General features: G+C 48.7%; 60 protein-coding genes (2 of these 60 cut by a window edge). 41 read left to right on the forward strand and 19 right to left on the reverse strand.

The window, feature by feature from the left end; all coding sequences use genetic code 11:
* The 4 genes from apaG to ubiA form a co-directional block, all read left to right on the forward strand.
* On the forward strand, positions 1 to 127 hold the final stretch of the coding sequence (gene apaG, locus ASG24_RS12840) for a Co2+/Mg2+ efflux protein ApaG (RefSeq protein ID WP_055872101.1). 257 nt of this gene lie to the left of the window's left edge; only the last 127 of its 384 coding nucleotides appear in the window; the start codon falls outside the window, past its left edge; it ends in the stop codon at positions 125 to 127.
* 119 nt (positions 128 to 246) lie between these two features.
* Positions 247 to 1,443, forward strand: coding sequence for a murein transglycosylase A (locus ASG24_RS12845; protein ID WP_369814189.1), 1,197 nt, complete (start codon positions 247 to 249; stop codon positions 1,441 to 1,443).
* Positions 1,444 to 1,448: 5 nt separating this feature from the next.
* The gene (locus tag ASG24_RS12850; RefSeq protein WP_055872102.1) at positions 1,449 to 2,015 is read left to right on the forward strand and encodes a chorismate lyase; all 567 of its coding nucleotides are present in this window, start codon (positions 1,449 to 1,451) and stop codon (positions 2,013 to 2,015) included.
* Positions 2,015 to 2,878: a 4-hydroxybenzoate octaprenyltransferase gene (ubiA, locus tag ASG24_RS12855; protein ID WP_055872103.1), complete on the forward strand. Its 864-nt coding sequence runs from the start codon at positions 2,015 to 2,017 to the stop codon at positions 2,876 to 2,878. The genes ASG24_RS12850 and ubiA overlap by 1 nt, the downstream gene beginning before the upstream one ends.
* On the opposite strand, the gene ASG24_RS12860 is transcribed toward ubiA, so the two are convergent.
* Positions 2,870 to 4,495, reverse strand: a complete 1,626-nt coding sequence (locus tag ASG24_RS12860; RefSeq protein WP_235562421.1) for a FimV family protein — start codon at positions 4,493 to 4,495, stop codon at positions 2,870 to 2,872. The two genes, ubiA and ASG24_RS12860, sit on opposite strands and share 9 nt — an antisense overlap.
* Before the next feature lie 299 nt (positions 4,496 to 4,794).
* On the opposite strand from ASG24_RS12860, the gene rplM reads away from it, so the two are divergent.
* The 6 genes from rplM to erpA all read left to right on the forward strand — a co-directional run bounded on the left by rplM (position 4,795) and on the right by erpA (position 8,042).
* Complete coding sequence (gene rplM / locus ASG24_RS12865) at positions 4,795 to 5,223, forward strand: 50S ribosomal protein L13 (RefSeq protein ID WP_055828872.1); 429 nt, start codon at positions 4,795 to 4,797, stop codon at positions 5,221 to 5,223.
* Between the two features lie 22 nt (positions 5,224 to 5,245).
* On the forward strand, positions 5,246 to 5,638 hold the full coding sequence (gene rpsI / locus ASG24_RS12870) for a 30S ribosomal protein S9 (RefSeq protein ID WP_055828869.1): 393 nt from the start codon (positions 5,246 to 5,248) through the stop codon (positions 5,636 to 5,638).
* A 105-nt stretch (positions 5,639 to 5,743) separates the two neighbouring features.
* Entirely contained in the window at positions 5,744 to 6,790 is a 1,047-nt protein-coding gene (gene argC / locus ASG24_RS12875; RefSeq protein WP_055872179.1) for an N-acetyl-gamma-glutamyl-phosphate reductase, read from the forward strand.
* A gap of 62 nt (positions 6,791 to 6,852) precedes the next feature.
* A complete protein-coding gene (locus tag ASG24_RS12880; protein WP_229008705.1) occupies positions 6,853 to 7,152 on the forward strand; it encodes a hypothetical protein in 300 nt (99 codons plus the stop codon).
* Positions 7,153 to 7,231: 79 nt separating this feature from the next.
* The gene (locus tag ASG24_RS12885) at positions 7,232 to 7,627 is read left to right on the forward strand and encodes a polymer-forming cytoskeletal protein (protein WP_055828864.1); all 396 of its coding nucleotides are present in this window, start codon (positions 7,232 to 7,234) and stop codon (positions 7,625 to 7,627) included.
* Between the two features lie 52 nt (positions 7,628 to 7,679).
* Complete coding sequence (gene erpA / locus ASG24_RS12890; protein ID WP_055828861.1) at positions 7,680 to 8,042, forward strand: iron-sulfur cluster insertion protein ErpA; 363 nt, start codon at positions 7,680 to 7,682, stop codon at positions 8,040 to 8,042.
* Between the two features lie 62 nt (positions 8,043 to 8,104).
* On the opposite strand, the gene gltA is transcribed toward erpA, so the two are convergent.
* Both gltA and ASG24_RS12900 read right to left on the reverse strand, forming a co-directional pair.
* Positions 8,105 to 9,394, reverse strand: a complete 1,290-nt coding sequence (gltA, locus tag ASG24_RS12895) for a citrate synthase (protein ID WP_055829191.1) — start codon at positions 9,392 to 9,394, stop codon at positions 8,105 to 8,107.
* A gap of 174 nt (positions 9,395 to 9,568) precedes the next feature.
* Complete coding sequence (locus tag ASG24_RS12900) at positions 9,569 to 10,696, reverse strand: anhydro-N-acetylmuramic acid kinase (protein ID WP_055872104.1); 1,128 nt, start codon at positions 10,694 to 10,696, stop codon at positions 9,569 to 9,571.
* A gap of 129 nt (positions 10,697 to 10,825) precedes the next feature.
* On the opposite strand from ASG24_RS12900, the gene tyrS reads away from it, so the two are divergent.
* Entirely contained in the window at positions 10,826 to 12,064 is a 1,239-nt protein-coding gene (tyrS, locus tag ASG24_RS12905; protein WP_055872105.1) for a tyrosine--tRNA ligase, read from the forward strand.
* A gap of 64 nt (positions 12,065 to 12,128) precedes the next feature.
* Here tyrS and ASG24_RS12910 read toward each other — a convergent pair whose 3' ends face one another.
* From ASG24_RS12910 to ASG24_RS12930, 5 genes are read right to left on the reverse strand one after another with little or no spacing between them, the layout of a single operon-like run.
* Positions 12,129 to 13,676 carry an RNA polymerase factor sigma-54 gene (locus ASG24_RS12910; protein ID WP_055872106.1) on the reverse strand — a complete coding sequence of 516 codons (1,548 nt, stop codon included), beginning with the start codon at positions 13,674 to 13,676 and terminating at the stop codon, positions 12,129 to 12,131.
* Between the two features lie 6 nt (positions 13,677 to 13,682).
* Positions 13,683 to 14,429 carry an LPS export ABC transporter ATP-binding protein gene (lptB, locus tag ASG24_RS12915; RefSeq protein ID WP_055828849.1) on the reverse strand — a complete coding sequence of 249 codons (747 nt, stop codon included), beginning with the start codon at positions 14,427 to 14,429 and terminating at the stop codon, positions 13,683 to 13,685.
* 11 nt (positions 14,430 to 14,440) lie between these two features.
* A complete protein-coding gene (lptA, locus tag ASG24_RS12920) occupies positions 14,441 to 15,061 on the reverse strand; it encodes a lipopolysaccharide transport periplasmic protein LptA (protein ID WP_055829188.1) in 621 nt (206 codons plus the stop codon).
* A gap of 54 nt (positions 15,062 to 15,115) precedes the next feature.
* On the reverse strand, positions 15,116 to 15,763 hold the full coding sequence (gene lptC / locus ASG24_RS12925; protein WP_055872107.1) for an LPS export ABC transporter periplasmic protein LptC: 648 nt from the start codon (positions 15,761 to 15,763) through the stop codon (positions 15,116 to 15,118).
* A 23-nt stretch (positions 15,764 to 15,786) separates the two neighbouring features.
* Entirely contained in the window at positions 15,787 to 16,788 is a 1,002-nt protein-coding gene (locus ASG24_RS12930; protein ID WP_055872108.1) for an SIS domain-containing protein, read from the reverse strand.
* Between the two features lie 231 nt (positions 16,789 to 17,019).
* On the opposite strand from ASG24_RS12930, the gene ASG24_RS12935 reads away from it, so the two are divergent.
* Positions 17,020 to 18,996, forward strand: coding sequence for a cation:proton antiporter (locus ASG24_RS12935; RefSeq protein WP_055828841.1), 1,977 nt, complete (start codon positions 17,020 to 17,022; stop codon positions 18,994 to 18,996).
* Positions 18,997 to 19,112: 116 nt separating this feature from the next.
* Complete coding sequence (locus ASG24_RS12940) at positions 19,113 to 20,123, forward strand: FAD-binding oxidoreductase (protein ID WP_055872109.1); 1,011 nt, start codon at positions 19,113 to 19,115, stop codon at positions 20,121 to 20,123.
* A gap of 344 nt (positions 20,124 to 20,467) precedes the next feature.
* On the opposite strand, the gene moaC is transcribed toward ASG24_RS12940, so the two are convergent.
* The gene (gene moaC / locus ASG24_RS12945; RefSeq protein ID WP_055872110.1) at positions 20,468 to 20,959 is read right to left on the reverse strand and encodes a cyclic pyranopterin monophosphate synthase MoaC; all 492 of its coding nucleotides are present in this window, start codon (positions 20,957 to 20,959) and stop codon (positions 20,468 to 20,470) included.
* A 177-nt stretch (positions 20,960 to 21,136) separates the two neighbouring features.
* On the opposite strand from moaC, the gene ASG24_RS12950 reads away from it, so the two are divergent.
* The 5 genes from ASG24_RS12950 to ASG24_RS12970 all read left to right on the forward strand — a co-directional run bounded on the left by ASG24_RS12950 (position 21,137) and on the right by ASG24_RS12970 (position 26,760).
* Positions 21,137 to 22,633: a M48 family metalloprotease gene (locus ASG24_RS12950; RefSeq protein WP_235562422.1), complete on the forward strand. Its 1,497-nt coding sequence runs from the start codon at positions 21,137 to 21,139 to the stop codon at positions 22,631 to 22,633.
* 19 nt (positions 22,634 to 22,652) lie between these two features.
* A complete protein-coding gene (gene soxZ, locus ASG24_RS14485; protein WP_082488110.1) occupies positions 22,653 to 23,459 on the forward strand; it encodes a thiosulfate oxidation carrier complex protein SoxZ in 807 nt (268 codons plus the stop codon).
* Positions 23,460 to 23,627: 168 nt separating this feature from the next.
* Positions 23,628 to 24,191, forward strand: a complete 564-nt coding sequence (gene ahpC, locus ASG24_RS12960) for an alkyl hydroperoxide reductase subunit C (protein WP_055828833.1) — start codon at positions 23,628 to 23,630, stop codon at positions 24,189 to 24,191.
* A 179-nt stretch (positions 24,192 to 24,370) separates the two neighbouring features.
* A complete protein-coding gene (gene ahpF / locus ASG24_RS12965) occupies positions 24,371 to 25,936 on the forward strand; it encodes an alkyl hydroperoxide reductase subunit F (RefSeq protein WP_055872111.1) in 1,566 nt (521 codons plus the stop codon).
* 191 nt (positions 25,937 to 26,127) lie between these two features.
* On the forward strand, positions 26,128 to 26,760 hold the full coding sequence (locus tag ASG24_RS12970; RefSeq protein ID WP_055872112.1) for a hypothetical protein: 633 nt from the start codon (positions 26,128 to 26,130) through the stop codon (positions 26,758 to 26,760).
* Here ASG24_RS12970 and ASG24_RS12975 read toward each other — a convergent pair whose 3' ends face one another.
* Positions 26,761 to 28,395, reverse strand: coding sequence for an NAD(P)/FAD-dependent oxidoreductase (locus tag ASG24_RS12975; RefSeq protein WP_055872113.1), 1,635 nt, complete (start codon positions 28,393 to 28,395; stop codon positions 26,761 to 26,763).
* A gap of 188 nt (positions 28,396 to 28,583) precedes the next feature.
* Between ASG24_RS12975 and ASG24_RS12980 the strand changes: the two genes are divergently transcribed.
* Positions 28,584 to 29,681 carry a diguanylate cyclase domain-containing protein gene (locus tag ASG24_RS12980; RefSeq protein ID WP_055872182.1) on the forward strand — a complete coding sequence of 366 codons (1,098 nt, stop codon included), beginning with the start codon at positions 28,584 to 28,586 and terminating at the stop codon, positions 29,679 to 29,681.
* A gap of 4 nt (positions 29,682 to 29,685) precedes the next feature.
* Here the strand turns inward: ASG24_RS12980 and ASG24_RS12985 are convergent, their stop codons facing one another.
* Positions 29,686 to 30,291: a DnaA ATPase domain-containing protein gene (locus ASG24_RS12985; RefSeq protein WP_055872114.1), complete on the reverse strand. Its 606-nt coding sequence runs from the start codon at positions 30,289 to 30,291 to the stop codon at positions 29,686 to 29,688.
* Positions 30,292 to 30,315: 24 nt separating this feature from the next.
* Complete coding sequence (locus ASG24_RS12990) at positions 30,316 to 31,446, reverse strand: AI-2E family transporter (protein ID WP_055872115.1); 1,131 nt, start codon at positions 31,444 to 31,446, stop codon at positions 30,316 to 30,318.
* 174 nt (positions 31,447 to 31,620) lie between these two features.
* Between ASG24_RS12990 and purM the strand changes: the two genes are divergently transcribed.
* From purM to ASG24_RS13020, 6 genes are all read left to right on the forward strand, one after another.
* Positions 31,621 to 32,667, forward strand: a complete 1,047-nt coding sequence (purM, locus tag ASG24_RS12995) for a phosphoribosylformylglycinamidine cyclo-ligase (protein WP_055828814.1) — start codon at positions 31,621 to 31,623, stop codon at positions 32,665 to 32,667.
* Positions 32,667 to 33,365, forward strand: a complete 699-nt coding sequence (locus tag ASG24_RS13000) for a DUF3108 domain-containing protein (protein WP_055872116.1) — start codon at positions 32,667 to 32,669, stop codon at positions 33,363 to 33,365. The genes purM and ASG24_RS13000 overlap by 1 nt, the downstream gene beginning before the upstream one ends.
* A gap of 27 nt (positions 33,366 to 33,392) precedes the next feature.
* Positions 33,393 to 34,469, forward strand: a complete 1,077-nt coding sequence (locus ASG24_RS13005) for a DUF3108 domain-containing protein (protein ID WP_235562423.1) — start codon at positions 33,393 to 33,395, stop codon at positions 34,467 to 34,469.
* Between the two features lie 30 nt (positions 34,470 to 34,499).
* Positions 34,500 to 35,804, forward strand: a complete 1,305-nt coding sequence (locus ASG24_RS13010) for an RsmB/NOP family class I SAM-dependent RNA methyltransferase (protein WP_055872117.1) — start codon at positions 34,500 to 34,502, stop codon at positions 35,802 to 35,804.
* A gap of 170 nt (positions 35,805 to 35,974) precedes the next feature.
* A complete protein-coding gene (locus ASG24_RS13015) occupies positions 35,975 to 37,219 on the forward strand; it encodes a dicarboxylate/amino acid:cation symporter (protein WP_055872118.1) in 1,245 nt (414 codons plus the stop codon).
* A gap of 7 nt (positions 37,220 to 37,226) precedes the next feature.
* Positions 37,227 to 37,754 carry a GNAT family N-acetyltransferase gene (locus ASG24_RS13020; RefSeq protein WP_055872119.1) on the forward strand — a complete coding sequence of 176 codons (528 nt, stop codon included), beginning with the start codon at positions 37,227 to 37,229 and terminating at the stop codon, positions 37,752 to 37,754.
* 216 nt (positions 37,755 to 37,970) lie between these two features.
* On the opposite strand, the gene ampD is transcribed toward ASG24_RS13020, so the two are convergent.
* Positions 37,971 to 38,528 (reverse strand): 1,6-anhydro-N-acetylmuramyl-L-alanine amidase AmpD, encoded by a 558-nt coding sequence (gene ampD, locus ASG24_RS13025; protein ID WP_055872120.1) that lies wholly within the window; start codon positions 38,526 to 38,528, stop codon positions 37,971 to 37,973.
* Positions 38,529 to 38,653: 125 nt separating this feature from the next.
* On the opposite strand from ampD, the gene ASG24_RS13030 reads away from it, so the two are divergent.
* Positions 38,654 to 39,664, forward strand: a complete 1,011-nt coding sequence (locus ASG24_RS13030; protein WP_055872184.1) for a sodium:calcium antiporter — start codon at positions 38,654 to 38,656, stop codon at positions 39,662 to 39,664.
* A gap of 88 nt (positions 39,665 to 39,752) precedes the next feature.
* Here the strand turns inward: ASG24_RS13030 and ASG24_RS13035 are convergent, their stop codons facing one another.
* Both ASG24_RS13035 and ASG24_RS13040 read right to left on the reverse strand, forming a co-directional pair.
* Positions 39,753 to 41,258 (reverse strand): sigma-54 dependent transcriptional regulator, encoded by a 1,506-nt coding sequence (locus tag ASG24_RS13035; protein ID WP_055872121.1) that lies wholly within the window; start codon positions 41,256 to 41,258, stop codon positions 39,753 to 39,755.
* Positions 41,259 to 42,872 (reverse strand): PAS domain-containing sensor histidine kinase, encoded by a 1,614-nt coding sequence (locus tag ASG24_RS13040; RefSeq protein WP_082488111.1) that lies wholly within the window; start codon positions 42,870 to 42,872, stop codon positions 41,259 to 41,261.
* A gap of 276 nt (positions 42,873 to 43,148) precedes the next feature.
* Here ASG24_RS13040 and ASG24_RS13045 point away from each other — a divergent pair, with 276 nt between their 5' ends.
* Genes ASG24_RS13045 through ASG24_RS13055 form a run of 3 tightly spaced genes read left to right on the forward strand, consistent with a single transcriptional unit; the run spans position 43,149 to position 44,659 of the window.
* Complete coding sequence (locus ASG24_RS13045; RefSeq protein WP_055872123.1) at positions 43,149 to 43,733, forward strand: RNA polymerase sigma factor; 585 nt, start codon at positions 43,149 to 43,151, stop codon at positions 43,731 to 43,733.
* Positions 43,730 to 44,101 carry a DUF3619 family protein gene (locus tag ASG24_RS13050; protein ID WP_055872124.1) on the forward strand — a complete coding sequence of 124 codons (372 nt, stop codon included), beginning with the start codon at positions 43,730 to 43,732 and terminating at the stop codon, positions 44,099 to 44,101. Before ASG24_RS13045 ends, ASG24_RS13050 begins: the two co-directional genes overlap by 4 nt.
* Before the next feature lie 48 nt (positions 44,102 to 44,149).
* Positions 44,150 to 44,659: a DUF3106 domain-containing protein gene (locus ASG24_RS13055; protein WP_082488112.1), complete on the forward strand. Its 510-nt coding sequence runs from the start codon at positions 44,150 to 44,152 to the stop codon at positions 44,657 to 44,659.
* Positions 44,660 to 44,739: 80 nt separating this feature from the next.
* Here ASG24_RS13055 and pbpG read toward each other — a convergent pair whose 3' ends face one another.
* A complete protein-coding gene (pbpG, locus tag ASG24_RS13060; protein ID WP_055872185.1) occupies positions 44,740 to 45,816 on the reverse strand; it encodes a D-alanyl-D-alanine endopeptidase in 1,077 nt (358 codons plus the stop codon).
* Between the two features lie 185 nt (positions 45,817 to 46,001).
* Between pbpG and ASG24_RS13065 the strand changes: the two genes are divergently transcribed.
* Entirely contained in the window at positions 46,002 to 46,415 is a 414-nt protein-coding gene (locus ASG24_RS13065) for a glycine cleavage system protein H (RefSeq protein WP_235562424.1), read from the forward strand.
* A gap of 20 nt (positions 46,416 to 46,435) precedes the next feature.
* Here the strand turns inward: ASG24_RS13065 and ASG24_RS13070 are convergent, their stop codons facing one another.
* Positions 46,436 to 46,630, reverse strand: coding sequence for a hypothetical protein (locus ASG24_RS13070; protein WP_055872125.1), 195 nt, complete (start codon positions 46,628 to 46,630; stop codon positions 46,436 to 46,438).
* Between the two features lie 130 nt (positions 46,631 to 46,760).
* Here ASG24_RS13070 and ASG24_RS13075 point away from each other — a divergent pair, with 130 nt between their 5' ends.
* From ASG24_RS13075 to ASG24_RS13105, 7 genes are all read left to right on the forward strand, one after another.
* Positions 46,761 to 47,024 (forward strand): FmdB family zinc ribbon protein, encoded by a 264-nt coding sequence (locus ASG24_RS13075; RefSeq protein ID WP_055872126.1) that lies wholly within the window; start codon positions 46,761 to 46,763, stop codon positions 47,022 to 47,024.
* An 18-nt stretch (positions 47,025 to 47,042) separates the two neighbouring features.
* The gene (locus ASG24_RS13080; RefSeq protein WP_055872127.1) at positions 47,043 to 47,642 is read left to right on the forward strand and encodes a DUF502 domain-containing protein; all 600 of its coding nucleotides are present in this window, start codon (positions 47,043 to 47,045) and stop codon (positions 47,640 to 47,642) included.
* Between the two features lie 31 nt (positions 47,643 to 47,673).
* Entirely contained in the window at positions 47,674 to 49,464 is a 1,791-nt protein-coding gene (aspS, locus tag ASG24_RS13085) for an aspartate--tRNA ligase (protein WP_055828775.1), read from the forward strand.
* 86 nt (positions 49,465 to 49,550) lie between these two features.
* Complete coding sequence (locus ASG24_RS13090) at positions 49,551 to 50,066, forward strand: adenine phosphoribosyltransferase (RefSeq protein WP_055872128.1); 516 nt, start codon at positions 49,551 to 49,553, stop codon at positions 50,064 to 50,066.
* Between the two features lie 79 nt (positions 50,067 to 50,145).
* Positions 50,146 to 50,577 (forward strand): VOC family protein, encoded by a 432-nt coding sequence (locus tag ASG24_RS13095; RefSeq protein ID WP_055872129.1) that lies wholly within the window; start codon positions 50,146 to 50,148, stop codon positions 50,575 to 50,577.
* Between the two features lie 141 nt (positions 50,578 to 50,718).
* A complete protein-coding gene (locus ASG24_RS13100; protein ID WP_055872130.1) occupies positions 50,719 to 51,507 on the forward strand; it encodes a quinoprotein dehydrogenase-associated SoxYZ-like carrier in 789 nt (262 codons plus the stop codon).
* 127 nt (positions 51,508 to 51,634) lie between these two features.
* Complete coding sequence (locus ASG24_RS13105; RefSeq protein ID WP_055872131.1) at positions 51,635 to 52,054, forward strand: secondary thiamine-phosphate synthase enzyme YjbQ; 420 nt, start codon at positions 51,635 to 51,637, stop codon at positions 52,052 to 52,054.
* A 106-nt stretch (positions 52,055 to 52,160) separates the two neighbouring features.
* Here ASG24_RS13105 and ASG24_RS13110 read toward each other — a convergent pair whose 3' ends face one another.
* Positions 52,161 to 52,592, reverse strand: a complete 432-nt coding sequence (locus tag ASG24_RS13110; protein WP_055828763.1) for a CBS domain-containing protein — start codon at positions 52,590 to 52,592, stop codon at positions 52,161 to 52,163.
* 111 nt (positions 52,593 to 52,703) lie between these two features.
* Between ASG24_RS13110 and ASG24_RS13115 the strand changes: the two genes are divergently transcribed.
* From ASG24_RS13115 to ASG24_RS13125, 3 genes are all read left to right on the forward strand, one after another.
* A complete protein-coding gene (locus tag ASG24_RS13115; RefSeq protein WP_055872132.1) occupies positions 52,704 to 53,216 on the forward strand; it encodes a MarR family winged helix-turn-helix transcriptional regulator in 513 nt (170 codons plus the stop codon).
* Between the two features lie 27 nt (positions 53,217 to 53,243).
* Positions 53,244 to 53,621, forward strand: a complete 378-nt coding sequence (locus tag ASG24_RS13120; RefSeq protein ID WP_055872133.1) for a nuclear transport factor 2 family protein — start codon at positions 53,244 to 53,246, stop codon at positions 53,619 to 53,621.
* Between the two features lie 82 nt (positions 53,622 to 53,703).
* On the forward strand, positions 53,704 to 54,612 hold the full coding sequence (locus ASG24_RS13125) for a DMT family transporter (RefSeq protein ID WP_055828754.1): 909 nt from the start codon (positions 53,704 to 53,706) through the stop codon (positions 54,610 to 54,612).
* Positions 54,613 to 54,654: 42 nt separating this feature from the next.
* On the opposite strand, the gene ASG24_RS13130 is transcribed toward ASG24_RS13125, so the two are convergent.
* Positions 54,655 to 55,716 carry a hypothetical protein gene (locus ASG24_RS13130; RefSeq protein ID WP_055872134.1) on the reverse strand — a complete coding sequence of 354 codons (1,062 nt, stop codon included), beginning with the start codon at positions 55,714 to 55,716 and terminating at the stop codon, positions 54,655 to 54,657.
* 360 nt (positions 55,717 to 56,076) lie between these two features.
* On the opposite strand from ASG24_RS13130, the gene ASG24_RS13135 reads away from it, so the two are divergent.
* Positions 56,077 to 56,486, forward strand: partial view of a YebC/PmpR family DNA-binding transcriptional regulator gene (locus tag ASG24_RS13135; RefSeq protein WP_055872135.1) — the 5' portion only. Its footprint extends 319 nt past the window's final position; the window shows 410 of its 729 coding nt (coding positions 1-410); it begins with the start codon at positions 56,077 to 56,079; its stop codon lies beyond the right edge, outside the window.

The following is a 56,486-nucleotide window of genomic DNA, read 5'->3' on the forward strand; positions in this document are numbered from 1 at the left end:
CAGCGTGATGTTTAATACGCCGAGTGGCGAAATGTACGGTACGTACCAGATGGTGGCGGTTGATGGTCACTGGTTTGAGGTGGATATCCCGACTTTCTGGCTGCATCAGGCGGCAGGATTACATTAAGGCTGACGCTCATACATGCGTGAGCTAGTCATGAAAAGATTCAAGTGAAATTAATTGATGTGTTTTTAGCAAGAAAAATCAGCGCAAGTAAATCAGGCCTGTTGTTGATATCTGTTTTGATGGCCTTTGGCCTGGCTGGTTGCCAATCGGCTGCGCCTATCCCTCCCAAAAAATCTGCATCCAAACCATCGGTGACTACGACGGCTGAAAAGCCTGACCTAGCCACACAAGGCAGCCGTCCGGTGCCAACTTCACCTTATGCATTATTAACCCCAGCGAGCTGGACAGAGATGCCAGGAGTGGATAACGAGAACTGGGTTGCCAGTTGGGCAGCATGGTTGCAAAGTTGCCAGGGATTAAGGAAAAAACCTGACTGGCAAGCCGTATGTGCTGCGGCACCGACCGTCAAAGGTGATGATGCCAATGCGATCAAAGCTTACTGGCAGCAGTATTTCAATGTCTATGCTACACAGCAAGTCGAAGGCACCCAGCAGGGACTGATTACCGGCTATTACCAGCCGGTATTAAAAGGTGCTAGAGCAGCCAGTGAGCGTTATCCTGTTCCATTGTATAAAGTGCCCGCAGACCTGATTACGGTCAATCTGTCGAATTTATTCCCTGACCTTAAATACAAGCGCGTGCGCGGTCGTGTACAGGGGCAAACACTGGTGCCTTATTACACCCGTACCGAAATTGAGCAGCAACAGTCGCCATTGCTGGGCAATGAATTGTTGTGGGTGAATGACGCTGTGGAAGCATTCTTCCTGCAGGTGCAAGGTTCAGGCATTGTCGAGCTGGAAAGTGGCGAGCGCATCCCTGTTGGTTATGCCGACCAAAACGGACATCCTTACCAGTCTATCGGTAAAGTGCTGGTCGAGCGCGGCGAGCTCACTGCCAGCGAAGCCTCCATGCAAGGCATTAAAACCTGGGGGCAACAGCATCCGGATCAATTGCAGGGCTTGCTAAATGCCAACCCCAGTTATGTATTTTTTAAATTATTACCTACAGGCTTATCAGGCCCGCTCGGTGCGCTCGGCGTGCCATTAACACCTGCCCGCAGTATTGCGGTAGACCCGTTTTATATTCCATTGGGCGCGCCTGTATACATGGCAACGACTTACCCTTACCCGAATTCGGATGCTCTGCTGCAACAACTAATGGTGGCGCAAGATACAGGCGGTGCCATCAAAGGTGGTGTGCGTGCCGATATTTATTGGGGTGACGGCGAAGCTGCCGGTAAACTGGCAGGCGCGATGCGGCAGCAAGGGCAATTGTGGGTGTGGTTGCCTAAAACCTTTAAACTGCCCCAACAGTAACCTAGATGCAACGCGTTCATTATCGCAATGACGCCCGCTGGCACGCTAAATTGATAATCAGGAGCGCCTTGCGTCCATGGTTGCAAGAGCGCGGTTCATTGACTGCCAAGTTAAAACAGCAGTATGCGGATTTTTCTGTGCAGCCTTACCATGAAGCATGGGGCAAGCCACATGTCGATGAGCGACAACTATTGCGATTACCAGCCTATACCCAAACATGGGTGCGCGAAGTATGGCTGATGGGCGACGGGCAACCACGCGTGTTTGCACATAGCGTGATTGCGCGCAAAGATTTGCGAGGTCCATGGTATAGTCTGCGCAAAATGGGAAGGTTACCATTGGGGGCCGCTTTGTTTGCTAATCCTAAAGTTAAGCGTGGCGCTTTGCATTTTAGAAAACTCACTCCTGCGCACGCTCTTTACAAAGCAGTGTCAAAAAAATTAACGCTCAAGACAAACCACCCATTATGGGCGCGCCGTTCATTATTTTGCCTGCAACGCAATCACTTGCTGGTCACTGAAGTTTTTCTGCCAAGCCTGTTAACGAATACCGATAATGGATTAAAAGAATAATGTTGTCGTTTGCCAAATGGAATGCCTACTATCGCCTGACCCGGCTGGATAAACCCATTGGTATCTGGTTATTGATGTGGCCAACTTTATGGGGACTGCTGATTGCCGGACAAGGGCAACCTGATTTGCATGTAGTGGCTGTCTTTGTTTTAGGCACTATCCTTATGCGTTCGGCGGGTTGCGCACTCAATGATATTGCGGACCGGCATTGGGACGGTGCTGTAGCACGTACGCAGGCAAGGCCATTGGCAACCGGCGAAATTTCAGTCAAAGAAGCTTATCTGGTGGCCGTCATCCTGGCACTGATTGCTTTTGCGCTAGTCTGCACCCTGGGCTGGAAAGTAGTGGCATGGTCGGTGCCCGCATTATTTCTTGCCATCAGTTATCCCTATACCAAACGTTTCCTGGCCATACCGCAGGCTTATCTCGGGCTGGCATTTGGCTTCGGTATCCCGATGACATTTGTTGCTTTGCAAGGGCAGGTGCCAGCGGTGGCATGGTGCTTATTGCTGGCCAATATGTTCTGGTCCATTGCCTATGATACGGCTTATGCCATGGTAGACCGTGCAGATGATCTTAAGATTGGTATACGCTCGTCAGCCATTACCTTCGGGCGCTTTGATGTGATGGCAATCATGGGCTGTTTTACTGTCATGATGCTGATCCTGGCAGCTGTTGCGATATATGCGGGTTTCGCATGGCCCTTCTGGCTGGGTTGGATCTTGGCGTGTGTGTTGATTGCGCGACAATATAAACTCATCAGCAAGCGCGATCCACAACAGTGTTTTAAGGCTTTTCTGGATAATGTGTGGATAGGCGCTGCCTTAACCGCAGGGTTTGCAGGGGCTTACTGGTTAGGCTGATTTGCGTGCCGTTGAAGGCTCATCCAGTTCGAAGGTGAAATCGGTCCAATACTGGAATGGCGTCTGGTCGACTGGTGCCAGCACATAAATATCACCTGAGAGTTTTTGCAATTCACGCAAATTATCACTCATCGATTCTGCATCCGCAGTGGTCTTGACCGTTGGCTGTACCGTAGGCAGATTCTGGGTCTGGCAAGCCACTTCTTTAAGCATCATCAACTCTTCAAACACACTGCGTTCAAATCCCATGCGCGGTACAAGGCGCGTGTTGTATACCAGGTCGTCAATCAGCGAAATCACCTGTGGCGTACCCCAGGTCTGTTGCAAAGCTTTCATGATGCGAGGATAGGATTCTATTCCCTGCTGTTTAAGGTCGGGACTGCGCTCCACGCTAAGGTTGAAATGTTTCCTGCAGTCCGCGGCCACAATATCAAACTCTTGTTGCTTATCCTCCTTGGATAATAAATCGAGTAGATAAAGCCACATCCAAGGTGAACATTTAGGGTGGCGCGCCAGATGCTGCTGCAAATGCTCAATCGCCTGATTAGCACGGCCATGGGTAAATAGCCGGGAAGCGTCCTGCATCACTGCATTAGTATTCTGCTGAGAACTGATTCTCTGCGGTGTGCTAGCCGGTGATACCGCATCATCATTCGCATGTAGCGGAACAGATTGCAGTCTGTTCGTCGCCTGGTTTGTTGGCTGATAAGGTGATTGTGTATGAGGTGCCGCCTGCTGAGTTCTGGCAAATGTATCTGCAGATTGACTGTGGCCAGGCTGTGCAGGATTGCTAGTTTTGTCTTTAGATTTCTCGCGCACTTTGGATGTTTTAGGGATCGCTGCATATCGACGCAGCCAATCGGCGAAGAAATAGCCGCTGACGATTAATGCCAGGCTCAGTGTCAATACCAGCGTACGCAACAAGTGATTTTCATTTTGCAGTTGGGTTAGCTGGCTTTTTAATGTCATTAATATATTTGCCTGGGCAAGATTGCTGGCATAAAGCGTGTCGGATTTTTTCTGTAATTGTTTAAAGTCGACTTGAAGTGCGTTAATTTGTTGCTGCAATGCATTGTAAGTATCTAGTGGAACATCTGGAGATATCAGGGTCGGCGCTGAAATTATCTCAGTCTGCACAGAAGGTGTGTCAGCAATGGTTTCTGCTGTTACAGGTTGCAAAGGTATAGCCTCAGTGGCCACTTTATTGGTGGAAACTGGGGGTGAAACAGTGACAGTATTATCGGCCTGGATACTTAAAGTTTGGCTGCTATGCTGGCAGTGATCAATAAGGGTCAGTTTTAGTGGTGCGGAAATCGGGCTGTTTGACCACAACATGATACTACCTTGCTGATTGCTCAAGGTGGTGTATTCGAGTTGGATAGGGTCAGGTGAAGGTGGTTGTTGCAGGGTGAAGCAGCTTAGGTCTGTGCTCGATTGTGCGTTATATATTCTGAATTGCGCGAGAAACGGTTCATTCAACCCAGATTCGATACTGAGTGTATTTAACTCGGCGGCATTTGAAACGGACGCCAAACCGAGAAAAAATAAAGAGATCAGTCGCAACCGGTGAAAAGCTGCGAAGCGTCTGCTTTGTGTATGCGTGTTGCAAAAAAGCATGATGCAAATGTTTATTTTTAAATTGAAGCTTGCTTGGAAACACAATGAATGGCCTAATATAACACTTGACCGTATAAAACCCCTAGATATCAAGGGGAATTGACCATAAACTAGGTTTATTTTCCGTTAATTTGCATAATTGACACGAGAAAAAACAATGTTGGTCAAATAGCACGCATGAAAGATTGCGATCAGGCGTAACCGTCAATTCTTTTTCGGATTAATTCGTTGACAAGCTTTCTCAAGCTGGCTTATAATCCGCCCTCTTAATTTACACGCTATAACTCGGTAGTTATAAAATGAAAACATTTTCAGCAAAATCGCATGAAGTACAACGTGATTGGTTCGTGATCGACGCCACAGATTTAGTCTTGGGTCGTTTGGCCAGTGCTATTGCTCACCGCCTGCGTGGTAAGCATAAAGCTATTTACACACCGCACGTAGACACCGGTGACTATATCGTTGTCGTCAATGCAGACAAAATTAAAGTGACCGGCAACAAGGCTGGCGGTAAATTGTATCACCGCCACTCCGGTTACCCAGGTGGTATCACAACCACTACATTCTCTAAAATGCAAGACCGTTTCCCAGGTCGTGCGTTGGAAAAAGCAGTAAAAGGCATGTTACCAAAAGGTCCTTTGGGCTATGCCATGATCAAGAAAATGAAAGTGTATGCCGGTGACAAGCACGAGCACATTGCTCAGCAACCGCAAACATTAACTATCTAAATACAGACGATTAGGATAAAGCATGATCGGTAAATACAACTATGGCACAGGCCGCCGCAAAAGCTCAGTGGCACGTGTGTTCATTAAGTCCGGTAGTGGCAACATCGTAGTGAACGACAAGCCAGTTGACGTTTATTTCTCACGCGAAACATCTCGCATGATTCTGCGTCAACCACTGGAATTAACAAATAACACAGCGACATTTGACATTTTGGTCAACGTGCACGGTGGTGGTGAGTCTGGTCAAGCTGGTGCTGTGCGTCACGGCATTACTCGCGCATTGATCGACTACGATACAGCGTTGAAGAGCGCTTTGTCTCACGCTGGTTTCGTTACCCGTGATGCTCGCGAAGTTGAACGTAAAAAAGTCGGCCTGCGCAAAGCACGTCGCCGGAAGCAGTTCTCCAAACGTTAATTTCACGTTTGTTACAAGAGAGTTGTGCAAAAAGGTCGCGTTGGCGGCCTTTTTCATTTATTGTTTTATTTTTCTCTGCATGAATCGCAAGTTTGGTTGAAGTCTATGGAAAAGATTAAAGTCGGCATTGTCGGTGGCACCGGATATACAGGTGTTGAATTATTGCGTTTGCTGGCACGGCATCCGCAAGTGCAATTGCAGGTCATTACATCCCGTGGTGAAGCTGGCTTGCCGGTGGCTGATATGTTTCCAAGCTTGCGGGGTGTGGTTGATTTAACCTTTAGCGATCCCACAACCATTGATTTAAGCCAATGCGATGTCGTATTTTTTGCTACCCCGCATGGAGTGGCAATGAGCCAGGCACCAGCGTTAGTCGCGGCAGGTGTGAAGGTTATTGATCTGGCGGCGGACTTCCGCCTGCAGGATGCAGCAGAGTTTGAAAAATGGTACAAACTGCCGCATAGCTGTACCGATATATTGGAACAATCGGTGTACGGTCTGCCGGAGTTATATGCAGATGAAGTTGCACACGCGCAAGTCATCGGTAATCCAGGCTGTTATCCAACGACGGTTTTGTTGGGTCTGGCCCCATTACTGCAAAATGGCTGGATTGATTTTTCTGCACCAATTATTGCAGATGCCAAATCTGGGGTATCAGGTGCGGGCAGAAAAGCCGAAGTCAGCACTTTATTCTCCGAAGCCAGTGATAACCTCAAAGCCTACGGTGTGGCCGGGCATAGGCATCACCCGGAAATTCTGGCGCAATTGAAGAAACTCTCGGGCAATGATGCGGTCAACCTAATCTTTGTACCACATCTGATCCCGATGATTCGCGGTATGTTGACGACCCTGCATGTGAAGCTGAATGCAGAAGGCGCAAAGCAGGCATTGCAAGCAGTGTATGAGCAGCATTACCAGGATGATTATTTTGTGGATATCATGCCTGCAGGTGCTTTGCCTGAAACACGTTCAGTGCGCGGCTCTAATTTTTTGCGGGTGGCTTTATATCCACAGGCAAATGATTATGTGACGATCATTGTCGTGCAAGATAATTTGGTGAAAGGCGCTTCAGGCCAGGCGGTTCAGAATATGAACATCATGTTTGGATTGGCGTCAGATACAGGTTTGCAAGTGTTGCCATTATTGCCATAATGATAAGACCAATACGTAGAAGACTCAGGAACCATTTTGGATTAACAGCCAAGCAAGTCGCAGTGCGTTCACACAGGCCTTGGTATTTTCAGGGTACACTGGCTGTCATCAACTTGTTGCTTGGCTTTGCACTGGCTTACTGGGCACTGCATGATGATAATAGCCAGTATGTCCGCGAACGCCTGCGTCAGGTGACTTCAGAAAATATTGAGTTTCAGAAAAAATTAATTGCTTCGCAACGTGAGTTACAGGTAGAGCTGGCTACCAGCAATAATCTAGCAAAAACGCTCACGGCCCAGCAAGATGAAAACATCAAACTGAAAGAAGAACTGGTGTTTTACAAGAAAATTACCAAGCGTTAAGTGTGTGCATAATATTTGCTTGTATCGGTTCTAGAAACAAGCACGCATTCAGAATAATTGATTCGGAACAGGAAATGCCATGTTTTTCAAAAAAAGCGTTCATATCGACAGCCATATTGATACACTAGTCGGTCACGAAACACAGATTCAAGGCAATATGCACTTCGCTGGCGGCTTGCGGGTAGATGGCCAGATAGCCGGAAACCTGATTGAAAAACGAGAGCACCCGAGCACGCTCATTATCAGTGAGAATGGGGCTATTACCGGGGCAGTAGAGGCTTCCAAGATTGTGTTGAACGGGATTATCCGCGGGCCGGTGAAATCCTCAGTATTTATAGAATTGCAAAGCAAGGCACGGATAGTGGGTGATTTGTACTACAAGTCACTGGAAATGCATACCGGCGCAGTGATTGAAGGCAAGTTGATTTACCTCGGAGAACAACCACCCGAAGTGGCTGTACCAGAATTAACTTGAAATATTTAATTTCGCCGCCATATTGAGTTTGAGAGTTTGACAGGAGTCTATGATGACCGCAGAAGCTATGATTGATATTGAAATGCCAACCCCATTGGTATTTACCGATAATGCCGCCAAAAAGGTGAAAGAACTGATTGATGAGGAAGGCACGCCCGACCTCAAGTTACGCGTATTTGTAAGTGGTGGCGGTTGCTCCGGCTTTCAATACGGCTTTACCTTTGAAGAAGAGGTGAACGATGACGACACGCAAGTGGATAAAGATGGTGTTACTTTATTGATTGACCCGATGAGCCTGCAGTATCTGGCAGGGGCGGAAATTGATTATACCGATAGCCTGCAAGGGTCCCAGTTTGTGATTCGTAACCCAAATGCCACAACGACTTGTGGTTGCGGTAGCTCTTTCTCGGTTTAACCTACTCAGTGCACAAAAAACGCCGGGATCCCGGCGTTTTTTATTTTTCAACAGATTTAAAATCAGCGTTGATCCAATGGTACGAATTCGCGGCGCGTTTCGCCGACGTAAAGTTGACGCGGGCGGCCGATTTTTTGTTCCGGGTCGGCATTCATCTCGCACCACTGCGAAATCCAGCCAGCCGTACGTGCCAGCGCAAAAATGGCGGTGAACATGGAGTTTGGGATGCCCATGGCGCGCATGACGATACCACTGTAAAAATCGACATTCGGATACAGTTTGCGTGAAACGAAGTATTCGTCTTCCAATGCAATTTTCTCAAGCTCCATTGCCAGCTTGAACATAGGGTCATCCTGCAAACCCAGTTCATTCAGTACTTCATGGCAAGTCTTGCGCATGATGGAAGCACGTGGATCCATGTTGCGGTAGATCCGGTGGCCAAACCCCATCAGGCGGAAGCTGTCGGTTTTATCTTTGGCGCGATTGATAAACTCCCCGATACGACTGATGTCACCCATTTCTTCCAGCATGTTCAGTGTGGCTTCGTTGGCGCCGCCGTGTGAAGGGCCCCACAGCGAGGCGATGCCGGCTGCGATACAGGCGAATGGATTGGCTCCACTGGAGCCGACCAGACGCACTGTAGACGTAGAAGCATTCTGTTCGTGATCTGCGTGCAGGATCAGGATACGTTCGAACGCGCGCGCCAGGATAGGGTTAGGCACGTATTCTTCACAGGGCGTGGCGAACATCATGTGCATGAAATTCTCGGCGTAACCCAGGTTGTTTTTCGGGTACATAAACGGTTGGCCGATATTGTATTTGTAGCTCCATGCTGCAATGGTCGGCACTTTTGCCAGCAAGCGCATTGCCGCGCGTTTGCGCGACTCCGGGTTGCTGACATCATTGTTGTCAGGGTAAAAAGCAGCCATCGCGCCGACGACGGCTATCATCACGGCCATTGGGTGAGCGTCGCGCCTAAAGCCGCGGAAGACATTGCTCATCTGGTCGTGCAGCATGCTGTTTTTGCGGATCGCGTTGACGAACTCTTCACTCTGGGCGGCATTTGGCAGCTCGCCATGTAACAGCAGGTGGGATATTTCCAGGAAGTCGCAATTTTCAGCCAGGGTTTCAATAGGGTAGCCGCGGTAATACAGCAAGCCTTCTTCACCATCAATAAAGGTGATGCCAGAATCGCAAGCCGCCGTGGACATGAATCCCGGGTCATAAGTGAAAATACCGTGTTTGCCCAGGCTGCGAATATCGATCACATCGGTGCCCAGCGAGCCTTTGAGGATCGGGAGTTCTATTGCGGGGGTGTCGTTATCAAAAGAAATGGTCGCTTTGGTTGCCATAACATACTCAAAATGGGTAGACGGGATTAAGGCTAAATTATACGCAATCAACTCTTAAAAAAACCTACTTAGCGGGAGATTGGCAGTGAAAACACAGAAAATGCCATAAAAACATGCACCAGTTTAAGCCCTAATGGTGGTGCATTTGCACTGCATGCGTGAAAGCAAAGTAGATTAGGCGGGATAAATGGCGCCGAGGATACGCAGACCGTGTGCCCCGGTGACCGCTGGCAGGTTGCTAGTCAGGCCATCGACACAGCGTTGCGCCAGCCAGGCAAAAGCCACCGCTTCCACCCAGTCTACCGCCACACCCAGTTTGTCGGTGGGTTCAATAACGCAACCCATCAACCTTGATAAGCGCTCTATTAACAAGCCATTGTGTGCACCACCACCGCAGACGTAGGCTTCGTCCAAGCCTGGGCAGAAGCGTTTGATGGCATCGGCAATACTAAGCGCTGTAAGCTCCAGTAAGGTTCGCGCGATATTTTCCGGGCGGTCATCAACCACGTTTAAATGTTGCGCCAGCCACTGTTGGTTAAACAAATCCCGTCCTGTACTTTTTGGTGCAGCCTGCGCCAGATAGGGTTCAGCCAGCATGGCTTCTAATAAAACACTATTTACCTGTCCGCTGGCAGACCAGGTGCCATTGGCGTCAAAGGACTGACCTGTGTGTTGTTGCGTCCATTGATCGAGCAACATATTGCCGGGGCCGGAATCGAATCCGGTCACTTGCCCATCCACTGGTAACCACGAGATGTTGGCAATGCCGCCGATGTTGATAATAGCGCGGTTTTTAGTAAGGCTCGCAAACACCGCCTGGTGAAAGGCCGGTACCAAAGGTGCGCCCTGACCGCCTGCTGCCATATCCCGGCTGCGGAAATCACCTATTACTGTGATATTCGTGAGTTCTGCCAGCCGGGCATGGTTACCTAGTTGTAAGGTATAAGCCTGGCCATCTTGCAGGTCTGGACAATGGCGTATGGTTTGCCCGTGGCAGCCAATCGCGGTAATTGCTGATGCCGGCAATTGGCTTTGCTGCAAAATTTTTAATACAGACTCTGCGTAGAGCTCGGCCAAACTATTTGCCATCAGTGCTGCATCATGCAGTTCATTGATGGCAGGTTGGTGCAACGCCAGCAATGCCTGTTTGATTACGGATGGATATGGTACAAATGCCTGGTCAACTTGTTCAAAGCAATCACCGGTATGCGCGACCAATGCCGCATCAACACCGTCCAGGCTGGTGCCTGACATGATGCCAATAAAGTAACGCGTATCGGGGACTGCTGACTGTGAAATCATAGGCCCACATAGTAACATCGTCGCGGGATATGCCTACAGTAATGCACCAGATTACGTTAAAATAGCCGCTTTAATTTAAACCATGCTGTTAAGAAGTATCTTCGCTAACAGCATGACAGAAATGTATTTATGACAGACTCAAAACCTTCAGTCGAGGCGATTAGCACGGAAATTTCCCCCGCGATTGCCAAAGCACTGGCTATTATCAAACGCGGTGCGGATGAATTGCTGATCGAGCAAGAGTTGGTTGAAAAGCTCAAAACCGGCAAGCCACTGCGCATCAAGGCAGGTTTTGACCCAACCGCACCTGATCTTCATTTAGGCCATACGGTACTTATCAATAAATTGCGCCAGTTGCAGGATCTTGGTCACCAGATCTTATTCCTGATTGGTGACTTCACCGGCATGATAGGTGACCCTACTGGTAAAAGCACTACCCGCCCGCCGCTTACAGTAGAGCAGGTCAAAATCAATGCGGACACTTACTCAGAGCAAGTATTCAAAATCCTGGATCCGGCTAAGACCGAAATTGTGTTCAACTCCAAATGGTTGAGCGAGCTTGGTGCAGCTGGCATGATTAAACTGGCTGCCAGCCATACTGTGGCGCGTATGTTGGAGCGTGATGATTTTTCCAAGCGTTTCAAAGGTAATCAGCCGATTGCGATTCACGAGTTTTTATACCCGTTGTTGCAGGGCTACGATTCTGTCGCCTTGCAGTCCGATCTGGAGTTGGGCGGCACCGATCAAAAATTTAATTTGCTGATGGGTCGCGAGTTGCAGAAGCAGGCGGGAATGGCGCAGCAGTGTGTGCTGATGATGCCATTGCTGGAAGGTCTTGATGGCGTTAATAAAATGTCCAAATCGCTGGGCAACTATATTGGTATCAGCGAGGCACCCGAATTAATTTTTGCCAAAATCATGTCTGTCTCCGACACGCTGATGTGGCGCTATATTGATTTACTGTCTTTTGCCTCACTGGAAACGATCGCCGAATGGAAAGCGCAAGTTGCCGGTGGCGAAAACCCGCGTAATATCAAGGTAGGTTTTGCGCAGGAAATCGTAGCCCGATTCCACGGACAGGCAGCAGCAGAAAAAGCACTGGCAGATTTCCAGACGCGCGCCAAAGGTGGCATCCCTGATGATGTGCCGGAAGTGGAAGTGGCCATTGAAGGCGAGAGTATTGGTATCAGCCAGTTACTGAAACTGGCTGGCCTGGTAGAAAGCACCAGTGAAGCGATGCGTGCCATTCAGCAAGGTGGAGTGAAACTGGATAGCGTAAAAGTGGAAGACAAAAATCAGCAATTGGAAAAAGGCGTGGTGGTGGCCCAAGTTGGCAAACGCAAGTTCGCCAAAATAACCATTAAGTAATTAACTGCTTGAAAGTAAAAGGCCGCTTTTTAGCGGCTTTTTTCTGGAATATAGAGATTACGCTTTAAAGTGACTTACGCAAATTGGCGGGTGGAATGCTCAATGATTCACGATATTTGGCAATGGTCCGGCGCGCTACCACAATGCCCTGTTGTGCCAGGGTGTCGGTAATCTGATTATCTGACAATGGTTTTTTGACGTTTTCTTCTGCGACCATCTGTTTGATCAGTGCTCGGATCGCCGTCGCCGAGCAGGAACCACCAGCATCTGTCGCAACTGAGCTGCCAAAGAAGTATTTAAGTTCATAAACGCCGCGTGGTGTGAGCATATACTTATGCGTAGTTACCCTGGAAATGGTGCTTTCGTGCAATTCGAGTTCTTCGGCAATCTCACGTAATACCAGCGGGCGCATGGCAATGTCACCGTGCTCAAAAAAGTTGCGCTGCCTATCCACAATTGCTTGCGATACGCGCAATATGGTCGAGAATCGTTGCTGGATATTCTTGATCATCCATTTGGCTTCTTGCATCTGGCTTTGCAGATACTGGCCGGAACTCTCACGATTACGTTTAAGAATATCGGCATACATCTGGTTGATGCGCAATTTAGGGATCACGCCATCATTCAGGGTAGCTACCCAAATACCTTTAATCTTTTTGACCACCACATCATGCTGGATAAAATGATCGTGGCTGAAATTGGAAAATTCGCTACCCGGCCTCGGGTTTTGCTGGCGGATTAGCTGTTGCGCGCCTTTGAGTGAGGTTTCATCGCAACTCAATTGTTTGCGCAGCTTCACAAAATCTTTATTGGCAAGCAGTGCCAGATGATCTTTGACCAGTGCAATGGCGGTTTTCAGGTAGGGCGTATCCCCAGGCAAGGCATTAAGTTGCAATAACAGGCATTCACGCAAATCGCGTGCACCTATGCCGATGGGATCAAGATTCTGGATCAGCTTGAGTGCGGTCTCCAGCTCGAGCAAATCTACCTCAAGTTCAAGCGGCAGGTTTTCAACGACTTCCTGCAGATCCTGTTCGAGATAGCCGTCATCATTAATGCTGTCGAGCAGCAGTTTAACCAGGCTCATATCACGGTGCGATAAATGCGCCAGCTGAATCTGGTCTATGAGGTGCTCACGCAAGCTGATGCTGCTGGCATCCTGGCGGGAGAAATCGCCGTCTTCATCGTCATTATTGTTGCGGCCTGCCTCGTCCCAATTGCTGGTACTGCCAAATTCGCCATAATCATCTTCAAATTCCGGCGGTGTGAATTCTTCATTAAGGTTGGGTAATTCGCCTTCGTTACCGCTAAGGTCATCCCGTAATTCTTCACGCAAAGTATCGGCTGGCGAAGAAATATCCTGTTGAATGGCAACGTCAAATGAACTGGCATCTTCCACTTCAGCCTGAGCCTGCAACGGTGCTTCGGGCGTGTTATCTTCAAACTCGCCTTCTTCATTGTCAGCCATTTCCAGTAAAGGATTTTCCTGCAAGATGGCTTCCAGCTCCTGGTTAAGTTCCAGCGTCGACAATTGCAACAGACGGATAGACTGCTGCAACTGCGGCGTCAGAGCCAGGTTTTGCGACATGCGTAATTGCAGGTTTTGCTTCATAACAAATTACAGCCTAAAGTTTTTGCCCAGATATACTTCACGTACACCTTCGTTCTGGATGATTTCATCCGGCGTACCCGCGGCAAAGATGGCGCCTTCATTCACGATATAAGCGCGGTCGCATATATCCAGCGTTTCACGCACGTTATGATCTGTGATTAAAATGCCTATATTCTGGCTGCTGAGGTAACGGATAATTTTCTGGATCTCGATCACCGCAATCGGGTCAATCCCGGCAAATGGCTCATCCAGCAGAATAAACTTCGGGTCAGTTGCCAGGCAACGCGCGATTTCAACCCGGCGGCGCTCACCCCCTGACAAACTGACAGCCTGGCTATTGCGGATATGCTGGATATGTAGCTGATCCAGCAATGATTCCAGTTTGGCTTCACGCTGTTCAGCGGTATAAGGACGGGTTTCCAGTATCGAAAGAATATTATCGGTCACAGACATCTTGCGAAAAATGGAGGCTTCCTGCGGCAGGTAGGCCAGACCCATACGCGCACGCTCATGCATGGGGGCGTGGCTAACATCGGTACCATCCAGGGTGATACGGCCGTCATCCAATGCCACCAGGCCAACAATCATATAGAAGCTAGTGGTTTTGCCTGCACCATTCGGACCCAGTAATCCGATCACTTCACCACTGTGCAAATCAAGCGTGGTGTTTCTGACGACGGTACGGCCCTGATAGGTTTTTTTTAAATGGCTGACGCACAAATGGCTGTTGTCTGGAGAAACGGTTGTTTGCATATTGCCAGTCTTTACTGTGATTCTTTCTTGGATCCGTTTTCAGGTGCATCGGGTACCGGTTCAGTCCTTAACTGCAACGAGCGATTCATCCGCAACCCTTGTTGGGTATTAGATTTGTTATCTAACACTGGTGGGGTTGTTTTGTTTTTTGGCTGTATGGTAGCTTTCACGCGGCTGTTGGCGGTGCCATTCGGGTTTGCTTTAGTGCCACCGATCACTTCTGCATATTCGGCATTGGCGTCATAACTGATGTAATCACCCGTCACTACGTCTTCGCCACGTTTGACCCAGGCATTGGTATACAGTTGCACTTTATCCATGCGGGCATTGTATTCAATGCGCTGACCACTGCCTTGCATCCACTCATTTTTGCCGGTGCGTTTCTGTTTAAATGTGGTTGGCGTGCTAGGAGTGCCGGTACAAGTGCTATGCTGGAAGCCATCCTGGTCTTCACGTACTATCATCTTGTCGGCCTTGATTTGCAAAGTACCCTGGTTCAGGATCACATTACCGGTATAGACGCTGATTTTTTTCGCATCGTTGACGCTGACGGTATCGGCTTCCAGCTCTATCGGCTGGTCACGATCTGACTCCTCAGCCCAACCGGTAGCTGAGCATAGCGTGCCCAGCATCAGGCAGGTAACATAAAATAATTGCGTGCGCGTTTTCAACTCATCTCTCCAGAATCATCGACTCTTAGTACTTGTATTTTTGCTGGTGCCGCTTTTAGCTGGCTTGACCACAGCCTTTGTGGGTGCTGCATCGGGCGCTCGCTCATAATGAACATGCACCCGGTTAAATAATTGCATGGTTTCCGATTTTTTATCAAAACGCATACCGGTACCGGTAATCACTGTCGCTGGTTTCTGATGGATAGTGACGGGCAAATCGGTATAAGCAATATCCGTATCCGGCTCTACGAATAACTTCTCGGTAAGCATTTGCATTTCACCTTTTTCAGCGGTGGCCTGGCGAATCACTTTGACCTGTTTGTCAAACTCCACCAGTTTACCATTGCCGGATATTTTGCCACGCTGACCGTGAATCTGTGTGTATGGAGACTCTTGTCCAAACTGGGTAAAACGCGGCCTGTCCAGTTCAGTGTGGTCACTATCCGGGTAGTGGCGCATCTGAGCAGCAGCCAGCACATATTTTGTTTTTCCAGTCGCATCGGTGCGCGTGCTGACAAAGTTATACAGCATGTAATCGGGCGCATGACGGCTCAGACCAGTCACGCGCGCCGCTTGCTCTTGCACTGTTTGGTTAATCCAAAAAGTCAGCAGTGCCAAAAACAGCATCAAACCAATCGGCAGCAGAATCGGATATTTAAGCATGCGTAAAATCTCTACCTGTCTGCCTAAACGACTTTCGCCTTGAGCAAGTCATGCATATTAAATGCGCCTACCAATTGCTGTTGCTCGTTCACAGCCAGAAAACCATTGATTCTGTGTTGCTCCATCAAACTGACGGCTTCAACGGCCATTTGCTGGGTACCCAACAGTCGGGGCTGCTTGCTCATCACATTTAAAATAGGCGCCTGGTGATCCGTGAGTCCCTGAACAAACAGGCGTCTTAGGTCGCCATCGGTAAATATACCAGTCGGTTTTTGTTCAGCATTCACAATGGCAGTAAACCCCATGCCTTTGCTGGTGATTTCCTGGATTGCCTGCTGCACCGTGGCTTTTTCACTGATACTTGGAATAGCATCGCCAGTGCGCATCACATCTTTAATCCTGACCAGTAATCGGCGGCCAAGACTACCCCCGGGGTGCGAACGGGCGAAGTCTTCGGCAGTAAATTCGCGCTGCTCAAGCACGCATAACGCCAGTGCATCGCCCAAAGCCAGTGCCGCGGTGGTGCTCGCGGTCGGTGCCAGGCCTAGCGGGCAGGCTTCATGACCAACTGCAGCACTTAAATGTACTTCCGATTCACGCGATAAGGTTGAATCTTGCGTGCCGGTAATGCTGAGAATACGGGCGCCAATGCGACGGATAGCAGGCAGAATGTTGATGATTTCATCACTCTCGCCCGAGTTGGAAAGCGCAATGACCACATCTTCAGCGGTAATCATGCCGAGGTCGCCATGGCTGGCTTCGGCCGCATGCATAAAAAATGCTGGGGTCCCTGTGCTGGCGAGTGTAGCTGCAATTTTGCCGCCGATATGCCCGGATTTCCCCATGCCGGTGACAACAATACGGCCGCGGCAGTCAAGAATCATATGGACCGCAGCTTCGAACTCAGCGCCCAGGCGTCCGGCCAGCTGGCGGATCTCATCTGCTTCGTGCAATAACACATTGCGCGCTTTTTCTACTATGCCAGAACTTTCAGCAAGTTTGACACCTGATTTTGCTATACTCATGGTCACTAAGTATAGCAAGTGACAGCCCCGGCAAGAAAGCGAATCTAGGCTTTTTTACCGTTTTTTTAATATCAGGCACATTTTTTGCATTGAACAAAAGTTTTGTGGCGGCATAATTAAGCTGACATAATCCGGTTTTATAATAAATTAACGACCACAAGCGGCGTATTCTCTGTATATCGGCAATGTGGTCTAAATCAATGGTTTTAATTAGTTGCTTAGAATTTTTGCATGTTTGACTCCCTAATCCATTTACTTTTATTGCTCACCAGTTCGGTATTTGCCGTCGGTTTGTTCCGCATATTGGGACTGCCGGCAATACTGGCTTACTTTATGATCGGCATCGTCCTCGGTCCGCATACATTGGGCCTGCTTGAGGATGAAGAAACCGGTCGCCAGGTAGCTGAATTCGGCATTGTGTTTCTGATGTTTAGCATAGGCCTGGAATTCAGCCTGCCCAAGCTATATGCCATGCGTAAAACCCTGTTTGGTCTGGGTGGCGGGCAAGTGATTCTCACGCTGGTTGTCAGCCTGTTGCTAGGCAAAATGGCCGGGTTAAGCCTGACCACTGCTTTTATTATCGGTGCAGCGTTGACCATGTCATCTACCGCCATCGTTTCAAAAATCCTGATGGAACGCGTAGACCTCAGCTCACGTCATGGACGTTTGAGTATCGGGGTATTGTTATTCCAGGATCTGGCAGTGATTCCAATTCTGGTGCTGATTCAAACATTGGGTGCGCACAGTAATAACTGGCTGGATGTGCTTGGACTGACATTGTTGAAATCGTCAGTCCTGCTATTCCTGTTATTCAAGTTTGGTAAAAATATCCTCAACTTCTGGTTTGAGCTGGTAGCCAAACAGCGTTCACGCGAACTGTTTGTATTAAACGTGCTGATGGTGACCTTGCTCATGTCGGCAGCCACCAATTTTGCCGGTCTATCCTTCGCGCTGGGTGCCTTTGTCGCCGGCATGCTGATCTCAGAAACCAAGTTCCGCTACCAGGTGGAGTCGGATATCGCGCCTTTCCGAGATATTCTGCTCGGCTTGTTCTTTATCAGTGTCGGTATGTTGCTGGATGTCAGGGTCATTCTTGAACATGCAGGCTTGATCGTTGTGTTGCTGGCGGTTTACCTGATGTTCAAAATAGCCCTGATTGCTTTCCTGACCAAATTCTATGGCTTTGAAATGGGGGTGGGTGTTCGTACCGGCATTATCCTGGGCCAGGCAGGTGAATTTACTTTTGTGATTCTGGCTTTGGGTTTGCAAACGCGCCTGATCGATGGTGAGGCCCTGCAACTGGTGTTGTCCGTGGCTATACTTTCGATGCTGGTGGCGCCATTTATTATTCAGTACAACGGCCGTATCGCGCGTTACCTGGTAAAAAGCTATACCCGCAATAGCATCAAAGGCGTTGACACTATCCAGGAGCACAGCCAGGAATTAAGTGGTCACGTTATTATTTGTGGCTATGGCCGTAGCGGTCAGTATCTGGGCCGTTTTCTGCGTGAAGAAAATATTCCCTATGTTGCCCTGGATATGGATGCCAGCCGCGTGCAGGAAGCCGCGTCTGCCGGTGAAAACGTGATTTATGGTGATGCCAGCAGGCGTTCAGTAATGGAAGCCGCTGGCCTGGGTCGTGCCAAGGCCGTGATTATCAGCTATGCCGAAACACGTGCCTCCATGAAGGTGCTGGATGTAATCAAGGAACGCCATCCTAACCTGCCGGTGATTGTGCGTACGCATGATGACAGCGAGATGGATGAGTTGCGCGCCGCCGGTGCGGCTGAAGTGGTGCCGGAAATTCTCGAAGGCAGCCTGATGTTAGCTTCGCATGCCCTGGTAACCCTGGGGGTGCCGCTAAATCGGGTGGTAAAACGTATCCGCCTGTTCCGCGAAGAACGCTACAAAATGTTCAAGGGTTATTTCCGCGGTGTCAGCGATGCCGATGCGTCTACCGCCTCTTTGCCACAACTGCACTCGGTGGAAATGTATAAAAATTTCTATGCGCATGGCTTACGGCTGGATCATGTTCCGTTTGAAGATTTTGCGGTCGAGGTTAAACAGCTACGCCGCCCTAACATGCCGGAACCTATCGTCCCGCGCGGCGATATCGTGCTGAACGAAGGTGATGTGCTGGTATTGCTGGGCAGTAATGCCGCCCTGATCGCCATGGAAGTCTATTTGATTTCCGGCCGCAAACCCTAGAAACTCCACCCCTGATTTCAAGCAGGCTGCTAACAGTGTAAAGTCGGCAGCCTGTTTAATTTAATTCCTATTTAATCCACTGTTAGACACACGCGTTTTTTCCTGAAAATTCTTTAATGGCAAACACTTCGGTATTAGTTGTCGGCGGCGGCATTGTCGGCTGTTTGACCGCCATGCAATTGCGCAAGCAAGGCCATGAAGTCACAGTGGTAGAGCGCAATATCATCGCCGCACAAACATCGGGGGAATCTTCCTGGGCCGGGGCGGGTATCGCGTTTCCGCTGTTGCCATGGTTTTACCAGGATGTGGTCAACGAACTAGCGCTGGCCGGTGCCAGAGCTTACCCAGCAGTCAGCGCCGAGTTGTTTGCAGAAACCGGCATTGATCCTGAATGTATTCAAAGTGGCATGCTGATTCAGCCATCCTTTGAGCGCGAACTGGCATTGGCATGGTGTAGCAAATTTGGCCTGGCAGTAGAGGCACATGGCGAAAACCTGCTGATCCCTGAAGTGATACAAATCCGTAATCCTCGCCTGTTGCAATCCCTGAAAGCCTGGTTGATTAAACACGGCGTCAAGTTACGTGAGCAAACCCGTTTAATGCCATTGCAAGAAGGGCAATTGCCTATCAGTGGCTGGAAAACTACTGAAGATGAAACCTTGTACGCGGATACCTACGTAGTCACTTCAGGCGCCTGGAGCTTTGAGTTGCTTAAACAGACTGCCCTTACGCTGGATATCAAGCCCATGCGCGGACAGATGCTGCTATACCAAATGCAACCTGGCTTGTTGCCACATATTGTTTACCGGAATGGTTTTTATATGCTGCAACGTGCGGATGGCCACTTGCTGGCTGGCAGTAGCCTTGAGGATGTCGGTTTTGATACAGGTGTGACCGAGAGCATGCGGCTAGAAATGCAGGAGAAGGCAGAGGCAATATTGCCAGAATTGCGTGGGCAGCCGATTATTAAACACTGGAGTGGGTTGCGGCCGGGGACGCCGCATAATATCCCGATGATAGGACGGCATCCGCAGATTGAGAATTTGTATTTGAATACCGGGCATTTTCGCTATGGGGTGACGATGGCGCCGGAGTGTGCACGGAGAATTGCCGCGTTGATTGCCTGACAGTGCGGCGTGTGCAGTACATAGCTTAACGGCAGGCCTGTGCGCAAATCATAAGAACAGCAAGGGGTCGTCATTCTGGCGGAGGCCAGAATCCAGGCAGCATTATTGCTTGGCTCAGGTCCTTTAAAGAGAAGAGTGCCGTACTGGCTGGAAATCTTAAATAGGTATTTCTTAGATTATTCACCATTCCTTTTTTCACCATTAGGCGACCCTCTTTCTTATGGACAAGCATAAAGTCGCCTAGGGGCGAAAAAGAATGACCACCAAGCTAAAAAAATGAGAATTGCTTTTTAAGCTAATCTTTAAGAGTTAGCATTAGAAGCTAAGCTGACGTCAGGAAGAATTTAATTGCCACTGTTCTCAGCAGCTACCCAATCCCCACTGTTCCCACCATGTTTCTCCAACAATCGAATACTATCCATCGTCATGCCACGATCTATTGCCTTACACATATCGTAAATCGTCAACAACCCCACCTGAACCGCCGTCAATGCTTCCATTTCTACCCCCGTCTGCCCGGTAGTTTCACACTGCACACGGCAAACAAGACGATGATTAATCTCATCTGTCGCAAAGCTCACATCAACACGACTTAAGCTAAGCGGGTGGCAAAGCGGAATCAGGTCACTTGCTTTTTTACTGGCCTGAATGGCTGCAATCCTGGCAATTCCCAGGACATCGCCTTTTTTTGCATTACCTTGCAAAATGGTTTGCAATGTCGCCGCTTGCATATGAATGGTGCCTTCAGCAATGGCCACACGTTTGCTGTGCGCTTTATCGCCAATATCGACCATATGCGCATGGCCCTGTGCGTTGAAATGCGTTAATTCGGACATGTTGAAAAATGATGAACTCAAGCGGTGAAGCCGTTATCATAACAAGTTTGGGTCAGCGGTCTATGTTGATTCAGGAATAATGTGATTTTCAGGATCGTTTTTACTCAAAGGTACATGGTTTTTAACCCACTCAAATTTGTTGATCCCTACTCGCGCCGCGCACTTGGGCGATGGAGTGTGACGTTGGCTCTGCTGATGCCATCCGGGTTCCCCATGCTGGCAGAAAGTGCGGTTGGCCAGTTCTCCGGTAAACCTTATGAGCCCGAGCTGGATTTAAATTTACCGGCAGACTCTTCCAACCAGTTGCCTGAACTGGGGGATGCTTCGCAAACCGTATTGTCTGCGCGCGATGAGGAAAAAATCGCTAACCAGATTCTCAAGCAGGTGGCTGTGAGCCAGGATGTATTTGATGATGCCGAGGTCACTGATTATTTACAGGCATTAGGCAAGCGTCTGGGGGCCAGTAGCCCGGACAAACAGCAGAAATTCTATTTTTTTGTTTTGCAGGATAAAAGCATTAATGCGTTCGCGATGCCTGGCGGTGTGATCGGTGTGCATACCGGTTTGTTTACATCATCCAATAGTGAGTCTGAGTTGGCGAGTGTGCTGGGACATGAAATCGGTCATGTTACCCAGCATCACCTGGCGCGTATGCTGGCCTCGCAAAAATACGATATGTTCAAGAATATTGCTGCGACTGCGCTGGCTTTGCTAGTGATGAGGTCAAATCCGCAAGCGGGGATGGGCGCGATGACAGCGGCGTCGGCTGCCGGTATCCAGCGCCAGATTGATTATACGCGTGAGCATGAGCGTGAGGCGGACCGTGTCGGCCTGACTATCTTGCAGGATGCCGGGTTTGACGTACGCGCCATGCCCGCTTTTTTTAATACCTTGCAGCGGGCGACGCGTTTTTCTGATGGCAATATGCCTAGTTATTTGCGTACTCACCCGATGACCAGCGAGCGGATTGCCGATATGGGTAACCGTGTGCAAAACCTGCCTTATAAACAGGTCAATGAAAACCCAGCTTTTTCGTTGATGCGGGCAAAAATACGCGCGTTCCAGGGTTCTCCCACGCAAATGGTCGAAGAGTTCAAGAATAACCTGGAGGAAGGCCGATTCCAGAATGAGCAGTCCGAACACTTCGGGTTGGCGTATGCTTATTTACGGGCGAACCAGGCAAAAAATGCCCAGCAGGAAGTGCAATGGCTGGAGCAGCATGGCATGGTCAATCCTTACATTATTACCCTGAAAGCGGTGACGTTGGCCAAGCTCGGCCAGGTGCCGGAAGCGCAAGCGCAGTTTTTACAAGGTCTGCAACGTTACCCGCAGCATAGAATATTTGCCCAGGGCCAGGCGGAGTCATTGATTAATAGCAATCAGTGGGCGCCGGCAGTGAGTTTTATCCAAAAGCAGCTGCAAACGTTTCCTGATGATCCCAAACTGTATGAATGGCTGGCCGCGGCTTACCAGGGGCAAGGCAAGCAAATGCTGAGACATCAGGCATTGGGTGAGGCATATGTGCGCAAATACGATTTTCCGCGTGCGGTAGATCAGTTTGAAATCGCCAGTAAAGCCAAAGATGGGGATTTTTATTTGCAATCCAAAGTCGAAGCTCGACTGAAGGCGCTCCGTTTGCAGCAAGCACTGGAAAAAGATGATGACAAAGGCTAAATGGTTGCAGGAGCGTTAAATGCAAAGACGGACACTATTAAAAGGCTGTTTCGCGTTGGCGACCTTACCGTTCTGGATGATGATTCAGAAAGTACAGGCTGCCACCTGGTTTATGCAGGCGTTTGAAGCCAAGCACACTGCCGAGGTCATGTCAGCATTGCAGGCGAAAGCAGTACCGGTTTCGCAGGAGATTCATATCGAAGCACCACAAAAAGCCGAAAATGGGGCGGTGGTGCAAGTGGAGATTTCCAGCCAGCAGCCTGCGGGTAGTGTCAGTAACATGCGTTTGCTGGCCGATGCCAACCCGACGCCGCTGATCGCCAGTTTTGAGTTAGGCAAGCAGGTATTGCCTAAGCTGGTAACGCGCATCAAGCTGGCGCAATCGGGTGAATTAATCGCCTTAGTGCAGAATCCTGGCGGCCAATTTCAACAACAACGCCGTGATGTGATTGTGCTGGAGGATGGCTGTGCAGGTAGTGAGCGCGAAGAGCCATTCGCCAGCAGCATGAAAATGCGCGCAAGGCCACTTGCAGACGGGCCGTTAGGCAAGAACATTACCGAGCTCAAGATTATTATCGTGCACCCGATGCGCACTGGTCGCAGTAAAAATGACGATGGGCAATTGATGCCAGCGCATTTCATGCAGCTGATGCAGGTGATACTGAATGGAGCGGTCATTGTCGATGCGCAAACCGGCACCGGCATTTCGCGTAACCCCTACTTTACGTTTTATTTGAAAGACGCCAGAATTGGTGATGTGATTGCAGTTAACTGGCAGGATAATCGCGGTTTCAGCGGCCACGGTGAAGTCACCGTATCACTTTAATTTTTGATAAGTAATATTTATCATTAAAATTAAAACAATCAATTATGCATATGTATTAAAGTTGTCTACAATGCATGCATTCGCTTAAACAAACAAAGTTTAAATAGCAGTATCAGATCACTAGTTAAGTGAAACAACGTTTTAAACCATTATTAAAAGGAGAGCACAATGTCATTGATTAATACACAAGTTCAACCATTCAAGGCCCAGGCATTTCACAACGGTAAATTTATCGAAGTAACTGAAGAATCTTTAAAGGGCAAATGGTCTGTATTGATTTTCATGCCGGCAGCGTTCACGTTCAACTGCCCTACAGAAGTTGAAGATGCCGCTGACAACTACGCAGAGTTCCAGAAGGCTGGTGCTGAAGTGTACATCGTGACCACCGATACACATTTCTCCCACAAGGTTTGGCACGAGACTTCACCAGCCGTGGGTAAAGCAAAATTCCCGTTGGTTGGCGACCCGACTCACCAATTGACACGTGCCTTTGACGTGCATATTGATGAAGAAGGTCTGGCATTGCGCGGTACTTTCGTAATCAACAACGAAGGCGTGATCAAGACTGCTGAAGTACATAGCAACGAAATCGCGCGTGATGTGAAAGAAACTTTGCGCAAGTTGAAAGCGGCACAATACACCGCTGCCAACCCAGGCCAGGTTTGCCCAGCCAAATGGAATGACGGTGCTGCGACATTGACACCATCACTGGACTTGGTAGGTAAGATTTAATCTCTCTGAGATTAGTTTTAGCATCGCCCTGCGAGAGCAGGGCGCTCAGGTAAAGTCACTAAAGGTTTTATGCCTGCTAGCGGGTTTACCTGAGCTTCCCCCAACCGTTTTAAATGCCATGTGGAATGGCCAGGGCTTCTTGCCGCCTGAAATAAGGGCAGGAATTTTGGAGAATAAAAATGTTAGACGATACCTTAAAGACACAACTGCAAACCTACCTTGGTATGCTGCGTCAGCCTATCCGTCTGATCGCATCCCTGGATAACAGCGACAATGCCGCAAAAATGCGCGAATTGCTGCAAGAGATTACCGCCTTATCGGACAAAGTCAGCCTGGATGAAACCGGCGATGATTCGCGTAAACCTTCATTCGTGATCGCCAAGGAAGGTGAAACGCATGGCGTGCGCTTTGCAGCGATTCCTCTGGGTCATGAATTCACCTCACTTGTGCTGGCTTTGTTGTGGACCGGCGGCCATCCACCAAAAGTGGAGCAGGATGTGCTCGACCAGATCAAGGCGCTGGATAGCGACCTGAACTTTGAAGTGTATATGAGCCTTTCTTGCCATAACTGCCCGGATGTTGTGCAGGCGACTACCTTGATGACGGTATTTAATCCGCGCATCAATGTGACGGTGATTGATGGCGGCCTATACCAGGACGAAGTGAACGAGCGCAACATCATGGCGGTGCCAGCCACTTTCCTGAATGGCGAGATGTTTGCTTCTGGCCGCATGCTGGTGGAAGAGTTTCTGGCGAAAGTGGACACTGGCGCGGTAGCGAAAGAAGCTGAAAAACTGAATGCCAGAGAGCCATTTGATGTGCTGGTGGTGGGCGGTGGCCCGGCTGGCGCTTCAGCGGCGATTTATTCTGCACGTAAAGGTATCCGTACCGGCATTGTGGCGGACCGTTTTGGCGGCCAGGTCAACGACACGCTGGCGATTGAAAACTTTATTTCGGTCAAGGAAACTGAAGGGCCTAAATTGGTGGCAGCGCTGGAAGAACACGTGAAAACTTATGAGGTCGACATCATGCCGTTGCAACGTGCAGTTAGTCTGGCTGAGCCTAAACAGACCGACCAAAAGCATGGCGGCCTGATTGAAGTGAAGCTGGAAAGCGGCGCGACCTTGCGTAGTAAGTCAGTGATTCTGGCAACCGGGGCACGCTGGAGAAACCTGAATGTGCCTGGTGAAGCAGAGTACAAAAACAAAGGTGTTGCCTATTGCCCACACTGCGATGGCCCGTTGTTTAAAGGCAAGCACGTGGCAGTGGTTGGCGGTGGTAACTCCGGTGTGGAAGCGGCGATTGACCTGGCCGGTGTAGTGGGCCATGTGACTTTGCTGCAATTTGATACCGAGCTGAAAGCGGATGCCGTGTTACAACGCAAATTACGCACTCTGGAAAATGTCACTATTCTGACCAGTGCACAAACCACTGAAATTACTGGTGATGGCACCCGTGTGAATGGTTTGACCTATACAGACCGTGTCAGTGGCGAAAGCAAGCATGTAGCCCTGGAAGGTGTATTTATCCAGATTGGTCTGGTACCGAATACGGACTGGCTGAAAGGTACGATAGACCTGAGCAAGTATGGTGAAATTGAAATTAATAACCATAATGCGACTTCGTTGCCGGGTGTATTTGCAGCGGGGGATGTGACCACCATTCCCTACAAGCAAATCGTGATTGCAATGGGCGAAGGCTCGAATGCTGCTCTGGGCGCATTTGATTATCTGATCCGTCAGTAGTATCTCTTAACTATCAAATTTTACGGCCACTTCAGTGGCCATTTTTTTATTTTAAAGTGAGTTATTTAGGTATCAGTCGTTTGATTTTCCAAATATCGGTAGTGAACTTACATAAATAAGCATATATTTATAAAGCACGTCATATGCTATTTCGTTATCACCTATTTCTAACCATGTCTATGGAGTTGACTATGAAACGAAAACTAGAGTTAGCTTTACTAACGATCCTTTCTTTATTTTTTCTACCTAATGTGTATGCGGCAAATCTGTTGACTGGGGAAGTAACTTATAATAACGATACCAAGTTATATACTTATACCTATACTTTAGATACTACAACGCTTCTGGATCACATTGTCAATATTAGTATATTACAAAATCTCGGTTTTGATTGGAGTCATCCTCTTCCAGTTGTCCATACAGAACCTGCTGTAGGCGACTGGATGTTTAAGATGTCTGCTGGAGGATTAAGTAACTCAGGCGCGCTAAATATATATGGCACTTTCTGGACTTGGGAGCACAATTATTTTTCTGAGTCGGTTAGCAATGTAGGAAATTTAGTTTTTTCAATCACGACACCTAGAGGCGTTAACACATCTACTGCCAATAATTACTTTATCTATAATGGAGGAGCTACCACAGGTCCTAGTGAAAATGCTGGATTTATAGAAATAGGGCATATTGTTGGCCCTGAGTTCATAAATTTTACTCCACCAGTGGCTGTGCCCGAGCAACAAGTGTATGTAATGATGATTGTTGGATTGGGATTGATTAGTCTCGTCCGATTCAAGAGTATAGCAATTATTAAGCGTCGTGCATGTTGACTAGGTGGAAGTAAGGCTCAAGCTCACAGACTCGGCGACTTTGATACCGTCAACTGCTGCAGACAGAATGCCACCGGCATAACCAGCCCCTTCGCCGCAAGGGTACAAGCCTTTGGTGTTGATGCTTTGTAGCGTGTCATCGTCACGCTTGATGCGTATCGGGCTGGAAGTGCGTGTTTCCACACCAGTCAAAATACCATCTGCCAAATCAAAATTGGGGATCTGCTTGGCAAACGCCGGAATTGCTTCGCGGATAGCGTTGATCGCAAATTCTGGCAAGGCGGATTCAAGGTTAGTCAGATGCACGCCTGGCGTATAGGAAGGCGTGACTTCACCAAACTCGGCAGAAGGGCGATTTGCCAGAAAGTCACCAATCAATTGCCCCGGCGCCGAGTAGTCGCTGCCGCCTAATACAAACGCATGACTTTCGAGTTGACGCTGTAACTCAATGCCTGCCAATGGATGGTCGGGGTAATCTACTTCCGGCGTGATGCCGACCACAATACCCGCATTGGCATTGCGCTCGTTACGGCTGTACTGGCTCATGCCGTTGGTCACCACTCGGTTAGGCTCAGACGTGGCGGCGACTACAGTTCCCCCTGGGCACATACAGAAGCTGTACACACTACGGCCATTCTTCGCATGATGTACCAGTTTGTAATCAGCTGCACCCAGTTTTTGCAGGATGTCATCGCTGTAACTTTTGCCATAGCGTGCACGGTCTACCAGGCTTTGTGGATGCTCAATACGGAAGCCGATTGAAAACGGTTTTGCTTCGACAAAAATGCCTTTGTCGTAAACCATTTCAAAAGTATCCCGGGCACTGTGGCCGACGGCCAGTACCAGATGGCGGGTAGATAAATATTCGCCTGTTTGCAAGAAAACGCCATGAACTTGCTGATCCTGCACATCAATCTCGGTGACGCGGTGATTGAAACGAATTTCGCCGCCCAGGCTGATAATGGTGCTACGCATTTCCTCGACCATACTGACCAGCTTGAACGTACCGATATGCGGATGGCTGATATATAAAATTTCTTCCGGCGCGCCAGCTTTGACAAACTCCTGCAATACCTTGCGGCCGTAATGTTTGGGGTCTTTAATCTGGCTATACAGTTTGCCGTCGGAGAAAGTGCCCGCACCACCTTCACCAAACTGCACGTTGGATTCAGGATTCAATTTGCCTTTACGCCATAATCCCCAGGTGTCTTTGGTCCGCTCGCGTACCTCTTTGCCACGCTCCAGCACGATAGGCTTAAAACCGGCTTGCGCCAATATCAGGGCTGCAAAAATACCTGCCGGGCCAAAGCCGACCACGACAGGCCTGTGTTCCGATGCCTGCGTATTGGTGGCAACGAATTTATAACTGGTATCTGGCGCAGGTTTGATATGGGGATCTTTTTTAAACCTGGCAAGAATCTGAGACTCGTTTTTGACCTCGATATCGATGTTGTACACATAAAGAATGGCATGTGATTTACGCGCATCCACCCCGCGCTTGAAAATTTCAAAATGGATCAAATCGCTCTCAGGAATTTCCAGCCGCTTGAGAATAGCAGCCCTGATTTTATCGTCTTGATGCTTAAGCGTCTCCGCTTGCACTAATGGAAGCTTGATTTCAGTAATTCGTAGCATAAATATCTCGTGGATAGTGGTTATCTATCAAAAACGTATTTTATTACATCCAGTCTTAGCGTATGGTAGATTTTTATATCGGTTCTATTTAATTAGTGTCGAATTTGGTCGTTAGAGGAATTATGTTTAATTACAAGCGCCAAATACTTACCCCGTTAATCATTGCCGCAACTATTCTGTGCGTCTCAATGATATGGTTATTTATCGCTATGTATCAGCTGGTGGCCTTTTCGGAGCAAAAAGATTCGGTAGACCGGCAGCGCTATGACGTGGCTGCACTAGGTAAAGCCATCACCAATGCTGAAAGCGGCCAGCGCGGCTATTTGCTGACCGGGCATACCTTATTCCTCGATACGATGGAGCAGGGCCGTACAGACACACGTAGAGTGCTTGCCAGCCTGGATAGACGTGTAGCCTCTGTGGGTGAAGTTCGCCCCGAACTGGAAACGGTTAAACAATTAGTGAATCGAAAATTTGATGCTATGGATATCAGCATCCAAGTGCAAATGCGCGCCGGTTCCTATGCCTCACATCTTACGCTGAGTAAAGATAAAAGCCGAGAGTTGATGAAGCTGATTGATGATCGCTTGGGCGAGATGGATAGCAAGCTTGAGCATTTGCGGGCGGATTACGAAAAAGAAATACGCCAGCGCGTGATCCAGGCGGTGATCGGCGCTATTTTGCTGTGTATGCTGATTATAGGCGTGTTGCTGTTTTCGTACCGCAGTACCACCGATTTGTTAGGCAAGATGCTGGAAACCCAGGCGGTCACCGAGCAGTTAAGCCATCAGGTTGACCATGATCTGCTGACCGGTTTGCCAAACCGGCGCAGTGTGGATGAACATTTGGAAAGTGTTTTCCAGCGGTCAAAACACACTTCAAAACCGTTTGCCATCTTCTTTATGGATTTAGATGGATTCAAGCAGGTGAATGACCAGTATGGTCATGAAATTGGCGATGCTCTGCTGATTGAAGTGTCTCATATGTTCCAGAAAGTGCTCCGGCAAACGGACTTTCTTGCCCGCCAGGGTGGCGATGAGTTTGTGCTGGTGGTGGGCAGTTATATGCACCGCATGGAGTTAGTGCAACTCGCGCAACGATTGATACAGTTATTTTCGCGCCCGGTGATTGTCAGAACCATGGCACTTAATATTGGCGTGAGTATAGGCGTTGCCGAGTATCCGCGGCATGGCAAACAAGTGAAACAGTTATTACATGCGGCCGATAAGGCGATGTATGTGTCGAAGAAAAACGGTAAAAATTCTTACAGTTTTGATGGTGAATAGTGCATTAATTTGCCAGTTCAAGTTGCAGCATGTTTTTTAGCAAAGGCACTGTCACCGGCTTTTTAGTCGTCAGTGACCATTCATCCAGCGCATCAAGTACTGCCACTAGTGTCGGTAAGTCGCGGCGTAAGTATTTCAGGCAGTAAGCGATCACTTCATCGGGTAATTTCATTCCACGGTCACGCGCATGCGCACGCAGAGCATCGGCTTTTTCGTTATCACTCAATGGCTGTAACTGGTAGACCAATCCCCACGCTAAACGGGTAGCCAAATCATCCCGCAAACCCATTTGCGTGGGTGCATGGTTGCCGGCGGTCACCAATACACCGCCCTCGGCTTTGATTTGGTTAAAGGTATCAAACAGGATGATTTGTGATTCTTCATCCAGGGTATGCACATCATCGGCGATATGCGCACCCATGGCCTGGGCTGCCAGTAGCAAGTGCGTTTTACCACTGCCCGCAACACCCCATAGATATACAAAAGGTGAAGGCGCATGCCCGGCCAGTGCTGCTTGCAGGCTGCTGAGCGCTTCCTGGTTCTGGCCGGCAATAAAATTGCCAAACCCCGGTGCTGCCGGGGGTTGGATATTCAGTAATAATTGTTTCACAGCGAATGCTTAAAAATTAAAAGGTCAGTCATCCGATAAGTGAATTACTGATGCCTGGCTGTGCAGGTAAGTGTCGCTACGCAAGTAACTATTTTTGACGTAACGTAAACCGACGGCAATGGCAGCGCTGACCGGCAACGCCAGCAACACCCCGGCAAAACCAAATAATTGCCCGCCCGCCATTAAAGCCAAAATCACCAGTACCGGATGCAGGCCGATACGGTCACCGACCAAGATAGGTGTCAGGAAAAAGCTTTCTACAAACTGGCCGACGCCAAACACCAGTAGCACTGGAACCACTTCTGGCAGTGAGGCGAATTGTAATAATGCCAGGATCATGGCCAAAATAAACGCCAGGGCAAAACCAAGATAAGGTACAAAGCTGAGTAAGCCGGCAATCATGCCGATAGACAGTGCCATATCGAGGCCAACCAGCCATAAGCCAACACTGTAAAACACGCAAAGCGACAGCATCACTGATAACTGCCCGCGGAGAAATTCGGCCACTACACTGTCTATATCCTTGACGATTTTTTTGACACGGCCTATCAGGTCGCGTGGAATCAGCTCACCAATTTTGGTCATCATATCGTCCCAGTCGCGCAAAAAATAAAACAGCACCACGGGCAGCAAGAGTATGTTGGCGAGCATGCCAATCAGGTTCAGGCCTTTTTGACCGGCACTCAATAATACGCTGCCAACAAAGCTGCTCGCTGATTGCCAGTGCTCGGTCAACAGTTTTTGTATATAGGCCGGGTTCACATTGAAACGAATGCCAAAATGCTGCAGCAGCCAGGGCTCCACCTGCTGGTGAAAATGATCCACCACTGCCGGCAAGCGTTGCACAATGAGCATTGATTGTTGTTGCAACAGCGGGAGAATAATCAGCATCAAGCCAATCAGCGCCAGAATCACGCCCGCCATCACTAGCAAAGTCGCCAGGGTACGGCCGACTTTCCAGCGACGGTATCCGGCTTCACTGAGCCGGTCTACCAGCGGGTCCAGCATGTAGGCAATGACCATGGCTGCGAGAAAGGGCGTCAGTACAGGTTCCAGCAAATAAAACAGATAAATGAAAAGCGCAGCCACGATCCACCAGCGATTTTCGCTGACAAACTGAGTCACACTGGACGTTTGATACTCGTGATCTGACATGGGCGCCTGTAATGCATACACTCAATCCGGCATAGGTCGAACTGGCAAGATGCGTTAAAATAATGATTATTCTTAAAATTATACTGAATTTCGTGGATGTAACACGCTTTGTTGCAATATCCATGAATTTATATTGAATTAAATATTCATAGCATAGAAAGAAACGAGAGTACTTTGACGACTTCTTCTGATAAAACTTCAGTCACTTACCGCGACGCCGGTGTGGATATGGAAGCTGGTGATGCGCTGGTCGAGCAGATTAAGCCATTTGCCAAACGCACCATGCGCCCGGAAGTCATGGGCGGCATTGGCGGCTTTGGTTCATTGTTCGCCATGCCGAAAAAATTCAAGGAGCCCATTCTGGTTTCCGGTACTGACGGTGTAGGTACTAAACTCAAACTGGCATTCCAACTCGACAAGCATGACACCGTAGGTATCGATCTGGTAGCCATGAGTGTGAATGACATTCTGGTGCAGGGCGCCGAGCCGCTGTTTTTCCTCGATTATTTTGCCTGTGGCAAACTGGAAGTTGGCACGGCCGCCGCCGTGATTAAAGGGATTGCCCAAGGTTGTGAAGAATCCGGCTGTGCATTGGTCGGTGGTGAAACTGCCGAAATGCCGGGCATGTATCCGGCGGGTGAATATGACCTGGCAGGGTTTGCGGTTGGTTGTGTCGATAAAGCCAATATCATTGATGGTTCTACCATCAAAGCAGGTGATGTGATTTTGGGCCTGGCTTCCAGCGGCGCGCATTCCAATGGCTATTCTCTGATCCGCAAACTGATTGAACAATCTGGCATTGATATGGAATCAGACTTCCATGGCCGTAAATTCAAAGATGTAGTGATGGCACCAACCAGGCTGTATGTGAAATCCGTGCTCAAATTGCTGGAAACCTTGCCGGTCAAAGGCATGGCGCATATCACCGGCGGTGGCATTACTGAAAATATTCCACGCGTGTTACCTGAAGGTCTGACGGCAGAAGTGCAAAAATCGAGCTGGACATTGCCACCGCTGTTCCAATGGTTGCAGGCTCAGGGCAATATCGCTTCAGTGGAAATGTACCGTACCTTTAACTGTGGTATTGGCATGGCCATCATCGTTGCTGCCGAACATGCCGAGCAGGCACAAACTGTATTGGCTGGTTCAGGTGAAACGGTATACCGCATTGGCCAGATTCGTACGCAACAGGCTGGCGAAGCGCCGACTGTGGTGGTGTAATGAATCCGATTCGCTTACAGCATAGGGTCGTCAGCGGGCTGGCGGCACTATTGTTTGTTGCTTCCGCGAATTTATCTGCAGCGCCCAAGCAGCTCACCCTCAAGTATGACCTGCTCCAGCAAGGCGTTACTATAGGTAGTGTCAAAGACCAACTGACGGTGACCGGTAATAAATATCAGATCGACTCACTGGCCGAAGGTAAAGGTATTTACAAGCTGATGGGTGAGCGCACACTCTCAAGCCAGGGCGATGTGGCCCAAAATACGTTACGCCCTGCACATTTTGAATCCCGTCAATCCAAACATCCTGATAAAGCTTTGATCAGTGATTTTGACTGGGGCAAAAAAGTACTCAATATGCAGGTGAAAGGCGAAAAGGAAACGGAGAAGCTGGAGAAAGGTACCCAGGATTTATTAAGTATATTGTATTGCTGGATGTGGCAACCGCCAAAAGGCAAGCAGGTGAAGTTGTTGATCAATAATGGTAAGAAACTATCGCCACACACATTTGTAGTAAGTGAAGAAAAGACACCGTTGGAAACCGAGGCTGGTAGATTTAATGTGATCAAACTGGAAGACAGCGAGGGTGAAAAAACGCTTTATCTGGCCAAGGACAAAGGTTATCTGCCAGTAAAGTTAGTCGTGCAGGATGACGGTAAACGCATGGAACAAGTGATCATCAGCATCACTGGCCAATAACGGGTATTCTCCACATCGGGAAAGCGCGTGATTAACACACAAGGCCTGCGAAAATGGATACGGCAACACGTCTCCTGGCGATTAGGGTTGGCGTTATGCGTATCCTTGCTTGTGCATGTGCTGCTTGTGAAGGAGGTTGCCTGGCAAAGCTGGTTTTCAGGCGAAGAGCCGCCACCAACCTTGTTAAGTGCGCAGCTGGAAGCCGCGCCAGTCAAGCCGCCGGTCAAAGCACCAGTCAAAGCTGTAGCCAAAGAAAAGCCACCGGTAACCAAGTCTGAACCAGCGCCAAAAGCTATTCCAGTTGAAGATCCACCAGAACCTGTGGCCGAATCTCCTGTTGCATCGCAACCCGCAGAAATGAGCGAACAGGACACAGCGCAGGCAGAAGAAGCCCGGCAGGCAGAAATTGCCGCCTGGCATGAAACTGATAGTGCCATCGCAGAGCCGGATGCGGCGCTACCGCCGCCTTATCAGCGGGTAAGTACTGAGTATGCGGTGTTTGTAAATGGCGAAAAGCAGCCTGCGGGCAGCGCAAAAATAGATTATGCGCAGGAGCCATCCGGCCAATACAGCCTCCGCTGGGTGGTTGAAGGGCGTGGTCTGTTAAAATTGCTCTACCCGACGCTGGAGCAACAAAGCCGCGGTGACATTGGCCCACATGGGTTAAAACCGCATTTTTACCGTTATGCGTTTGGCAGCAAGGCGGACAAAATATATGAAGCGACTCTGGATTGGGAAACCAATTTCATCACCCTGAAAACGTCCAAGGGCGAGCAACGGCTGGACCTGCCACGTAACACACAGGATATCCTCAGCTTTATGTACCAGTTTATGTTTGTGCCGCCATTGCAGGAAATGCATATTGCACTCACCAACGGGCGACGCCTGAATACCTACCAATACGAGTTTGAGGGTGAAGATTCGATGGTGATCGCTGACCAGGCCATTCAAACGGTACACATAGCGCATACCCGTGGCGAGACCGACGAAAAAATTGAATTATGGCTGGCGAGCGATTACCGCTATGTGCCAGTCAAGATCAGAAAACAGGAAAAAAACGGCATGGTGATTGAGCAAGTCGCCACACGTTTGATCACTGAATAACGCAAGACGTAACATATTTGAAAGACATTTATGAATTCCACCCTAATGCGCCAAACGGCGGCTTTATTAAACGACATGCTGCAGTTCGAAAGCCCGGCCGATGGCAAACTCAGTGAGTTTTTTCGCCAGCATAGGGAGCTGGGCACTAAAGAGCGTGCCTGGATCGCTGAAACCGCCTATGGTGTATTGCGTCGCTATCGCTACTTGCGCGAAATCAGCATCACAGAGCCTGATGAACAGGAAGACACGCGTAAATTGATCCTGGCCTATCTGATCAAGATCGAAGGCAAAAGCATACGCGACCTCGACGAGATGCTAGACGAGCGCCAAAAAGAATGGGCGGTGCAAATTAAAAGCAAAACCAGCGAAGGGTTTGCGCCCGCCATTCTGGCCGATGTACGCGACTGGTTCTGGGACAAACTGGTGGCGCAATACGGCGAAGCCGAAGCCATGACCATCTGCCGCAGCATGTTCGATCAAGCCAGCCTGGATTTACGCGTTAACACTATCAAAGCTACCCGCGAAGAAGTACTGGCACGCATGCTGGCGGAAAATACCGTTAAAGACAATGTCATTACTACCACGCCATATTCGCCAGTCGGTATTCGCATGGGCTCACGCCTGAATATCGGCAAACATATTCTGTTTACCGAAGGCAAGATTGAGGTGCAGGATGAAGGCAGCCAATTGCTGAGTTACCTGGTTGCCCCAAAACGCGGGCAAATGGTGGCTGATTTATGCGCAGGCGCTGGTGGCAAAACGCTTGCGCTAGGCGCATTGATGAAAAACACCGGTCGCTTGTACGCGTTCGATGTTTCTGAAAAACGCTTGAATAATTTAGGTCATCGCTTGAAACGCAGTGGATTGTCCAACCTGCAGGCGCAGCTGATCAACAACGAAAATGATTTAAAACTCAAACGCCTGAACGGCAAGTTTGACCGTGTGCTGGTGGATGCGCCATGTAGCGGCTTGGGGACTTTACGCCGCAACCCGGATCTGAAATGGCGCCAAACCGAGCAGGACGTATCCGAGTTAAATGTAAAGCAAACCAATATTCTGGCGCGTGCAGCCAAACTGTGCAAAACCGGTGGCCGCGTGATTTATGCGACGTGTAGCCTGTTGCGTGATGAAAACGAGTCGATCGCCGAAGCATTTCTGCAAGCGCATCCCGACTTTAAGTTGATCCCTGCCAGTCAAGTATTGGCGCAGCAAAACATTGAACTGGATACTGGTGAATACCTGAAACAACTGCCGCATTTGCATGGGACGGATGGCTTTTTTGCGGCGGTATTTGAGAAGGCGGGTCAAACAACCGAGGTTGCAAAGGATTCTTGATTAGAAAACACTATAAGCTGCTGAAGCATCAATTAGATAGGGCTTAGCAGCTATCTTTGTCCCAGTAGATTAGAGGCAGCAATCAATCAGCAATAGACGACTGGGACATGTCAACACTACTTTTTTGAGTTATTCTTAATCCACGATTGATTAATTCTTAAAGCATAGAAATGACAAAACTGACTCTGAATCTGCAAATACTCATCGCTGCGTTGCTGGGTATTGCCGGGGGGTGGGCGATGCATGGCTTGCCCGCACATTCAGAAACACTAAAGTGGAGTCTTTACGCCACCAATCTGGTCGGTACGCTGTTTATAGACTTACTCAAAATGGTGATGATCCCGCTGGTGTTTTGTGCCATTGTGACCGGGATCGCCAATCTGCGGCAGCATAGTCAGATTAACCTGGTGTGGAAAACCACCCTCCTTTTCTTTGCCACCACAACCATCATTGCAGTGGTCATCGGTATTAGTGCCAGCCAGATTTTCAAACCGGGCGAAGGCTTGCATCTGGCCATGTTTGCCGATGCAATGCAGCAGTTTGAATCTAGACAAATGACTTTGCCCGAGTTTTTCACCCAGTTTCTGCATGGCATTTTCATGAACCCTTTCAAAGCGCTGGCTGATGGCAATATTCTCGCTATCGTCGCTTACGCATTGTTGCTGGGTATTGCGCTGGTGATGGCTTCAGACCGCTATCCGCAATTGCTGGGTTTGTTTGAAGAAGGCATGCGTTTATCCATGCAAATGATAGGTTGGATCATGCGCCTGGCACCGTTCGGGATTGGTGCCTTGCTGTTCAAGCTGGTAGCCACACAGGATTTGAGCCTGTTTACCACCTTGGCCAAGTTTATGCTGGTGGTCACCGGTACGACTTTGCTGCATGGGCTGGTCGTGTTGCCTGCTTTATTATTCCTGATCACCCGCAAGCGGCCGTGGTGGTTTTTGCGCAATGCCAAAGAAGCCTTAATCACTGCTTTTGCGACCAGCTCGAGCAATGCCACCATGCCGGTGACCATGCGCTGCGCCACGCAAAATATGCAGGTGAAACCTGAGATTGCCGGGTTCGTCGTGCCGCTAGGGGCAACAGTGAATATGGATGGCACCGCCTTGTACGAAGCCGCTGCTGCATTGTTTGTCGCGCAACTGGCAGGGATTGACTTGTCGCTTGGTCAGCAACTGGTGGTGTGTTTCACTACCATGATTGCAGCCATGGGCGCGCCTGGCATCCCAAGTGCCGGGATGGTCACCATGGTGATGGTATTGCAAAGTGTAGGCTTGCCCGCGGAAGCGATTGCGATATTATTGCCCATAGACCGCTTGCTCGATACGGTCAGAACCGCTGTTAACGTGGAAGGCGATATGATAGGCAGCTTGGTGGTACAAAACGTGACTGAATCCCATTCTTCGAGCTAAACCATCCATGTTAGAACAACGCGTAGCCCAGGTTTCAGATACTCCCGTCATTTGCGCATTGGTCAATGCTGCTTATCGCGGAGAGACTAGTCGCGCTGGATGGACCACAGAAGCCGATTTACTCTCCGGTGTGCGCACCAGTGAGCGCACCATCCAGGCGCTGATTGAAAGCCAGGATGCCTGTATTTTGCTAGGTGAAGAAGCTGGTGGGGTAGTGGCTGCTTGTATTTGCCTGGAACGGCATGCGGATTCCGCGGAGATGGTGCACTTGGGTATGATTGCTGTTTCGCCTTTATTGCAGAATCGTGGGTATGGGAAAACCATGATACGGGCAGCGGAAAAACTGGCAAAAGCACAGTGGGAGGCACAGCGGGCGGAAATGATGGTGATCAGCCTGCGGAAGGAGTTGATTGAATTTTATCAGCGGCTGGGATACCAGGCGACTGGGGAGACGGTGCCGTTTCCGCATCAGCCGGATATGTGGCAAGCGCAGGTGGAGAATATGCAGTTGATTGTTTTGCAGAAGGTGTTGTGAATTATAAACCTGCCTGTAAATTGAATGCTTTTCGATGCTTAGTCATCGAACGTTACTTCTAAAACACCACTCATCTCGGAAAGTAAGGAGCCCTGCAAGGGAGAGTCTAGGTAAAAGTTAATGCTGAGCTTAGTTTCAAAAGGAATAAGCTCGTACTTTCTGGAAGTTCTAGTAATTCATTCCTCGAATATTCACCATAAGACAATGCTGGTACGACTAGCTGGATGGTGTAATCCGCTGCCAATTGAAAAAAGGACCGGGGTCGGTTTTACGCCCTGGCGCAATCTCTGAATGGCCAACGATATGCTGGATTGGGTAACGTTTTTTTAATGCGTCAATCAGCGCTTGCAAGGTCAGATACTGCGCGTCTTCGAATGCGCATTCGTCACTGCCTTCAAGCTCTATACCAATAGAGAAATCATTACAGCGCTCTCTGCCCTCCCATGAGGAAACGCCTGCATGCCAGGCGCGTTGCGCACAGCTGGCAAATTGTATTAATTCACCTTCACGGCGGATCAGGAAATGCGACGACACTTTCAGATGCGCAATCTCTGCATAGTACGGATGCTCATTGGCATCCAGCTGGTTGGTAAATAGCTGGATAACTCCCGGACCGCCAAATTCGTTTGGAGGCAGACTGATGTTATGGATGACAATCATGTCTATGCTGGTACCAGCAGGACGCTCATCCGTATTGGGTGAGTTTATGATCAGGCATGGGCTGGCCATGCCTTGGGTATCAATTTCAATCGGGGATGAAAGCGCAGGCAACATGCCAACATTGTAGGTGAATTTGTGCGAATTGCGTTATGATTCCGCCCGCAACCACAAGTTTGTCATTCCATGCCGCATTGGCGGAGGCTGCATGGAAACTGATTGCCGCCAGGACAGGAACGAGCATGGTTTTCTTACAGTTGTTATTAATGTTGGTGGTGATACTGATTGCCGCAGAAGTGTTTACCAATGCACTGGAGCATTTGGGTGAACGCCTCGGTATTTCAGAAGGTGTGACTGGCTCTATTTTTGCTGCAGTTGGCACGGCTCTTCCTGAAACATTGGTGCCCCTGCTGGCCATTTTCTCTTACACCTCCTCAACGGGCGATAGCCATGCCGGTCATGATATCGGCATAGGCGCAATTCTGGGCGCTCCACTGATGCTGGGTACACTCTCAATCAGCTTGATGGCTTTGTCGGTATGGAAAAGACGCGGCAGCAGTGGGCATATTCGTCCCGAGCGCACTGGCCTGGTCCGTGACCTGAATTTCTTTATCCTGGCATTTATATTTGCAACGATTGCCATGTTTGTGCCGCATACGGAAGCGATAGTGCGGTATGCGATCAGCATACTGATGGTACTGATCTATTTTGTTTATGTGTTGATGACCATTAAAGCCTCTAGAGGGTTGGTCGAGGAAGGCCACGCTACCGAGGCTGAAGACATCATGATGCTTTCCAAGCTTGGCCTGCCAACCAATATTGTAACTATCGTAGTACAGTTGCTGATTGGGTTGGGATTGCTGATTGCGGGTGCCAAAGGCTTTATCAATGAAGTGGAAACCGCAGCAGCGATTCTTGGTGTATCAGCGCTATTGTTGTCACTACTGGTTATCCCGATTGCCACCGAACTACCGGAAAAAGTAAACAGCATTATTTGGATACGCAAAGGTAAAGATACACTGGCGTTCGGTAATATTACCGGCGCCATGGTGTTTCAAGGCACCTTGTTGCCCGCAATCGGTATTATGCTGACAGATTGGGCGCCACGACAGGAAGTCGCTTTGGGGATTTTGATTACACTGCTGGCGGCGGTTTGGTTACGTTACCGGGTTGCCAAAGGTGGTTTGCTGGTATGGCACTTGTTGGTCAATGGTCTGTTGTATTTAATTTACCTGGCGATTGTTCTGAATTAGGACCATGTTTTACAAAAGATTAAGGCCCTGTGAAGGGCCTTAATCTTTTTAAACGGCTAATTTACCAGTCTCAACTTCGGCTTAAATCTTAATCCTCTTCATTTTCTACGTCTTCAATATCCTGTTCTTTAGATAAACCAAGTTTGGATAATCGATAACGTAAAGTACGGAAACTGATACCCAGCAATTTGGCAGCAGCCGTTTTGTTATTATTAGTTTTTTCAAGTGCCTGCAAGATGGTCCGTTTTTCAATATCCTCGAGATAATCTGACAAGCTGACATCCATAGGCAGCATGGTATTACTTGCATTGGCTGGTTTAATCGCGCTGTCACCAGCTAATGCAGCCTCGGTGCGTGGAGAATGGTATATAGACGAATCGACATTTTCTTCGGCAGCAGCGGGCGAGTGCCATGGCAACACTGGTTTGTCACTTAACACTACCGGTGGCATGTCCTCCAGCGATAAATCCTCAATCGCGATGGTAAGTCCATCACATAATGCCAGCGCGCGTTCCAGCATGTTTTCCAGCTCACGTACATTGCCATGAAACTGTAGCTGCTGGATATACACTTTGGCTTCAGGCGCAATAGCGGGTTTGCTGATATTCTGGTTCTGGCAGAGTTTAGCTAACAAGCGTTCAGTGAGTTCCGGAATATCCTCCGGCCGTTCGCGCAGGGATGGCATTTTGAGCTGAATCACATTCAGGCGGTAATACAGGTCTTGCCTGAATTCGCCTTTTTCCATCATGGCGTTCAGGTTTTTGTGGGTGGCAGAAATGATGCGCACATCAACCGTTTCTTCAATGGTGCTGCCAACTACACGTACTTTTTTCTCCTGGATTGCCCGCAATAATTTTACCTGCATGGCTAGCGGTAAATCAGCCACTTCATCCAGAAATAAAGTACCGCCATTGGCGGCTTGAAACAGGCCTTGTGTATCCTGTATGGCGCCGGTAAATGCCCCTTTTTTATAGCCGAAAAATTCGCTTTCCATCAGGTTTTCCGGGATGGCGCCGCAGTTGACGGCAATAAAGGCCTGGTCCTTGCGCGAGCTGTTCTGGTGGATAAGTCTGGCCGCAAGTTCCTTGCCGCTGCCGGATTCGCCACTGATGTAGACAGGTGCTTGGCTACGCGCCAGTTTCGCAATCATCGTGCGCACATAGCTCATGGCTGGAGATGCACCAATCAGGTCTACGGTATTGGCACCATTCGATTCTTTTTGCGAAGAAAGCTTAAGTGCAGATTCCACCAATGGGCGTAATTGTTTCAGTGAGATCGGTTTGGTAATGTAGTCAAATGCACCGGCTTTTAGTGCCGAAACTGCATTCTCGGCACTACCATAAGCGGTGATCACCGCCACCGGTAACCCCGGGAATTGTGCATTGATATGCTGCACCAGTTCCAGCCCCAATCCATCCGGTAAACGCATATCAGTCAGGCATAAGTCATAGCTGAAGGAGTGCAGCATGTGTTTGGCGTCAGTGACATTGCTCGCGCTCTCGGCCTGTATGCCCATGCGCTCAAGGGTCAACACGACTAATTCACGGATATCGGTTTCGTCATCGACTACCAGACAGCGATAGGAGTTTGCCATTTAAACGATTACCTTCTTAATAGTCAGTGAAAATTGAGTGCCGTTTGTATTGCTTGAATAATCTAGTTTGGCGCCATTTGCTTCTGCAAGTTCACGCGCTATAAATAATCCCAGGCCGGTACCGGTTTTTTCCGTGGTCATAAACGGCTCGAACAAATGCGGCTGGATTTTTGGATCGATGCCGCTGCCATCATCTTTAATCAACACATGAATGAACTGGCCGCTTTTATCCCCAGTGACTTTGAGTTGCAGGCTACGTGGCTGTTGCTTGCTGTGACGCCATCCATTTTTACATAAATTCCATAATATCTGATTGATATGTCTGCGATCAAACATCACCATGCCGTGTTTTTCCGGAATGCTGAGCGTGAAGGCGGCAGGGTCAATTTTTTCCACGGCACAAAACTGCTGGTAAAACTCCTGCATAAAGTTTTTGATGTTGAATTGTTCCTGGTTGGTTCTGTCACGACGATTCAGTTCCAGTACATCTTTAATGATTTGGTCCAGGCGCTGCACATTATCCGAAATAATTTGCAGCATGCGCTCTGTGCCAGGATCAACCGAATCTTCCTGCAATAGTTGGGTGGCATGGCTGATAGCACTTAAAGGGTTGCGGATTTCGTGCGCAATATTGGCGGTTAATCTGCCCAGGGCTGCCAGTTTGACCTGGTGTGCCTGGGTTTGGATTTGTGACCAGTCTTCAATAAAAATCACCACGCCATTGTCCATATTTTCCGAAATGGCATGAAAGCGGATGCCTAGGTCCCGATTATTAATCGTAAGTTTGGTGGCATCCTGTGATATCGGTCTGTTGGCTGGCGATGAGTGCAAAAGTTGAGTGATGGCAGGGGTCAGCATACTCAATGTTGCCTGCGATTTTACGATCTCCTGGCACTGGCTATCTTCCAGCCCGAGTAATTTGCAAGCCTGCAAGTTGTAATGTTTCAGGCGCTGATGCTGATCAATCACCAGCACGCCATTGGGCATTTCCTGCGTAATCAGCGCATTTGTCCGCGCCAGCTGTTCAATATCCTGACCACGTTCAGTGGCCAATTTTTCACTGCTCTGCATGCGTGAGGTCAGTGTTTGCGCCAGCCATGCCGTGGCAAAACAACTTAATGAAAGCAGCACAGAACTGCTGTAATCATTGTAACTACCATTTTGCAGGCTATGCTTTAATACTTGGTGCGTGTTTTCGAGCAGGATACCTATCGTGGCTATCGCTGCATAAAACATGGCAAAGCGGCCATCGCTGATAAGCCCGGCGAAGATAATATTAATGATGAGCAATAGACCAATACCACTTTGGCCATCCTGTAGAAAATGCATCATCACGACAATAAATACAATATCCAGGCTGGTTTGCAGTTTTAACGTGAGCCCGCTTTTAGACTGAAGATGCCTGAAGCTGAAGCTGACGGTCAGTGCATAAAAGAAAAATACGACCAGTATCCAGAACACAAAAGCAGGAGCCTGAAAGGTGTACTTGAAATACGGCCATAGCTGGCTGCCCAGCAACATGCCCGAAGCACACAGTCGATACAGGCTGTACAGTCTGAGATGCTGTAAGTCTGGCGCTTTTTCTGGCTGAGGCGTACTCATTGCTGCGACCATCGTGCAGTTTCCTGAAACCATGGTTTAACGATCAAGGCATGTGAGCGCATGCCTTCGTTTATAGGTAATTCTTTTTTGATTGTCATGAGGTGAGCCATACTTTTGCAGCCATCAAGCCTTATTCTATCAGTAATAAAATTAAAACTGATATACTCCAATCGACAGGGAGATAAACGATGCCTATTTCTTTGACCGCCAAAAAAATAATCATGAATGCGGCGAATAACGGGCATCGGCGAGTGGAAACTTTGATTATCTCGGGGATTAGGAACCGTAGTGGCGAGTGCGCAAGAAATATCAGATTTTTTACGTCAGATTGAAAAACGGGCGTTCAGGCAAACGGCTTATGCTGTGCGCGATGACCACGCCGCACTGGACATAGTTCAGGACGCGATGCTGAAATTGGCAGATAAATATGCCAACAAGCCCATTGCTGAATACCCCATGCTATTTCAACGCATTCTGCAAAACACTACCCGTGATTATTGGCGTCGGCAAAAAGTCCGCAATTTATGGACTTCTTTGTTTTCTTCCTTTGGTCCGCAGGATGATGAAGAGTTTGATCTGCTGGAAACAATAGATGTTGAAGGTGCCGACAATAATCCTGCAGACCAGCTCGAGCGCTCGCAAACCATGATTCTGATAGGAAAAGCGTTAGAAAAGTTACCAGCACGTCAACGAGAAGCATTCGTATTGCGTTATTGGGAAGAGTTGGATGTCGCCGAGACTGCGGAAGCCATGGGTTGTTCGCAAGGAAGTGTGAAAACGCATTGTTCCAGAGCGGTTAGCGCCATGTCCCAGTTCTTGGAACAAGCTGGTCTCGGTGGTCAGAAGTTGCAAAAAAGAGGAGTAAAGTCATGAGCAATCAACGTCATCCGGAAGACGACTTGCCATTGCCTCTACGTGAATGTGTGGATTTATTGAAAAATGATGTTACGCCACTATCCGTGGAGGTTGAGGCACGATTAACCAAAGCCAGGCAAGATGCCTTAAGGCGCTTTGCCGAAACCAAACAAACATCACCAATGATTGGCGATATCTTGTCCTGGGCGTCATTCGGCCACCCGCGCATGCTGGGTGCAGCCGCGTTATCTGTTTGTCTTGTAGTTACCATGTTGTTGATATCTAACCAGCATAACGATGATGCTTTGTTACTGGGTGCAGATTTGCCGGTGGAAGCTTTTGTCGATAATGGGTTTGAGCCCTGGCACTATTCAGAACACATTTAAAGTAAAGCTTTGGTTATTAGGTTTAAATTAATGGAACAATGAGAAGTGATGCGAAATCATTCATTTGTATTAGGGAGTGTGGTGTTGTCTTTGGGAGTCGCTGCAAGCGCACTTTCAGTGCAGGCTGGTGATCTCAATTCACGTCCGGCATTATTGGCAATGGCCGATATTGGCGCGATCAAGAATGATCTGTCGCCAGATGATCCTGCTGCCAATGTTACCTGGGCGCAATTAACTGATCAGCAACGCTTGGTGCTGGCACCTTTGAAAGGCGAATGGGATACCCTACGCCCATGGCAACGCGAAAAAATGCTGGATATTGCCCATCAATACCCGAAAATGGATGCCCAGAAACAGCAGCGCGTTCAGAAGCAGCTAGTGAAGTGGAGTCGCATGACGCCTTATGAACGGGAAAATGCACGTAAGCGTTATCAGCAGTTCCAGAGTCTGAGCCCTGAGAAAAAAGAAGTGCTGCGTAAACAATGGAAAGAGCATCAGCGCAAAGCCGCAGCCAGCGAAGGGTATGACCCGGAGTTTGACGGCGCCGAGCCTAATTAAGGTTTGTGTATGACGTAAAAAAGCCCACATTACTTGCGGGCTTTTTTGTTGCTTGTGCTTAGGTAGTGACTACGATCAGCTCAGTTAGCTTCTTCCCCCAGCGTTTTGCTCATCGATAAGCCTGTCAGCACGATGTCGCCGCGACCATCATTATGCGAGGTTAATGTATTGGAGTTGTGCTCCATCCATTTTTTAATCCGTTTCGCATCACCGATACGCGTCAATTTGCCGACAGAATCCAGTAAGACCAGTATCAATGGTTCACCCGCAATCGTTGCCTGCATCACCAAACAGCGGCCTGCTTCACTGATGTAGCCGGTTTTTGAGAGCCCGATTTCCCAGCTGCTGCGTGAACTTTCCCTCACCAATGCATTGGTGTTATGGAAATGCAGTGGTTGCCTTCTGTGTACATTCAAGTCGTAATCAGAAGTGGTCGTGATCTGGCGGATTGTCGGGTATTGATACGCTGCATGTACCATTCTTGCCAAGTCCATCGCGGTAGAAACGTTGTTGCTGTTCAGTCCTGTGGAGTCCTCGAAATGGGTATTCATCATGCCCAAACTTGCGGCTTTGGCATTCATATCCTGAATAAAACGCTGTTTTCCACCCGGATAATGGGTTGCCAACGCTGATGCGGCACGGTTTTCAGAAGCAATGAGTGCCAGGTTCAGCAAATCTTCCCTGGTCATGGTGGTGCCTACCGGCAAACGTGAAGAAGTACCTTTAAGGTAATCGACGTCCATTTCGGTAATCGAAACTTCTTCCGCCAGGTTAAGTTTCGCATCCAGAACGACCATCGCAGTCATCAGTTTAGTGACTGACGCTATTGGAGTAGGGGTGTCCAGGTTTTTGGAGTAAATAATTTCGTGCGTGTTCTGGTTCATCACCAGCGCTTTGGTCGAAGCAATTGCCAGATTGCTGTTGCTAGACTTGCCTGTGAAAGAGTCAAACATCTCTGCATCAACAGCAGGTTTTGAAACTTTTCTTGCATGCGCCCTGACTTTGGCCGGACGCATCGCTCTGGTTTTGTTTGGATTAACGCGATATTCGGATGAAACGCGCGGGCTGTATTTCTTCTGGGTACTAGAAACCGATTGTTTTTTCGATGGGGATTTTGCAATCGCTTGGCCTGCTGGCGCAAATGCAATCGAACTCACCAGTAAAACTTTAAGACAATGCTTGAAAAAACTCATGATCTACCTTCCAGAAACCAGTTTTATTATTGCCCAGTTATTATTCAGAGTCAATCACTTATCGCAATTTTCTATTGTAAAAAATTAAAGCTTTACAACTGCTAATGTGACAGCGCTACCTTAATAAGCATTGGTCGGAATAATAGTCTATGGCACAATTATTATCACCTAATTTTTCTTTTTTAAAACTTATGTCAACAGGCTTGAAATACCTCTTTTCTAAAGAACACACATGGGCGGCACAATCAGAGGATGGGTCTTGGCTGGTTGGTGTGAGCGATTATGCGCAAAATATGCTGGGTGACGTGGTGTTTATAGACCCGCCAAAAGTCGGTCAGGCCGTGAGCCAATTTGAAGTGTGCGGGCTGATTGAATCAGTAAAAACCGGTTCCGATATTTATGCGCCGTTGACTGGTGTTGTGCAGGCGATAAACGAGGATGCGTTGGCATCCCCGGAAAAAGTGAATGATCATCCTTATACGACCTGGCTTTTCAAGCTCGAGCCAAGTGCTGACGGTGCTGAAGTGTTGCTGGATCAAGCCACTTACGAAGCGCAAGTTTAATCAGCCGGTCTGGCCGCTGATTATTTAATCCGGCGAATAGTCAGCGTTGGTTCAGCATACAAAATATCCGTAGCCAGTGCTGAAAAGCTACGGGTTTTTAACGGCACACTATTGAGCGTCAGGCGTTGGTGATGTGCATTCAGGTCGCGGCTAACTAAACCCAGAAAGATAAACAGGCTGGAAAGTGCTGCCATTTTAAAGCTTGTTTGTTGCATGCATGAGTCCTTAAAGTCTTTTTAATTCAATTACATCGCCGCCGTTTTGATGTTTTGCAGCTTGAATAATGTATAATTTGCCGCTTAATAAATCTTTTTCAGCAAGTTGTCCTTTGGGTTGCGTTTACATATGCCTATCTACGATTTCCAATGTAGCGAATGCGGATATCAGCAAGAGCTGATGCGCAAAGTTTCTGCACCTAGTGTGGATACCTGTCCACAATGTCAAAAAGAGACCTTTTCTAAAAAAGTGTCTGCGCCGAATTTCCAGTTAAGTGGCAGTGGCTGGTATGCCACTGACTTCAAAGGCGGCAGTAATTCAAGTGCCAGTAAAGCTGCAGAGCCCGCTTCTACAGAAGGTGCCAAGTGCGCTGCTGGCTGCGCCTGTCATTAAAAGCAAATAGCTGACACCATGAAAAAATACTTCATCACGGGCTTGCTGGTACTGGTCCCCTTATTTATTACGGTCTGGGTGCTTAAAACTTTAGTGCAAACGCTGGACCAGAGTTTGTTTTTGCTGCCTGCTGCCTGGCGTCCGGAAGCCTTGCTGGGCGTGGATATCCCCGGCTTTGGCGTGATATTGACGGTAGCGATTGTGCTGGCGACCGGCCTCGTAGCGACGAATATTTTTGGCCAGCAACTGATTGAACTTTGGGAAGGTTTATTAATCCGGGTCCCGGTGGTGAAATCTATCTATTCCAGCGTCAAACAAGTGTCTGATACCCTGTTTTCTGATTCTGGTAATGCATTCCGCCAGGCGTTATTGATTGAGTATCCGCGTCAGGGCGTATGGACGATTGCCTTCCTGACCGGCACGCCGGGTGGCGATGTTGCCAATCATCTAAAAGGTGAATATGTCAGCGTCTATGTGCCAACCACGCCTAACCCGACCTCGGGTTTTTTCCTGATGCTGCCGAAAGCAGACGTGATCACTCTGGATATGAGTGTAGATCAAGCCTTGAAATACATTATCAGCATGGGTACAGTGGCGCCTTTGCCAAAACAGCACTAACCGCAACCCTTTCAACTTTATAAAAACTATTATGATGCGTACACATTACTGCGGCCATTTGAACCGCGAACATATCGGACAAACTGTGACACTGTGTGGCTGGGCCCATCGCCGTCGCGACCATGGCGGTGTGATTTTTATTGACCTGCGTGACCGTGAAGGCCTGGCGCAAATCGTGATCGACCCGGATACCAAAGAAGCGTTTGCCATTGCAGAAACCGTCCGTAACGAGTTTGTGCTGCGCGTGGTCTGTAAAGTGCGTGCCCGTCCTGAGGGTACTGTGAACAGCAATTTGCCTACCGGTGAAGTGGAAATGCTGGCAAGCGAGATTGAAGTGCTGAACCCTTCATTGACGCCACCGTTTATGCTGGATGACGATACCCTGACCGAAACTGTGCGCCTGGAGCATCGTTATATCGATCTGCGCCGCCCGGCCATGCAGAAAAACCTGATGCTGCGTTATAAAGTGGCAAAAAACCTGCGTGACTACCTGGATGAAAACGGCTTTATAGAAGTTGAAACACCAATGCTGACACGTTCTACACCAGAGGGTGCGCGCGACTACCTGGTGCCTTCGCGTGTACATCACGGCCAGTTCTTCGCCTTGCCGCAATCGCCGCAATTGTTCAAGCAATTGCTGATGGTGGCGGGTTTTGACCGTTATTTCCAGATTACCAAATGTTTCCGTGACGAGGATCTGCGCGCAGACCGTCAGCCGGAATTCACACAGGTCGATATCGAAACTTCATTCCTTGAAGAAAACGACATCATGGACCTGGTGGAAGAAATGATCCGCCGCATGCTGAAAAAAGTACAGGATGTGGATCTGCCAGCGCAATTCCCGCGCATGCCTTTCAGTGAAGCGATGAACCGTTACGGTTCAGACAAGCCGGATATGCGGGTTACGCTTGAAATCACTGAGCTCAGCGACGTGATGAAAGATGTCGATTTTAAAGTGTTTGCCGGTGCTGCCAATATGACAGGTGGCCGTGTAGCGGCGATTCGCGTCCCTAACGGCGCGGCCATCAGCCGTTCTGAAATCGATGCGTATACCGAATTCGTCAAAATTTACGGTGCAAAAGGCCTCGCTTACATTAAGATCAATGACATTACCAAGTTGAACGAGGAAGGTCTGCAAAGCCCGATTGTGAAAAACATTCACGTCAATGCGCTGCAAGCAATTATTGAACGTACTGGCGCCCAAAATGGCGATATCGTTTTCTTCGGGGCTGATAAAGCCAAGATCGTCAACGAAGCATTAGGCGCATTGCGTACCAAAGTCGGCCACGAAAAAGGCCATGTCGATGGTCGCCAGTGGGCACCATTGTGGGTGGTTGATTTCCCGATGTTCGAGCATGATGAAGAAGGTGATCGTTGGGTTGCGCTGCACCATCCGTTTACTGCCCCTAAAGATGGCCATGAAGACTTGCTGGTCAGCAATCCTGGCGCTTGCCTGTCCAAGGCTTATGATATGGTGCTGAATGGCTGGGAAGTGGGTGGCGGTTCTGTGCGTATCCATAAACAGGACGTGCAATCGAAAGTATTTGATGCATTGAAAATCAGCAAGGAAGAAGCACAAGAGAAGTTTGGTTTCCTGCTGGATGCATTGCAATACGGCGCGCCTCCGCACGGTGGTTTAGCCTTTGGTTTGGACCGCCTGGTAACCTTGATGACCGGGGCCGAGTCTATCCGTGACGTGATTGCTTTCCCGAAAACCCAGCGCGCGCAGTGCCTAATGACCAATGCGCCAAACGAGGTGGATGAGAAGCAGTTGCGCGAATTACATATTCGCGTACGTCAGCAAAATACTGCTACCAGTTGATGATGGGTATGCTTGCATGGTTTTCTGCAAGCGCTCAGTAAGTTCAAGCGCGTCCTCAGGGCGCGTTTTTTTATTGCAAGGTGATTATGTTTGAGTCTTTGATCCGCACTATTCCCGATTATCCCAAAGCAGGAATCCAGTTTCGTGACATCACGACACTGCTACAGGATAAACAAGGGTTTTCCGCAGCGATTGATCGATTGAGCAAACAATTTGAACAGCACACATTTGACAAGATAGTGGCGATGGAAGCGCGAGGCTTTATTATCGGCGCAGCGCTGGCAGTCAAACTGGGTATTGGTTTTGTGCCTGCACGCAAGCCTGGCAAGTTACCATGGGCTACCGTTTCGCAAGCTTACACCCTGGAATATGGTATAGATACATTAGAAATGCATGAAGATGCGATCAAGCCTGGTGAGCGTATCCTGCTGGTGGATGACCTGATAGCAACCGGTGGCACCGCGCTGGCGGTGGTAACGCTTGTCCGGCAGTTGGGTGGTGTGCTGGAACAGGCCGCCTTTGTGATTGACCTGCCCGAACTGGGCGGCATGAAACAATTGGCGAATGCTGGTGTGCAGGGATTTGCCTTATGCCAGTTCTGATTGCGTTGCATTAAGTTTTGTACGCAAGAAATTTTGTACTATAGTTGCCGACTGTAATCATTTTTTTCATAAGGTAATCATGCCGTTAACCGAAATCAATCATGTGAATTTCCGCTCTGATCGCGACACCATGCACAAGCTGCGTGATTTTTATTGCGATGTGCTGGGGCTAACGGTAGGCAAACGCGTTGCCAGTACCACCTATGGTTATTGGCTATATATTGGCAATAACGACGTGATTCACCTGGCCGAATATAAAACTGCCGAAGCGCCGAAGCTGCATGTGCATGGCACTTTCGACCATGTTTCATTTACCTGTACCGATATGCCGGAGATGGAGGCGCGCCTGAAGACCTATTCGCTGGAATACACTACTCGCACATTGGCCAATGGCATACAGCAAATTAACCTGCGCGACCCTGCCGGCAATGGCGTAGAGCTGAATTTTGAAGAGTATGCTGACCCTGATTATGAGATGCGTCCTTCTGGCGATCCAAGCAAACAGGCGTAACTATTAGAAATACTTGTAAGCATTAAAGTGTGATGAGTATCACATATTCAAGTTGTGTTTCCGGAGCAGAATGGCTTTCATGGCGTTGATATAAACAATTTGAAATAAATAATAAGCTAGACACGAGACATGGGGAATCAAATGAAAAGATTAAGGATATTGGTAATAGCATTGTCGGCACTTTGCTTGAGCACATTTGCGCAAGCTGAAGCGGATCCTAAACTATGGGCAGTTGTGAAAGAGGCATTTTTTCCTAAACGGGATATTCAGGAGGTGGACTTCCTGAAAATTGAAGCGCCTAAACGCGCAGAGAGTGGAGCGCAAGTGCCGGTTACTTTCACTTATGACAAAGCGGCCGCGAATGGCGTTGATCTTAAGAAGTTATATGTGATAGTCGATGCCAATCCGATTCAGTTAGCTTCTACTTATCATTTGACCGATAGCTTGAATGGTTTTCACATGGCCACCCGAATCCGGCAAGAAACAGATTCTTACGTGCGCTTGATTGGCGAAACTGCCGATGGCAAGTTATACATGGCAAAACGTGAAATTCGCGCAGCTGGTGGCTGTGGCGGTACGGTGGACAATAACGAATCTGAAGTGCGTGCCGCCGCTGGTAAAATCAAACTGAATGTCGATGCGCCCAAAATGGGTGAAACAGCCACCGCTACTTTTAATATCAGGCACGTCATGCGCACAGGTTTACAGCGTGACCTGGTTTCACAAGGGTATGTGCCGGCTTTTTATATCAATAAGACGACATTTACCTACAACGGTAAAGAGTTGATGACAGTAGATGTAGGTGTGGGTACCAGTGAAGATCCATATATGAAATTCAGCTTCGTGCCTGATGCGCCAGGTAAACTGGAAATAGTCGCCACCGACAATGAGGGTAAAACTTTTACGCAAAGCGTTGATGTGCACAGCTAAATTACATAACGGGTTAATAAAGGGTCTCGAATGAGGCCCTTTTTTTGCTTTTATGGTTTGCATTCTTCAATCGCTGGAGTTTATCTGTAAATGTTAAAATAAGGGTATCGGAATCTGGAGAATAAGTATGAAAAGTTTTCGCAAAGAGTTGTGGTTTAACATTCCGGCACGGATGGATTTTAAAAACATCACAGAAGATGTCATCGCCTGCGTACGCGAAAGTAAAGTCAAAGAGGGGTTGGTGCTGATCAATGCCATGCATATTTCTGCCAGTGTATTTATCAATGATGATGAGCGCGGCCTGCATCACGATTACAAAGTCTGGCTGGAAAAACTGGCACCTCACGAACCTGTGAGTGGGTATCGCCACAATGATACCGGTGAAGATAATGCCGATGCACATATCAAGCGCCAGATCATGGGCCGAGAAGTGGTAGTCGCTATCACTGAAGGCCAGTTAGATTTTGGCCCATGGGAACAGATTTTTTACGGTGAGTTCGATGGCCGTCGCAACAAGCGTGTGTTGATCAAGATTATTGGTGAATAAGGCAGCGTAGCCTTTAAATAGAGCGTTAAAAATAATGCCGCCAAATCAGGGCGGCATTATTTTTATATTGGCTTTAATTGCTCGTGAAATCAGGGAAAGCGCTGATTCAACTATGAATATAGCTTTCCAGCTGTTTAATCAGCTCCTGCTGATAGCTGATAGTTTCTTTCAAAATATCGCCAATCGATAACATGCCCAACATTTTCCCTTTATCCACCACTGGCAAGTGCCGGAAGCGTTTTTCCAGCATGGTGTTCATGGCGGATTCCACCAGTTCGTCAGGTTTCCCGGTGATGACTTTTTGCGTCATGACCTCGCCAACGTCTGTCGTTTTTGATGAGCGGCCTTTGAGGATAATCTCGCGCGCATAATCCCGCTCAGAGAAAATACCGACCAGCTCGCCATCCTTGATGACAGCCAGTGCGCCAATTTTGTATTCTGAGAGAATAACCAGGGCGTCATACACCGGCCTGTTAGGGGCAATGCTGATGATCCCCTGGTGAGTTTTCTGATTGAGTACTTGCTGAAGAGTCTTCATCACTTCCTCCTATCATGATCACAAATATCTAAATATACACCGATGGTAGCCTGAGTAAAATCTTTCATTACGCTTGACATAATTAGGAAGCTAACTATAATGATCCTAATTATGTTGCAACTCAGAGATCTTCCTACCCAAGAAGTATTGCAGCGATTTGCTGAAAGGTATCCTGCTGCCGACGTCACTGCGATTGCCAGTTTTTTGATGTTGCTCAGGGTGGCAACCGATTTGTCGGTCGCACTAGATGCCTGTTTGACCAAACATGACTTGCTGCAAGGGCGCTGGTGGGTGCTTATTTTGCTGATGCGCGAGCAGGATTTAACGTGTATGCCTTCTGTGCTGGCAGAAAAAATCGGGGTCACACGCGCAACCATGACCGGTTTGCTGGATGGTCTGGAACAAGGCGGATTAGTGCAGCGTATTTCTGCACCACAAGACAGGCGCAGTGTGCAGGTCAAATTGACAGCAGCTGGTCAGGCCAAGCTGGATGCGGTGATGCCGGATTATTACACCCGCTTGCGTTTATGCATGCAGGGCTTGTCGGAAAACCAGCGTAGTGATCTGCAAACTATTTTAGGCGTGATAGACCAAGGAATGTCCGCCTGGGATTTCAATCAGTAATTCATAGTATTTTTAAAGGAGTAAAAGATGGCGACTACAGTAGAGACTTTAACCACATTGAATACGCAATTTGACGCCGCATTCAATAGCAAAAACACCCAGGCAATTGCAGCATTGTATACAGAAAACGCCATTGTACTGCCGGCACCAGCAGGCGAGCCAGTGAAAGGCCGCCAGGCAATCGCAGATTTCTTTGGTGGTTTGATCCAGGCCGGCGTCATCGAACACGCACTGACAATGAAAGATGCAGTCGTCACAGAGTCATTGGCAACGCAAACAGGCAACTGGGCGGGCGCCATGGTCGGTGAAGATGGTGTCAAACAGCAATTTGGCGGTAATGTGCAAGTCGTTTTCCAAAAACAGGCTAACGGCCAGTGGCTGGCAGTGACGCATATCTGGAACTAATCCAATCAGGTTAATTATGCGCTGCCAGCTGGTGCTTAATAAACCTGACTCTCTCAAGCTATATTCACTACGAATAAACAGTATGGATCAATTAGTCAAACAGCGTTCTCAGGCGCTCACCGCCTTATTAGTGCTCGCCATTATCTGGGGCTATAACTGGGTGGTGATGAAAAGCGCTCTGCATTATGCGGGGCCTTTCCAGTTTGCGGCCATGCGCACCTTTTTTGGTGCGCTGGTGTTGTTTCTGGTGTTGTATGTGACACGCCGGTCCATGCGACTTACCGAGTTCCCGACCATGCTGGTATTGGGTATATTGCAGAATGTAGGATTTACTGGTGTGTTAATGTGGGCGCTGGTTGAGGGCGGCGCCGGTAAAACAGCGGTGCTCACTTACACCATGCCTTTCTGGACATTATTGTTCGCGTGGCCACTATTAGGTGAGCGTGTGCATGGCTGGCAATGGCTGGCTGTGATTTCCGCCGTGCTCGGCATGATATTTATTTTTGATCCACTACATATCCGCGCCGATGCTTTCAGCATGACACTGGCAGTGATTTCCGGTATTTCCTGGTCATTGTCGGTCATCATGACTAAAAAATTGCACAGGCGTCATCCGGACCTGGATTTAATCAATCTCACCGCGTGGCCAATGTTGCTGGGCTCGTTGCCGATGATCGCGATTGCTTTCCTGGTACCTGCGCCGCCCATTATGTGGGAACCCTATTTGATAGGCGCAGTGTTGTTCAATGTGATTCTCTGTGGCGCATTCGCCTGGCTGCTATGGCTGTTTGCCCTGCAAAGGCTGCCAGCAGGTGTAGCGAGCATGGGCTCCATGCTGGCGCCGGTGATAGGCGTGATTGCAGCCTGGATACAACTTGGTGAAGTCCCGGATGCAATGGAGTCTATCGGTATGGTATTGATTGCATTTGCGCTGCTGGTGATTTCGTGGGTCACTATTCGCGAGCAGCCAAAACCTGTGAAAGCCATATAAAAAAGCCCGCACATGCGGGCTTTTTCCATTAAATGATGGCTATCAAGCCAGTTCGTGCAAGCCGTTGTTGACTCCACCCAGCAGGTTGCCGAGTACTGAACCCAGGTCGCCTACTGCATGTGTTAAATCACCTACTGCATGTGTCAAGCCGGCAGTCACGGCTGGTGTTGTTGCAGTAATGTCGCCCGCCGCAGCAATCACGCCATCCAGCAAGCCATCGGCAGTTTCAAACAGTACGTCCGCAACATTCAGCACTTCCCCGGTGACACCTTGAGTCACGCCGGTAACGGTATTGACCACACCATTCACATCCAGCAAACCTGTGACATTGCCCAGCAAACCACCGACATCCACCTGGCTGGTCACATTATCCACCACATTAGTGACGCTACCCAGCAAACCGCTGATATCAACAAGGCCGGTTGCACTATCAAGCAAATTGCCGACGGTTTCTGGAGCACCTGCTACTACACCTGAAACGGTGCCAACCACGCCACCTACTGCAGTTGTGATATTTTGTGGTGCGCCATCGCCGGCACCATTCACGAGTGCTGCGATTTCTGTGGTGACATCGGTCAACAAAGTACCCACTGTGGCGGTCGCGCCATTCACAGTAGCGCCTACAGTGGTGGCTGTCTGATCCAGAAGCGTGTTTGTGGCATGCACTACGTCACCAACGATATTGTTGACGGTACCTACAACGGCTTCAACATCTACCAGGCTGGTGGTACTTCCGACCACCTCACCAAGGGTGGTAGTTGTGTTGGCTAGCACGCCTGTAACGTCTTCCAGCAAGTCTCCGGTGCCCGCCACCACATCGCCAACCAAAGCAGTGGTGCCGTTTACCAGCGTACCTACTTCTGCGACACTATGGCCGACGGTTTGGTTAACGGTATTGACTACGCCACCTACAGTACCTGTCACTGTGTTCACTAAACCTCCCACATTTAGCAGGCTGCCGGTACTGCCGAGTAAATGGTCGACGGCGTTATCCACTGGAGTAATGACTTGCGGAAGTATGCTATTCAACTTCGCCTGGGTGCCATCAATCACATCATTGACAGTGCCAAACAATCCGAAAGTCAGGGTTTTAAGTAATGCCATACACTTCTCCTTAATTTGTTTTCTTTACTTCTCCAAGCTTTATAGCGATATTTATCATTAATAAAAAACCGCAATAAAAATCCCCTTGTAAGAATATTCAGCGTCTTTAAATACAAAGGGAAACAAATACTAACATTTCTTTATAAACAAAAAAAACCAGTTTTGCATATGTAAATGCAGAAGTTTTGGCGTTGGAAAATCAAACACTGGTGGTTTGATTTGGACTTGTGGTTATCAATATATGAAGGATTGCCCAGCATTATGATTGTGGGGGGACAATGAAAATCCGGTGCGTGCGCTGTGGTAAAATCGCCACTTTTAAGAAACAACCATTGCTGCATAGACTGATAAGGACATTACATGGCGGGACATAGTAAATGGGCCAATATCCAGCACCGTAAAGGTCGCCAGGATGCCAAACGCGGAAAAATATTCACCAAGTTAATCAAGGAAATCACGGTATCAGCCAGGCTGAGTGGTGGCGATATCGCCATGAACCCGCGCCTGCGTGCTGCCGTGGCTGCCGCTAAAGAAGAGAACATGCCTTCTGACAATATCACGCGTGCCATCAAAAAGGGCACCGGTGAGCTGGAAGGCGTGAATTACGAAGAAATCCGTTATGAAGGTTATGGCATCAACGGCGCTTCTATTATTATTGATTGCCTGACCGATAACAGGCAGCGTGCGGTGATGGATGTGCGGCATGCGCTGACCAAACATGGCGGTAACCTCGGTACGGATGGCAGCGTGGCGTTTATGTTCAAGCACTG

The organism is Methylophilus sp. Leaf414 (genome assembly GCF_001425425.1).
In the GTDB taxonomy this organism is placed as follows: domain Bacteria; phylum Pseudomonadota; class Gammaproteobacteria; order Burkholderiales; family Methylophilaceae; genus Methylophilus.

Bases quoted from the DNA above. Each gene is read 5' to 3' on its own strand.
- ASG24_RS12845 (WP_369814189.1), top strand. From the start codon at position 247: ATGGCCTTTGGCCTGGCTGGTTGCCAATCGGCTGCGCCTATCCCTCCC.
- ASG24_RS12850 (WP_055872102.1), top strand. From the start codon at position 1,449: ATGCAACGCGTTCATTATCGCAATGACGCCCGCTGGCACGCTAAATTG.
- ubiA (WP_055872103.1), top strand. From the start codon at position 2,015: ATGTTGTCGTTTGCCAAATGGAATGCCTACTATCGCCTGACCCGGCTG.
- ASG24_RS12860 (WP_235562421.1), bottom strand. From the start codon at position 4,495: ATGCTTTTTTGCAACACGCATACACAAAGCAGACGCTTCGCAGCTTTT.
- rplM (WP_055828872.1), top strand. From the start codon at position 4,795: ATGAAAACATTTTCAGCAAAATCGCATGAAGTACAACGTGATTGGTTC.
- rpsI (WP_055828869.1), top strand. From the start codon at position 5,246: ATGATCGGTAAATACAACTATGGCACAGGCCGCCGCAAAAGCTCAGTG.
- argC (WP_055872179.1), top strand. From the start codon at position 5,744: ATGGAAAAGATTAAAGTCGGCATTGTCGGTGGCACCGGATATACAGGT.
- ASG24_RS12885 (WP_055828864.1), top strand. From the start codon at position 7,232: ATGTTTTTCAAAAAAAGCGTTCATATCGACAGCCATATTGATACACTA.
- erpA (WP_055828861.1), top strand. From the start codon at position 7,680: ATGACCGCAGAAGCTATGATTGATATTGAAATGCCAACCCCATTGGTA.
- gltA (WP_055829191.1), bottom strand. From the start codon at position 9,394: ATGGCAACCAAAGCGACCATTTCTTTTGATAACGACACCCCCGCAATA.
- ASG24_RS12900 (WP_055872104.1), bottom strand. From the start codon at position 10,696: ATGATTTCACAGTCAGCAGTCCCCGATACGCGTTACTTTATTGGCATC.
- tyrS (WP_055872105.1), top strand. From the start codon at position 10,826: ATGACAGACTCAAAACCTTCAGTCGAGGCGATTAGCACGGAAATTTCC.
- ASG24_RS12910 (WP_055872106.1), bottom strand. From the start codon at position 13,676: ATGAAGCAAAACCTGCAATTACGCATGTCGCAAAACCTGGCTCTGACG.
- lptB (WP_055828849.1), bottom strand. From the start codon at position 14,429: ATGCAAACAACCGTTTCTCCAGACAACAGCCATTTGTGCGTCAGCCAT.
- lptA (WP_055829188.1), bottom strand. From the start codon at position 15,061: ATGCTGGGCACGCTATGCTCAGCTACCGGTTGGGCTGAGGAGTCAGAT.
- lptC (WP_055872107.1), bottom strand. From the start codon at position 15,763: ATGCTTAAATATCCGATTCTGCTGCCGATTGGTTTGATGCTGTTTTTG.
- ASG24_RS12930 (WP_055872108.1), bottom strand. From the start codon at position 16,788: ATGAGTATAGCAAAATCAGGTGTCAAACTTGCTGAAAGTTCTGGCATA.
- ASG24_RS12935 (WP_055828841.1), top strand. From the start codon at position 17,020: ATGTTTGACTCCCTAATCCATTTACTTTTATTGCTCACCAGTTCGGTA.
- ASG24_RS12940 (WP_055872109.1), top strand. From the start codon at position 19,113: ATGGCAAACACTTCGGTATTAGTTGTCGGCGGCGGCATTGTCGGCTGT.
- moaC (WP_055872110.1), bottom strand. From the start codon at position 20,959: ATGTCCGAATTAACGCATTTCAACGCACAGGGCCATGCGCATATGGTC.
- soxZ (WP_082488110.1), top strand. From the start codon at position 22,653: ATGCAAAGACGGACACTATTAAAAGGCTGTTTCGCGTTGGCGACCTTA.
- ahpC (WP_055828833.1), top strand. From the start codon at position 23,628: ATGTCATTGATTAATACACAAGTTCAACCATTCAAGGCCCAGGCATTT.
- ahpF (WP_055872111.1), top strand. From the start codon at position 24,371: ATGTTAGACGATACCTTAAAGACACAACTGCAAACCTACCTTGGTATG.
- ASG24_RS12970 (WP_055872112.1), top strand. From the start codon at position 26,128: ATGAAACGAAAACTAGAGTTAGCTTTACTAACGATCCTTTCTTTATTT.
- ASG24_RS12975 (WP_055872113.1), bottom strand. From the start codon at position 28,395: ATGCTACGAATTACTGAAATCAAGCTTCCATTAGTGCAAGCGGAGACG.
- ASG24_RS12980 (WP_055872182.1), top strand. From the start codon at position 28,584: ATGATATGGTTATTTATCGCTATGTATCAGCTGGTGGCCTTTTCGGAG.
- ASG24_RS12990 (WP_055872115.1), bottom strand. From the start codon at position 31,446: ATGTCAGATCACGAGTATCAAACGTCCAGTGTGACTCAGTTTGTCAGC.
- ASG24_RS13000 (WP_055872116.1), top strand. From the start codon at position 32,667: ATGAATCCGATTCGCTTACAGCATAGGGTCGTCAGCGGGCTGGCGGCA.
- ASG24_RS13010 (WP_055872117.1), top strand. From the start codon at position 34,500: ATGAATTCCACCCTAATGCGCCAAACGGCGGCTTTATTAAACGACATG.
- ASG24_RS13015 (WP_055872118.1), top strand. From the start codon at position 35,975: ATGACAAAACTGACTCTGAATCTGCAAATACTCATCGCTGCGTTGCTG.
- ASG24_RS13020 (WP_055872119.1), top strand. From the start codon at position 37,227: ATGTTAGAACAACGCGTAGCCCAGGTTTCAGATACTCCCGTCATTTGC.
- ampD (WP_055872120.1), bottom strand. From the start codon at position 38,528: ATGTTGCCTGCGCTTTCATCCCCGATTGAAATTGATACCCAAGGCATG.
- ASG24_RS13030 (WP_055872184.1), top strand. From the start codon at position 38,654: ATGGTTTTCTTACAGTTGTTATTAATGTTGGTGGTGATACTGATTGCC.
- ASG24_RS13035 (WP_055872121.1), bottom strand. From the start codon at position 41,258: ATGGCAAACTCCTATCGCTGTCTGGTAGTCGATGACGAAACCGATATC.
- ASG24_RS13040 (WP_082488111.1), bottom strand. From the start codon at position 42,872: ATGGTCGCAGCAATGAGTACGCCTCAGCCAGAAAAAGCGCCAGACTTA.
- ASG24_RS13050 (WP_055872124.1), top strand. From the start codon at position 43,730: ATGAGCAATCAACGTCATCCGGAAGACGACTTGCCATTGCCTCTACGT.
- ASG24_RS13055 (WP_082488112.1), top strand. From the start codon at position 44,150: ATGCGAAATCATTCATTTGTATTAGGGAGTGTGGTGTTGTCTTTGGGA.
- ASG24_RS13065 (WP_235562424.1), top strand. From the start codon at position 46,002: ATGGCACAATTATTATCACCTAATTTTTCTTTTTTAAAACTTATGTCA.
- ASG24_RS13070 (WP_055872125.1), bottom strand. From the start codon at position 46,630: ATGCAACAAACAAGCTTTAAAATGGCAGCACTTTCCAGCCTGTTTATC.
- ASG24_RS13075 (WP_055872126.1), top strand. From the start codon at position 46,761: ATGCCTATCTACGATTTCCAATGTAGCGAATGCGGATATCAGCAAGAG.
- ASG24_RS13080 (WP_055872127.1), top strand. From the start codon at position 47,043: ATGAAAAAATACTTCATCACGGGCTTGCTGGTACTGGTCCCCTTATTT.
- aspS (WP_055828775.1), top strand. From the start codon at position 47,674: ATGATGCGTACACATTACTGCGGCCATTTGAACCGCGAACATATCGGA.
- ASG24_RS13090 (WP_055872128.1), top strand. From the start codon at position 49,551: ATGTTTGAGTCTTTGATCCGCACTATTCCCGATTATCCCAAAGCAGGA.
- ASG24_RS13095 (WP_055872129.1), top strand. From the start codon at position 50,146: ATGCCGTTAACCGAAATCAATCATGTGAATTTCCGCTCTGATCGCGAC.
- ASG24_RS13100 (WP_055872130.1), top strand. From the start codon at position 50,719: ATGAAAAGATTAAGGATATTGGTAATAGCATTGTCGGCACTTTGCTTG.
- ASG24_RS13105 (WP_055872131.1), top strand. From the start codon at position 51,635: ATGAAAAGTTTTCGCAAAGAGTTGTGGTTTAACATTCCGGCACGGATG.
- ASG24_RS13110 (WP_055828763.1), bottom strand. From the start codon at position 52,592: ATGAAGACTCTTCAGCAAGTACTCAATCAGAAAACTCACCAGGGGATC.
- ASG24_RS13115 (WP_055872132.1), top strand. From the start codon at position 52,704: ATGTTGCAACTCAGAGATCTTCCTACCCAAGAAGTATTGCAGCGATTT.
- ASG24_RS13120 (WP_055872133.1), top strand. From the start codon at position 53,244: ATGGCGACTACAGTAGAGACTTTAACCACATTGAATACGCAATTTGAC.
- ASG24_RS13125 (WP_055828754.1), top strand. From the start codon at position 53,704: ATGGATCAATTAGTCAAACAGCGTTCTCAGGCGCTCACCGCCTTATTA.
- ASG24_RS13130 (WP_055872134.1), bottom strand. From the start codon at position 55,716: ATGGCATTACTTAAAACCCTGACTTTCGGATTGTTTGGCACTGTCAAT.